Here is a 55,953-nt window from a genome sequence, read left to right on the forward strand (position 1 = left end):
GCGGGGGCCAGCGACGTCACTGCGTGCGCGAGTTGTCGATTGAATGAATCCTTGCGGAGACTGCCAACCACAACTGCGATCTTGTAGGCCATTTCGGTTTCCTCGGAGGTGCGCGCGATGCGCATCGAAAAGAAACATCATCATAGACGCGCGCGCATTCCGCCGACGCCCACGCGCGCGGGCCTGGCCAGTAACCGCGCGCCGTTGTGGATAACCGGGGGTAACGCGAATTTATCCACAGTTTTTGGGCATAAGTTTGTGGACAACTTGCGTGGAGAGCCGATGGATACGGGCCTCGCGTGGGATTCGTCTGCAGGTTAGCAAATATGCAATTTCCACGCGTGCATGGCGTTGATTGCGTCTTGTCCATGCACGCGGGCGCTCGCGATTCGCTCGCTTTTAGCGCGTGAGCAACCCAGCGATTTCAACCGAGTAGTGCCGCGACGTTTTCGGTTGGGCGGCCGATCACGGCGCGGCCGTCGCGTACGACGATGGGTCGCTGCAACAGAATCGGATGCCGCACGATTGCTTCGTATAACTGATCATCTGTCACACCAAGTGCATCAAGACCGAGCTCCGTGTACTCGGTTTCACCGGTGCGGATCATGTCGAGCAGCGGGCCGCCTAGCATCGCGTGCAGCGCCTGTAGTTGGTCGACGGTGAGCGGCTCCTTTAGGTATTCGATTACTTCGACTGGTTCGTTCGCCGTCGAGGCGGACACCAGTTCGCAAGCCGCGCGGGACTTGGAGCAGCGGGGGTTATGGTAGATCGTGATCATGACGCCTGACGTACGAGAGGGGAGTGGTGGGCGAGCCTCGGTGAGGCCGGGGAATCATCGTGATTTTACCGGGGGTGGGCTGATAGGCGTTTGAAGTCTCGGTCGAGAAAGGCCTGACTCCTTTACCAGGTTTGCTGCCATGTGGCCGCGCAAGGGATTCGCGGTGAGGTCTCTCGGTCACGCGCTTGTGAGAGGTGGAAAGGCGACGGGCGTGGGGCTGACTTTATGCGCATAAAGAGCAGTGACGCACGCGCGGTTATCTTTCGGTGCGCGTGCTATTCATCGATGTGCGCCACGCATCGGAGGCGTCGTCGAGGGGACGCCACAACCGCACGCGACCGCTTCACAGCATCTCCATACCTTCGCGCCAGCTTTATGCGCATAAACCTAGTCCGAATGGCTAATTCGGCTGCGAATTCCGCCAAAAATCATTGAACTGAAAAACATTCCAGGTAAAATCCCAAGCTAATAGCAAAAAGGAGAATACCAATTGGCAGCAGAGATAATCGCAGTCACGCAACAAAAGGGCGGGGTCGGTAAGAGCACGATCGCGATGCATCTCGGCGCGGCCTTCCACGAAAAGGGGAAGCGGGTGCTCGTCGTGGATGCGGACGGCCAAAACACGCTGATCCATTGGGCCAGCGCGTCAGCCGATGGTGACAGCGGCATCCCGTTCCCGGTGGTCAATCTCTCCGAGGCCGGTGGCCAGATCCACCGGGAGATCAAGAAGTTCATCAACGACTACGACGTGATCGTGGTGGACTGCCCGCCGTCGATCACCGAGAAGGTCTCCGGCGTGGTGCTGTTGGCCGCGACCGTCGCCGTCATTCCGACTTCGTCCTCTCCGGCCGATTACTGGTCGAGTGTTGGTCTCGTGAAACTCATCCAGCAAGCCCAGGTCATGAACGAAGATCTGCGCGCCGTATTCCTGCTGAACAAGACCGAAGAGAAGCGCATGCTCACACGCGAGCTGAAGCGCGCCCTTGAAGAACTCGGTTTCCCACTGCTCAGAACGCAGATTCCCACACGTGAGGCGTACAAGCAGGCGATGGCATTGGGCCAGACGGTTCTGCAAATGAACGACCGTGGCGCTCGCCTTGCCGCAGTGGAAGTGCGCGCATGCGCCGACGAAATCGCGGCGATGCTCCCCTGACTTTATGCGCATAAAGGACCCTGAATGAAACCCTCCCAATTCGCCAAAGGCTTTCAGGCTCGGCCTGATACGACGAGCAGCGAAAAGCGCACGGCACTCGACCGCCTCAACGCCATCGACGGGCTCGTCGAGGACAAGCCAAAAACGCGAGAAGTTGCTGGGCGCTCGAGTCAGCCTGCCCTTGTGACTGGCTTCGAATCTGCGGCCGAGACCGTTCTCGACGACGCGCCCGGCCTCGAGAACGAGTCGGCCGAATACCACGCCTGGCGAGTCGCACACGGCTACCGTCCGGGGCAAATCATCGAGTTGCCGCTCAAGGACATCAAGCCAAGCCCCTTCAATCCGCGTCACTTTTATCTGAAGGCCTCAATCGCAGAACTGGCTGTCAATCTCGCGAAGCAAGGGCAGCAGCAGGCAATCCATGTGATTCCCGACTACGCGGCGCCGGGCAGCTACTACGTGAGCGATGGCGGCCGTCGCGTGCGGGCACTGAAAGAGGCGAACAAGGAAGTCGTCAAGGCGATCGTCGTCGATCTGCCGATCGGCATTCAGAGCTACAAGCTCGGTTACGACCTGAACGTTCAGCGCGATTCGCAAACCGTGTTCGATAACGCGGTAGTGTGGAAGCGATTCATCGACGAAAAGCATTTTCAGAGTCAGCGTGAGCTTGCCGATCACCTCGGCCTCGACGAATCGACGGTTGCGGTTGCGCTGTCGATCGGCAAGTTGCCGGAATTGGTCATGCAGGAAATGGTGGCGCGCCCGGACCGGTTTGGCTCGAACATGGCCTATCAGGTCGGGCGTTATCACGGCGCGCGCGGGACCGACGCCACACTGCGTCTCATCAACCGCATCGTTGCCGACGACCTCAGCACGCGTCAGGTAGCGGATATCGTGAAAGGCCGCGCGAGCGCGCAGGAAAGCCCGAAGCCGGCTGGGCGGCAACGCTACGCGCAACGGCTGGAGATCAAACTGGATGGTGTGGCCGTCGGTGACCTGAAGTCGTACGGGGACGATCGGCTCGAGTTGCGCCTGAAGGGACTCGCGAAAGATCGACGCGACGCGATCCTTCAGCAGATCGAGCAGATTTTAAAGACGAAATAAGTTTGGAAAATTTGTCGACGGCTGCCATATATCAGGCAGGCCGTCGATGATGGGACCGGATCGTTCGCCTCGCAAATCGGCCAAACGGCCTCACCACCACCGCCGCATTGCGCGGGCCGGCCCGCACATGACGGTCAGGCCGCGCGAGTCTGGCCCAGCGTGAACGCGAGCAAATCGCCGTCGGTTGGTTCGCCCCAGGTCTTGCGCGCAAGCCAGTCAAAAAACGCCGTATCGGCCAGCTTCGATTCCAGCCCGCGACGACGCCAGTCATCGCGCAAATGCGACCCCAGCCCCGGCAGTTCATCCGTCTCGAACGACTGACGCGCAAGCTCGCGCTCCATGTCGCCCTGCTCCTCGTAGAGCGAGCGTGCTTCCTTGCGCCGATAGGCCGCGTATTCATCGAGCAGCCGCGCCTTCCGGTCGTCGGCTGCTACCGCTGCCGCCGCCCCGCGGCCAACGGCCGGTGCGGCGTCCGCCGCAGTCTCGACCGGCGGCGCATAGCCCTTCTTCAGCGCGTCCTTGAACAGCGCCGCAGCGCTGCGCACCGGCGGCAAGCTCGTGCTGCGCATACGCTGCTCGGTCAATTGCAACGCGGCGCGAATGCGGTTTTCTTCGCTGTCGGCGTAAAGGGACTGCGCCTCCTTGAGCGGAATACCGATCTTCACCATGCGGTCGACGAGCGTGCTGTCGAACACATTCGGATGCTCGTCGAGCGCAAGCATCGGCTGCTTGCGCTCGGTCACGCGAAACTGGATTTCGGCGACACGGCGGCCCTCGCGATGCTCGATCAACTCGACGAAGATGTTCGTCACCGCGTTGACTTCGGCAATCGCGGGCCGCAAGTAATCGCGCTTGAAATATTTGTATTCGCGTTTGGCTTCGTCGCCGGCTTCGGTGTCCGGAGTACCGGAAAGGATCGGGCGCCACCACTCCCACGTCTCGCGCATCGTCAGATGGCTGGGGTTGGTCAGATAGCGCACGCAGATCTCGTAGAGCGCAAGCCCGGCACTGCTGCGCAACTGGCTCTGGAACTGCAGGCTCAGACGGGCGTACTGGACCGGATCCAGCAGCTTCTTCTTGATCTTCGGCGCGAACGAGAACTCCACCCAGACGCGGCGGGTTTGCGGATCCTCAAGAATTTCCGCGTCCGCAATCAGCGTGGAAATACCCCACTTGCGGCCGGGCTTCTGGCTCGACGTGCCCTGGCTCCACTCGACCTGCACCGACACCATACGTCGCAGGTGCTCTTTCACGAGCGCCGTATCGTTCGAATCGAACGCCGAGTTGGCTACGATGTCGGAAAGCAGCGCACGGTAGGTATCGCCAGACTCGTCGGCCTGCTGGGCGACGGCCAGCAGGACGTTGAACAGCTTGCGGGTCAGCAGGGTGATCTTGCCGCTCTTCGGCTGGATCGCGATCGCCTCGACGGCCTTGCGCAATTCCGCCGAGCTGGGGCTTACCACATCGGTCTTTTTCACGCGCTTCGTGGCCATGCGTCGGGTCGAGGAGAGAATTTCGCGAAAGGATACCGTCTGTGGTGATAGGCGTCTATAGGGCCTCTCTCACCATTGCCGGTGATGCGCACATCGCGCGCACCGCTCACCGCGACACCTTCCCGTATTGCCTCACCTTTGACCAGACGCCCATCCAGCGGGGCGCTTTGCGTCATGCACGGTCCGGCCCGATCCCACATTTCCGCCGGTGTGCCAAGGGTCGCCAACTATTCCCGTATCGGCTCACCTTAAAATATTTTCGTGCGGCCGGTGAGAAAAGTCCGTCGTTGGCAGCCAAATTCCAGACTCTCGACCGGTCTCTGGCTAAACGATCCCCTGCGATGCTATCGCGCTGCAGCAAAACACGGCGCGGCACTCGTGTAAGACCGGCATAAAGTCCAAATTGTGTGGGCAAAGGCTGGCTGATACGGCGATCGAAGGTCCAAATTGTCGAGGGTTCGCCAATGCGCGCCCCGACGTATCCCGAAAAATCTCACCTGTTGCCGCGGCGGCTAGACACATCGATCCGCTCCGAAAGGCCGTCGCTGCGGCGGCCAGACGACAGCAACTCCCGAAAATTCTCACCTTTTGCGTCCAGGTGCGGTTGCGCTGCACCGTCGCGGCGCCTCCCGTAAACTCTCACCACTCATGGCATTGGAAAGAAAAAACCAATGGATTCCGTGACTTATCCACACGCGTGGCAGGTCTGAGAATGTACTGTCGACTCCCGAATTACCTCACCTCACGCGAAGACAGAACACGCGGACAAATGCGCGCTTGCCGAAAGAGCGCTCCTGAATAATCTCACCCAAGCAGGATTTCAACCGAGAGAAACACCATCCGTACCCGCGTAATCTCGGCGTCTGCGGCGCAGTGAACGCCAACTTTCTCCCGAATTTTCTCACCTTGGGTATGAAATCTGCAGAAAATGGCCCCCGAAAAGCCTCACCTTATCCATCCGGGACCGGGCGGACGCCGCTGGTTTCGCGGCACTGCGGAAATCTCCCGAAAATCCTCACCTTGCGCCGCGGAAAGTCCCCGGGAACCAGCTGTAAGCAGCGGGGAGATCCACCCGGATCGCATGCATGCCCCCGAAAAAGCTCACCTTTGGACCCTCAAGGTCCCCATTTCGCCCGATTTCGGGCTTTGGCTCCCGAAAAACTTCACCTTCGATCTGCATTTTTTCCCGATACCTCTCACCCCAAGCACTTTAGCCCCTCGATTTAGCCGAAAAATGGCGCGAATCGCCGCTCCCGAACCCGCTCACCGTTGCATTTTCCGTAACACCGCAGCCGAGCCCCGCTACGCGTGACCTGCCCGTCCGCGGCCTCCCGCATTGCCTCACCCTTGCCGGGAAGTCAAGAATCGCCCCGCTCCTGAACCCGCTCACGTCCTTTCCTGCAGTGGCTCACCGGCGTTCCCGAAGCCCGTCACCCAACTTTCCCGCAGGCACTCACCCAGGGTCCCGTAAAGCTTCACCTGAACGGCCGGAAAGCCCCACCAGGTAAGGATTTGCCGTGGCGTTAACGTTTTTAACCGGTATCAAGGGTGTTTACTTTTATATCTCTCAAGCAAGAATTCCCCTGCGAGCTACCCGAGATATCCACATTCCAATCCAACCGCCCGAGGAAGTTCTCGGGCCCGCTCGCGTGAAACAACGGATAGCCGTAAAATCAAGCCAAAAACTCGCGCGTTTACAAGGGCTTATGAAACAAACTTCGATTTGTTTCACGGAAAGACCCAGCAACGCTCACCTGGCACCGACAGAAAACCGTTGCGGAACGCGATTTGGCCACCTCCGGCAATCTCGACGCTCAAAACGTAGCAAATAGAACGTAATTTGTTATTATCCGTCCACTCCCCTGCCGAGAAGACGAATATGCGAGACCAGGACCGCCAGGCAATCCGCGAAGAAATTGAAAATTTGCGCAACAACGGAGCACGCAGGCAGGAGCTTTCCTTACATGCCTGCAAACGCTTGTTCTTCGATTTCGAAATCAAGCCTTCGATGGCGGCTGTCCGTGAGTTGACCCAGACGGGCAGTGCGAGCGATATCCCGAAAGACATCGAGCTGTTTTGGCAGCGCATTCGCGCGACGTCAAAAGTGCGTGTGGGGGCTGGGGCAATTCCGCCCGCACTGGAAGAACGCGCCGGCGAACTGCTTGGCGCGCTTTTCGAGGAAGCGCTGGCGCTCGCAGGCGATGCCCTGCAGGCCGAACGCACGGAATTCGAAGCCGGTCGGCTCAATGCCGAACAGGCGACCCGGGAGGCCGAAGCTCGCCGCTCGGCCGCCGATGAAATGCTGCAACGCAGCGAAGCACGCGTGGAAGCGGCCTATGAGCGGGTGCGCGAACTCGAAAGCCAGCTTGCCGCGGCGTCCGCGCAGGGCGCCGCAGCGTATGGCACCCGCGACGTGCTGGTACAACGTCTGGAAACGGAAAACGACGCTCTGCGCAAACGGGTCGAGGCGGAACAGACGACCAACGCCGGTTTGCGCGATCGCATCGACGCCTTGCACGAAGACATGCGCAAGAGCACCGAGCACTATGCGCAACAGATCAAGGATGCGCTCGCCGAGGCCGAACGGCGCGTCAAGCCCATGCTGGTCGAACTGGACTCCTTGCGCTCGATGTCGTCGACGTGGCAGGCGGCGCAGCGCGATGCCAGCAAGAAGGAATTCGATTTCATCCAGCAATTGGCGACGGCAAAGGGCCGCGCCGACCGGCTCGACGCCGTGCTGCGCGAGCGATCCGACGAAGTGGACGCGCTCACCCGGCAGGTCACGGCGTTGCGTGGGCAGCAAGGCCTCGACGCGTCGGTCGCGGCGTTGCTCTGTTCACTCGCCGGGGCGGGCCGGCTAGGCGAAACCGAGCTGGCGAGCCTTGGCACTTCGGTCGATGGACACGTTGCGTTGCCTGCGCGTTGTCCTAACTGTCACGAAGGGGAACCGGAGTTGTCCAAAGTGGACGATGGTTTCGAATTCACTTGCCCAGAGTGCGAGCACACCTCGGGGACGGGGGTGTCGAAGTTTGCGGCGTACGCGCGCTTCATGGCAGGCAAGCATTCGCACGAACAGGCTTCGTGAGCGCTGACTGGACCAGGCGTGAAGTCAGCCTGGCCTGGATACGTGAGCTTTTACGGGAGCCGCGCCCGCGTCCGGCGAGAGCCCGATCGCCCGCCAACGCGGCGTTTCACGCCTCGTCGCTTTCCGCTGAAGCGTGTTGCGTCGCCTCGCGTTCCGCCCACGTTTTCCATGCGCGATGCAACCGCCCCGCGGAGATCGGCTGCAGGAAGCCGAGCCACTGCCCTACCTGATCGGTATCCACGCCGCGCTCGAACAGGTCCGCTGCGAAAGTGTTGCGCAAGGTCTGCGGACTCGCGCGCTCGGCGCGGGTTTCGGCCACGCGCGCTGCTTCCATCAATGCGTCGATGGCGCGCAACACGGTGGCCTTGTGCATGGGGCGCCCCGAAGGCGAGCCCGGAAACACCAGCTGTCCAGGCAATCCGGCGAGCCGGCGCGCTTCGAGCCAGGCGCCAAGTACATCGACGGCAAATGGCGTCAGTCGCGTGACGCGCGTAAACACCGGGTTGGCGGCTTCGATCGTGACCGATTCCGAGCCGATCGCCACGCAGTCGAGCGTGAGCGCGATGGCGTCACCCGTTTTCAATCCGCCTCCCAGAAAGATGGCGACGAGCGCACGGTCTCGGCGTTCACGCCATCGTTTCGCGGCAGAGGGCTCGACGAGCGGCGAAAACAACTGACCGATGATCGCGGCGCGTTCATTGGGCGTAAGGAAGCCAGTCGGCTCGTTCTCGCGCGCGTTGCGCCACGCGGCTTCGCCGTCCTGGGCGATGAAGCGCGCTGGGTTCGTGGAGGCAAGTTCGATTTCGCGCACGTGATCGAGCACTCGCTCGATGAGTCGCAGATAACGCAGCCGCTGCGGCTTCTTCACGTCGAGGCTAGCGACGAATTCGGCGATCGTGCCGGTATCCACGGTCATGATCGTCTTGCGTTTGAGCGCGAGCCATTCGAGAAAGCGTCCCCATTGCACGCGATAGACCTCGGCGGAGGAACGGCGCAAATCCTGCGAGGCGAGCCAGGCGTCGAACGCGGCGGCGGGGTCACGCTGCCAGTCTTGGCGTTGCTGGTCGAAGAGGTCGCGTGAGGAAGTGGAGGACGCCATCTCTATCATTCCGTTAGTTGCGTTACGAGGTCATTATAGCGATAGCAGGATCATCGCGCTGCAATCGTTCCGTGCAACGCGTCCCCTGCATGCGATCAACCACCCCAGCCCCTGGCACGCCGCATAGCGTCGTTGCGTCTTGCCTGTTGGCGCGATGCTTCCGCGCATTGCGCGGCACGTTCATAGGCCGAGACCGCGAACGCGAATACAGCTGGCAGCGCGTTGGATTGCCCGAAGTCGACTGTTTCGTCGGTTTCCGGCCAGGCAAGGTCGCCTGGCCGTTGAAAGAGGCCAAGCATCAGGGCGTCGTGGCGGCTGGCGAAGCCGAGATCAGCAAGCGCTTCTGCCTCGATGGCATGCAGCAGTCGCCAGGTGAGCGGCACCAGCCGTGCGATATAGCGCTGCGCGATGTTGCGCACGATGAGTTCGAGGTCGCGTGCGGCAGCCTGAAAGCGCAAAGCCGCCAGATCGTGCTCGCGCCGCAGTTCGGTTGGGAGGGACATTGACGTCTCCAGTCGGACTTTCACTGTATAAATATACAGTAGTCGGACCGATCGCGCAGCATCGTCCATTCGGCCAGCGCTAGCGGTGAGGCGGGCTGTCAGCCGTGAATCACCACCAGCAGTGCGCGCGCCTCGCCCTTGCCTGCGTTGCGGATCGCATGCGGCTGGTCGGCGATATAGCGCGCCGTGTCTGCGGCCTTCAGGCGCTGCGTGGCGCCAGCCGCTTCGACCTCGATGCTCCCCTGCAACACCGTCAGATGCTCGCGCGTGCCCGGTTCGTGCGCGGCCGAAACCAGCGCCCCGCCGGGCTTCAGCGTCAGCTCGTACCACTCGAAGTTGCCGGCTAGCTCGATCGGCCCCCATACGCGTAACTGGTAACCGGCGTCGTGACCGTGCAGCGTCGGGATGTCGTGCGGCCCGGCGACCGCGATCGCCTCGGGCGCCTTCGGGGCCGCAAACAGCGAATCGAGCTTGACGCCCAACGCATTCGTGAGCCGCCAGGCGACGGCAATGGTCGGGTTCGCCTTGTCGCGCTCGATTTCCGATAGCATGGATTTTGAGACGCCCGCGGCGCGCGAGAGGTCGTCGAGCGTCATCTTGCGCTCGGAGCGCAGCCGCTGGATCTGCTCGCCCACGCGCGGCGGCGTGGTGGCTGGTACGGCCGATGCAGGCAGTGCGCCAGTTGCGGCCGACGCGGGCGCGTCAGAAACGACGTTCGCCGGTGCGGCGCGCGGTTTGCGGGTGCTTGCCATTCACGGCCTCATCGATTAGAGTGCGTTCGACATATCGAACTTGGGTTCGAAATAACGGAAATTTTCGCCAACAGCTGACGGCGACTATAGCAAACTGCGGCAAGCCGCAGCTATGTGAGGAGCACGATTCATGCGTACCCCGTATCTCGACCACTTGCGCGCGACGCTCGACCAGATCCGCGCAGATGGCTTCTACAAGAACGAGCGCGTGATCGCCACGCCGCAGTCGGCCGATATCCGGCTAGCGGACGGCAGCGACGTGCTCAACTTTTGCGCGAACAACTACCTCGGCCTCGCCAATGATGCGCGTCTCATCGCCGCCGCCAAAGACGGCCTCGAGCGCGACGGTTTCGGCATGGCGTCGGTGCGTTTCATCTGCGGCACGCAAACCGTGCACAAGCAGCTCGAAAGCGCGCTCGCCACGTTCCTGCGAAGCGAAGACTGCATTCTCTATTCCAGCTGTTTCGACGCGAACGGCGGCCTCTTCGAAACGCTGCTCGGTGAAGACGACGCCATCATCAGCGACGAACTCAACCACGCGAGCATCATCGACGGCGTACGCCTTTCGAAAGCGCGCCGATATCGCTACAAGAACAACGATCTTTCGGATCTCGAAGCAAAGCTGAAAGAAGCCGATGAAGCCGGCGCACGCTACAAGCTTATCGCCACCGACGGCGTGTTCTCGATGGACGGCATCATTGCCGATCTCAAGGGCATCTGCGATCTCGCGGACCGCTACGACGCACTCGTGATGGTCGACGACTCCCACGCGGTGGGCTTCATCGGCGAACATGGGCGCGGAACGCCCGAACACTGCGGCGTTCTCCAGCGCGTGGACATCATCACCGGGACGCTTGGTAAAGCGCTGGGCGGCGCTTCGGGCGGCTATATCGCGGCGAAGCAGGAGGTGATCGACCTGTTGCGCCAGCGCTCGCGTCCCTATCTTTTCTCGAACACGCTTACGCCGAGCATTGCCGCCGCTTCGCTTGCCGTGCTCGAACTGATTGCTAGCGACGAAGGCGCGCAACTGCGCCGCCGCGTGCGCGAGAATGGCGCGCAGTTTCGCCGCGAAATGAGCGCGCTCGGCTTCACGCTCGTGCCCGGCGAGCACCCGATCATTCCCGTGATGCTCGGCGACGCACAGGTCGCCACGAAAATGGCCGACGCGCTCCTGCACGAGGGCGTCTACGTAATCGGCTTTTCGTATCCCGTCGTGCCGAAGGGCCGCGCGCGCATTCGCACGCAGATGAGCGCCGCGCACACGCCCGAGCAGATCGGGCGGGCCGTAGAGGCGTTTGCGCGCGTAGGCAAGCAGCTCGGCGTGATTTAACAAGGATTGCGAATCAAATGAAAGCACTTGCCAAACTCGAACGCGCGCCCGGCCTCACGCTCACGCGCGTGAAGAAGCCCGAAGTCGGCCATAACGACGTGATGATCAAGATCCGCAAGACGGCGATTTGCGGCACGGACATCCACATCTGGAAATGGGACGACTGGGCACAGAAAACCATTCCGGTGCCGATGCACGTGGGCCACGAATATGTGGGTGAAATCGTCGAGATGGGCCAGGAGGTGCGCGGTTTCCAGATTGGCGACCGCGTGTCCGGCGAAGGGCATATCACCTGCGGCTTTTGCCGCAACTGCCGCGCGGGGCGGCGCCACCTGTGCCGCAACACCACGGGCGTCGGCGTGAACCGCGAAGGCGCGTTCGCCGAGTATCTCGTGATTCCGGCCTTCAACGCGTTCAAGATTCCGCCCGAGATCTCCGACGATCTCGCGGCGATCTTCGATCCGTTCGGCAATGCCACGCACACAGCGCTGTCGTTCAACCTCGTGGGCGAGGACGTGCTGATTACGGGCGCGGGGCCGATCGGCATCATGGCCGTCGCGATCGCGAAGCACGTGGGTGCGCGCAATGTCGTCATCACGGATGTCAACGACTACCGGCTCGAACTCGCACGCAAGATGGGCGCGACGCGCGCCGTGAACGTTTCGCGCGAGTCGCTGCGCGATGTGATGAACGAACTGCACATGACCGAAGGCTTCGACGTGGGCCTCGAAATGTCGGGTGTGCCGAGCGCGTTCACGGCGCTGCTCGAGTCGATGAACCACGGCGGCAAGGTCGCGCTGCTCGGCATTCCGCCCGCGCAAACCGCCATCGACTGGAACCAGGTGATCTTCAAGGGGCTGGAAATCAAGGGCATTTACGGCCGCGAGATGTTCGAGACCTGGTACAAGATGGTCGCGATGCTGCAGAGCGGGCTCGATCTTTCGCCCCTCATTACGCACCGCTTCAACGTGGACGACTACGAGAAGGGTTTCGCGGCCATGCTCTCGGGCGAGAGTGGCAAGGTGATTCTCGACTGGACCGCGGCCTGAACGCGCGGCGGTTTTAGCGCGGTTGTTCCAGCACCGGCTGCTCGAATTCGGCTTCGATGCGCACGTCGATCTCGTCGCCCACGGCGGGATACCAGCTCGTCAACCCGAACGCCGAGCGGTTGAAGTGGCCCGTAGCGGCGAAGCCTAGCGTGGGCTGCTTCGTGAGCGGATTCGGCGCATAGCCGTTCAAGGTGACGTCGAGCGTGACCGGCTGGGTCGCGCCGCGTATCGTGAGATTGCCCGTGAGCGTGCCGCGCCCCTCGCCCGTGCGCGTAAAGTGCGTGCTCGTGAAATGGATCTCCGGATAACGTTGCACGTCGAGCATCTGCGGGCCTTTCACCATGGCGTCGAGCGCGCTCACGTTGGTGTCGAGGCTCGTGGCGTCGATCACCGCGTCGAGCGTGGCCGTTTCGAGGCCGCCCGCCGTCCAGTCGAGCGTTGCCTGCGCGCGGTCGAAGCGCATGACGAAGCGCGAGTAGTGGAAGTGATCGACGTCGAATATGACGCTCCAGTGATGCGCGTCCATCGCGTAGCGACCCGCTGGTACGTCGGCTTCCGTGCGGCTTACGCTGTGCGTGACCACGCGCAGCGGCGTGCACGCGGCGAGGCTCGCTGCACACAGCGCCATGCAGAAGGCACGGCGCGAGCCGCGAACGAGGCGCGCAAGCGACACAGACGGCTGGTCTTTCATTTCTGCTCCCTGAACTCGTCGACACTGATATGTGTACGTTTGACGGCGTGCGTTTCTTCCATCCGGTTCGCGAAGCATATCGCGACGGGGACGGATCGCAATTGTCCATTCAGGACTGCCCGTCCGGGTCACGCGCACATTGCGCGCCGCGCGAAACTCGGGTTTCATACGCCCATTGGAGCCCGAAGCGCGGAGAGCCGATCCATGCCAGCCACGAACCACGCCGTGCGTTTTCACGCCACGCTCGTGAGCGACGTCGACGCGATGACGGCCGCGACCGTGCGCTCGTTCGGGCGTCACACGCACGACCAGTACGGCATTGGCGTAATCGATCGAGGTGGCCATGTCTCGCTGAGCGACGCGGGTCAGGTCGAGGCCGTGCCGGGCGACCTCATCCTCGTCAATCCGGGCGAGGTGCACGATGGCCGCCCGCTCGACGCCGCGGGGCGCACGTGGCGCATGCTGTATTTCGAGCCGCGCTGGATCGACGCGCTGCAAGCCGACATCACACAGGGCGGCGACGCTGCTTTCGCACTTCACGCGCCGGTGATCAGCGAGCCGCGTTTGCGCGCGCTGTTCGATGCGGCCTTCGCCCATGTCACTGACGAAAACGGTGACCTCTCCCACATGGCGTTCGACGCCGCCGCGCTCGAAGTCATGACGCGGCTCGTCAAGGCGCTCGGCCACCGGCGCGCGCTCGCGCGGTGCTCGCCGGCGTCGCTTGCGCGCGTGCGCGACATGATCGACACCGATCCGGCCCAGCCGTTCTCGCTCGCGGAACTCGCGCAGGCGGCGGGGCTGAGCCGTTTCCAACTCCATCGCGGCTTCCTGCGTGCGTTCGGCGTCGCGCCGCACGGCTACATCCTGCATCGCCGCGTGGCGCTCGCGCGGCGTCTGCTCAAGGCGGGCACTGCCCCGGCGCAGACCGCGCTGGCCGCCGGTTTCTGCGACCAGAGCCACCTGAATCGCGCTTTCGCGCGCCAGTTCGGTGTTTCGCCGGGGCGCTACCGGCTCGCGCGCGCAGCATGAGTCGCATGCGCCTGCCGCGCTGACGCACAACGATCCAAGACGACGCGCCGTGGTAGGCATATACAGGCGTATCACCACGAGGAGCGCTCCATGTCGATACGATTGCCGTCGCGCGAAAGCGCGCGGCGCTTAACCCTCTCGCCCCGATCCGTAGCCCATTGGCAATTGACAGCGGCCATGCTTACCGTGGGCAGCACGGTCATTGCTAGCAAGGCCATCGGCGCCGGGCTCGATCCCCTGACCGGCACCGCGCTGCGCTTCGCCTTTGCTTTGCCGGTCTTTCTGCTGCTCATGCGTCTCACGGGCACCAGGTTTCCGCGTCCTGGCCTGCGCGACGCGCTGTTGCTCGTCGCGCAGGCCGCCATAGGCAGCGTCGGTTATACGGTCTTGCTGATCGCGGGCACGCAGCGGACCTCCGCGAGCGACGCCGGCATCATCCTCGGCACGCTTCCCGCCGTCTGCGCGTTGACGGCGGCGCTGGTGCTGGGCGAGCGGCTGCGCGCGAGTACCCTCGTTTCGGTGACGATCGCGAGCCTCGGCGTGGCGATGGTCACGCTCGCGCCCGGAGAGCACCGCGAAGGCGCGCGCTCGCTCACGGGCGACGCAATGATACTCGGCGCAGTCGTGTGCGAAAGCCTGTTCGTCCTGCTAAACAAACGGCTTTCGCGGCCGTGGCCGCCGCTCGCGCAGGCTAGCGCGATGACAGGAATCGGCTTCGTCGTATCGGGCGTGTGCGCGCTACCCGGCTGGCTTGGCGCGACCCACAGCGTGCCGTTGCATGCCGTGCTCGGCGTGGCTTATTACGCGCTCGTGCCGACAGTCGGCGGATTCTGGCTCTGGTACGCGGGTGCGGCGCGTGTGCCAGGCGGCGAGGCCGCGGTCTTTACGGCCGTGGCGCCGGTGTCGAGCGTGGCGCTTGCCACGGTGCTGCTCGGCGAGCCGCTGACTCCCACGCGCGTACTGGGCCTCACGCTGGTCGTGGCCGCCGTGTTCGCGGTTTCGGGGCGTGCGCTTTGGGATCGCATAAGCGCGCTGCGCAGCACGCGCAACAGCAAGGTATCTTGACTTGGGAGAATGATCGTTCTACATTGCGAGCTTGGAGAACGTTCATTCTCCCGCCGACTATCGTGATCCCGCCGCAATCGCGCTGAAAGAGACCAGCCATGAGCCCGCCCGCTGTAACCACCCACGAAGCGAACACAGAAGCGCCGCAGGCCGACGCGCGCGCGCGCCTGCTGGACGCCGCCGAGGCGCTCATCTACGCGGGTGGCATTCACGCAACGGGCGTCGATGCGATCGTTCGCGCGGCGGGTGCGGCGCGCAAGAGCTTCTACACGTATTTCGAATCGAAGGACGCGCTGGTCGCGGCTGCGCTCTCACGGCGCGACGAGCGCTGGATGCGGTGGTTCATCGCCGGCACACTCGCGCGCGGACGCACGCCGCAGGCACGCCTCATCGGCATGTTCGACGTATTGCGCGAGTGGTTCACGTCCGAAGGTTTTCACGGTTGCGCGTTTCTCAACGCGGCTGGCGAAATCGCGTCGCGTGACGACCCCGTGCGCGTGGTCGCGCGCGAACACAAGGAGCGCCTGCTCGCCTTCGTGCGCGATCAAAGCGATGCGTGGGCCGCGAGCGCCGGTGTAGATCGCCGTGTCGCAGCACGGCTCGCGCGCCAATGGCTGATCCTGATCGACGGCGCGATCGGCGTGGCGCTGGTGAGCGGCGACGCCGATGCGGCGCTCGACGCGCGCGCGGCAGGCCGATCGTTGCTCGAAGTACTCGCGCCAAAAGGCGCTTCCGATTCCCGAAGTCATTCCCGAAGCCGGACCCCATTACGCGCACCGTCCCGGCGCGCTGCCCAACGCAAGGAGCAAGACCATGAGTGATTCGCCCGAAGTGCGTCCGCCGCTGCCGCCGTTCACGCGCGAGAGCGCCATGCAGAAAGTGCGTGCCGCAGAAGACGGCTGGAACACGCGCGACCCGCAACGCGTTTCGCTTGCGTACACGCCGCAAAGCGTGTGGCGCAATCGCGCCGAGTTCGTGACGGGCCGCGCGGCGATCGTCGAATTTCTCGCGCGCAAGTGGGCGCGCGAACTCGACTATCGCCTGATCAAGGAACTGTGGGCATATACGGACAATCGCATCGCGGTACGTTTCGCCTATGAGTGGCACGACGATTCGGGCAGCTGGTTCCGCTCGTACGGCAACGAGAACTGGGAATTCGACGCGAACGGTCTGATGGCGCACCGTCACGCATCGATCAACGACCTGCCGATCCGCGAGGCGGATCGTCTCTACCACTGGCCGCTCGGGCGCCGTCCCGATGACCATCCGGGCCTCTCGGACCTCGGCCTCTGACGCTTTGCTTTCATCGGGACGACTCGCGCCGCTGGCACCATGCAAGCGGCGAGCGAGTCGCCCGATCCGAGCCTGGACTCCATTGCGCGCGTATCGGGTTGCGGTACAGTTCGTCATTCACCGCGAACCAGCAATCAGAAAACAGACGACCGCCCTCGCGGATCGGCGCAATAAAGGACGGAGAGCCCATGCGGTTTTGGCAGAAGCAAGGTGGCGCAGCAACGATAACGACAACGAACGCGACAACGAACGCGAAGAAAACGAAAGGCGGCGCGGCGGTTGCCCTGCTGCTCTTGCCGTTGCTGCAGTTCGGCACGGCGCAGTCGGCGCACGCGGCAAACTGGTGTAGTTCGGGCCTCTGGGTAGACGCGATGGTAGGCTCGTACCACATCCATCCCGACAAGGACTTCGAACAGTTCAACCCGGGCCTCGGCATTGAATGCTGGCCAGGCGACACGTGGGCGCTCACGGCAGGCGGCTTTCGCAATTCGCTGCGGCGGCCCTCGTATTATGGCGGCGCGGTGTGGGCGCCCGAGTTCCTCCATTGGGGCTTCGTGCGGCTCGCGGCGATGGGCGGCATCATCTCCGGCTACAACTATGGCAACTGGGGCCTCGGCCACGACCATACGATCGGGCCCGTGGTCGCGCCGATCGTGATGGTCGCGTACAAGCGCGTGGGCGTGAACTTCATCGTCATTCCGCCGATACCTTCTGACGATCTTCCATTTACCATCGGGTTTCAGTTGCGCTTCAAGTTCTAGGGCTCGACGGCCTCCCGCAAACTCTCACCTTTGCTGATAACCTGACGCCTTTGCCATATTGGCGTCAGGCGTGCGCCACGGCCCGACCCTAAGATACGAGCCTTCGCTTTACAGGGCGCGAGACGTGACGCGCTATCCAGGACAAAGGAACAGAATGAAGAAGTTCACACGCATGCTGATCGCCGCGGGCGCACTGGCCCTGAGCGCTGGCGCCATGGCGGCCGACGCACCTGAACCCACCTGGTTGCCCGCAACGGCCGCCGCGAGTTTGCAGCATGCAAGTGCGATCGTCGAAGGTGCGAATGGGTCAAACGCCAAATCGACGCTTTATGTCTTCATGGACCCAAACTGTATTTACTGTCACCTGGTGTGGAAAGCGCTGCAACCGTATGAAGCGGTGGGCCTGCAAGTGCATTGGATTCCTATGGGCTTTCTGAAGCCCGATTCGGCGGGCAAGGCGGCCGCGCTGCTGGAGGCGAAAGACGGCGCTGCGCTGCTCAAGGAGCTGGAAACGCACTACTCGGAGAAGGACGAATCGGGCGGTATCGCACCGCTCGCGCACATTTCCGCCGCCGACAAGAACAAGCTCGACGACAACATCAAGCTCTTTCAGGACCTCGGTTTCGACGGTACGCCTACGCTTATTTATCAAGGTTCGGGCGGTCGCTGGGCCAACGTCAGTGGCTTGCCGAAGCTGGGCGACTTGCCGGGCATGCTGAATCTGCCGGCACAACCGATCACCGATGCCGAGCTGCAGAAGTATCGTTGAGCGCGTGCGGCGGTGAGCCATTCACTGCATCGTGAGTTCACCGATACAACGATAGGTGAGGAGTTCCAGGAGTCGAACTTGATGCGCTCCTCCCGAAAAGCCTCACCTTTGCTCTCTCGGACCAGGTTTTTGAACTTGTAGCCGGGACTCTTCGCATCGAATGCCTCGTCGTCGAAAGACTTCGGCGCGATACTGTCGATCACGATTTTCTCGAACATCTGGCCGTCGTCCCCGCAGGCTTCGACAGTGCGGAAATGCCGATCCCGCAGGTCGAGGCCGAGCGTCTGCTTCTTCGCGGAGAACTGCGGCCTGCCGCTCGGCGAAACGTAGGTGAGCGCGACCACGCGCGTGCCGTCTATCGTTTCACCTCGACTTGCGGCATGGTTGACGCCCCCACTTCCACGTACTTCTTCGCGTCGGTCATGAACTGGCCCACGATGAACTCGGTGCCGAGATCCGTGATCTTGTGATTCGACTGCGAGCGCGCGAGCGTTCCGTTGAGCGCGGTCCACGTAGGTATTGTTCCGAGCAGAGCGCGCAGGTGGCCGTACATTTCGTCGCTGAACCTAGTGCAGTGAGCAGCGGTGTGCGGAAACCGGGCGGCACGGCCTCGGGCGCGAACACATGCTTGAGGACGGCTGAACGTCTGCGCGCGAATGTTCACCGATGCGTGCGGCCCGCTCGTTGACATGTCATCGCGTTTCATCGCATGCGCGACGTTTTGCTGAAAAACAGAGGAAAGCCGGTGATGAGATCGAGGGAGTCGGTGAATTAATTCGGATTGGAAATTAATATACAGGCGCTGTTTGACGGTGAGAGTATTCGGGAGCAGGCTTGCGCGGCAACGCTGAACGGCGAGTGCCTATGGGAACGGTGGCGCCGAAGCACTGCACAAACATGCGTTGCAAGGTGAGCACCGTAAAGAAAACCAAAGGTGAGAATGTGCGGGAGAGCGGGCTCACTGCGGTGTGCGGCGCGTGGTTTTTCGTCGCACCGTTTGACACTTCGGCGGCCAGGTTCTGTCCCATGTGGCGCGCGTTAAGTAACGCAAAGGTGAGTGTTTCCGGGAACAGGAACGTAACGCGAGCCGTTGCTGCGCTGCGGCAGCGTCGCCGCGAGCGGGTTGTAATTCGCGGTATAGTCAACCGCCACAAGAGGTTTCGTTGTGCGCCTACGTTTCACCGCCGCCGCGCGCAAGCGGTCTGCAACGGAGTTTTCCATGGGTATCCTGGACTGGCTTTGGCCGCGCGCCCGCGCGAAGCAGGCGCCGGAATCGCCACAAATCCAGACGCTGATCGAGCGTCTGCTCGTGCTCAGCCCCGTGCTCAAGCTCGTGCCCGAGTGGCGCGAACGGCTTGTGCCCGCGCTCGCGCAGTCAGTCGCGTATGTGCGCGACGTGGTGGACTGCATGCCGCCCGCGCGCGAAGCGAGCGCCGCGACCTGGTCGAGCGATCCCTATATCCACGCGTTTTTCGCCGCGCCCGACGAGGTCGGCCATGTGCTAAGCCGCTCGCCCGAACTGCATGCATGGTTCGAGAGTCATCCGCTTGCGCGCGAGACTTACGCGGTGCTCGGCATGGCTCTGAACGAGCGTCGTGCCTTCGGTGTCGAGCAGTATGGCGACGAGGTGCACACCGATGTCATGCAGACTACGCTGAGCTTCGACGACCATCAGGTGCGCGTGTGCGGCGAAACTGAAAGCGAACTTCGCGAGCAGATCGTGGAGCGCGTTGTCGAGCAGATCGCACTCGAAGGCCTCGAGCAGATCGGCGCCGACGAGTCGCGCCGCGATGTGCTGGAACAGGAGCGCGCGCTCCTCAGAACGCGCCTGCAACTGCTCACGCGTCAGGGTGCGGGCACGCAGCGCATGTTGGGTGAGCTTGCCGCGCAAAACGTCGCCGAAGTGGCGAAGGTCGAAGCGCAGATTGCGCAGAACGAGAGCGAGATCGCCGCGCTCGGCCTCAAGAGCGAAGCGCTCGAACATCAGCTCACGGTAATCTGCAGGGTGCTCGCGAATCCCGCGCAATACACGAACGTTGAAATGCGCGAGATCTGCCTGAGTCCCATGAATGTCCTGCTTTCGAACGGCGGCCCCGACAACAGCGCCTCGATCGTGTTTCCACTCGCGCGCCTGCCGGCGAGCCCGCAGGGTTTGCGCGCCTTCTCGCTGGTGCGCTTCGCGCGCGCTGACCTTCAACCTTTGCCGCGCGTGCTCGTCGAAGACAGCCGCTTCATGATCTGAGCGCGGCGGCGCGTTCATAGGTGAGAAGATTCGGGAGCGGCGTGCGTGGTATCGCAACGGTTCATTGACAACGTATGCCGCAATCACCGTCACCGCTTGTCTACCGCGGAAGTTTCGGGCTCCCGATGGACAGGAGAGCCTGGTTCCAGCGCGCAAGATTTTCCTGGTAGTCCCAGGTTAAAGGATGCGAATATTGCCGAGTACCAGGTGTTAGCAATCGAAACCTTGCGCGAGCGAGCGCGAGTTGCCGGAAGGTGAGCGTTTTCGGGAACCGTGAACAACGGTGCGAAATTGCCCTTCGAATCGCTAACCGGTTATGCAAAAAGCCCCTTGAAAAGGGGCTTTTTTGTCATCGGGGGCGACGTCAGGGCTCGTACTTCAGCGCGAAAGGTGAGCGTTTTCAGGAGTCGTAGGTCAGGCGCCGTGCGCCGGCCAGGCGAGTACGCCGTTCGCGTCGATTGTGAAGCGCAGGTCGCCGGATTGCGATGCCGGAGCGTCTTCGGCGGCGATATCGAAGGTAACGCCCGCGATCTCGACTGCAACGTAGCGGTCGCCGTGACGCAGCGACGTGCCCGCAATGCGCCCTTGCCACGCGCCCTCTTGCGTCGCGACGAGCGCGCGCGGTGAGACCCGCCACATCACGCGCGAGCCCACCGCAAGCGATGTATCGGCGCACGGCAGGCGCAGTCCCGTCGACGTTTCGATCATGCCGCCCGCTCGCACGATCCCCTCGCCGACGTTGTGCAGGCCGAGCAATTCGGCCACGCGCAGCGTGGCGGGCTGCTGGAACACGTCGGCCACGGCGCCCGCCTGCAGCGCGCGCCCCTGTTCGATCACGAGCACTTCGTCGGCGAGCAGGGCGGCTTCGTCGGGGTCGTGCGTGACGATCACCGTTACCGCGCCCACTTCGCGTTGCAGCGCCCGCAACGATTGCTGCAGACGGCGCCGGCGCGGTGTGTCGAGCGCGGCGAACGGCTCGTCGAACAGCAGCAGTTGCGTGTGCCGCGTGAGCGCACGCGCCAGCGCCACACGCTGGCGCTGGCCGAACGAGAGCTCGCGCGGCAGGCGCTGCGTGAGCGCGTCGAGGCCGAGGTGCGCGAGCCAGTAACGTGCGCTGGCGGTGTCCGCATCGACGGGAAACGCGAGCTGCTGCGCCACCGTCATGTGCGGAAAGAGCCCGTAGTCCTGCGGCATGTAGCCGATCTGGCGGCGCTCGGGCGGCAGCGTGCCGAGGTGGGTCGCGCCGAGCGTGACGAAGCCCGCGTCGTTGCGTTCGAGCCCGGCGATGATGCGCAGCGCGAGCGACTTGCCCGAGCCCGAAGGGCCGATGATCGCGAGCCGGCGCGTTTGCGGCTGCCACGAAACATCGAGCGTGAACGCGCCGAGACACCGGCGCGCCGCGAAGGCGAGACGCAGCTCGGCGTTATCCGACACGGTGGCAGCTGGCGTGATACTAGTGAGTTCGTCGCCGTTGTCGAGGTTCACCGTCAGCGTCGAGCGCGCGCCTCGGCTATAGACGGAGAGCACCGCGCAGATGATCGCAATGCCGAGCGTGGGCAGCAGGAGCGGCATCATCGCTGGCAGGCCCTGACCGCCGAACACGACGTAGGTATAAACAGGCAGCGAATACGGGTGATACGCGACCATCACGGTCGCGCCGAACTCGCCGAACGCGCGCAGCCAGGCGAGCGCGAGCCCCGCGCGGATGGCGGGCCACGCAATGGGCAGCGTGACGCGAAAGAAGCGGCTGGCGGCATGATGGCCGAGCGTGGCGGCGACGTCGTCGTACACGGGATCGACGGCGGTGAACGCCGAGCGCGCCGCGACGATCAGGAAGGGCGCGGCAACGAAGGTCTCGGCGAGCACGATGCCTGTGAAGGAGTCGGTGAGCGAGCCGCCGAAGAGCTGGCCGATACCGCTATATGGGCCGATGAGAAACAGCAGCAGCACGCCGCTCGTGAGCGGCGGCAGCGCGAGCGGCAACTGCACGACGAAGCCGACCAGCGCGATGCCGCGCGCGCGCGAACGCGCGAGCCAGTAGCCGAGCGGCACGCCGCCCAGCAGGATCACGAACGTGGCCACGCTCGCGCTCGCCACCGAAACGCCGACCGCCGACCAGGTGGCGTGCCAGTCGACGCCGGCCCAGTCCGCCTGGCCGATCTGCGGAATGCTCGCGACGAACGGCGCGCACAGGTAGACCGCGAGCAGCGCGCCGAGCCACCAGAGCGGCTGCGAGCGCTTCACTGCAACCTGCGCGGTAACCTGCGCGGCTTGTGTCATTGCTGTGCGGCGTCGATCACGGCCTGGACCGACGGCGGGATCGCCTGGGTCTGACCGTTGACGGCGGGCTTCGTGACGTCAACGCCGTGCTCGGCGAGCAACTTGCGACCTTCGGCCGAAAGCAGGAAGTTGACGAAGCGCGCAGCGCCGGCGCTGTTGGGTGCGTCGTTCAGGATCGTGAGCGTGTAGTTCGCCTTGATGTTCAGTTCGGGCGCGGGGTGGATCGACGGAATCTTCAGGTCGGAGGTTTCGGTCGAGTAGAAGAAGCCCGCGTCTAGCTGACCTGACTGCAGACGGCCAACGAGCGTTTCTTCCGGCAGCACCTGCTCGGGATTTTCCGGCGCGCCGAGCGTCTTCTCGACGAGATCAGGCTGGTTGTACGCCTGCGCGGCCTTCGTCATGAGTTCGACGGTGAAGGCACCCTTCGGGTCGAGCTTCGGGTCGGTGCGGCCAAGGCGGATGCCCGGATCCTGCAGCACCTGATCCCACTTCTTCGTCTTGAAGTCGTTGGCGAAACGGCTCTTCGGGTTGTAGCCGATCAAGAGCGGCGATTCGGCGAAATTCACGTACCACGTAACGTGATCGCCGTTGGCCTCGCCCATGAGGCTCGCGTTGACCTTCGGGCTTGCGCTGATGAACACATCGCCGCGGCGCAGCTTGCCCTTTATTTCATTGGCGATCTTGTTCGAGCCGGCCGCGTACCCCTTGAAACGCAGGCCCGTTTCCTTTTCGAACGCGGGGCCCACGCTCTTTTCCATGAGGTTCACGAGCGAGCCTGCATAGAGCACGTTGACATCGGATTCGTCGGCGAATGCGTTGGCGCTTGCGCCCATCACACCGCTCATCACGACGACTGAGGCCAGCAGCTTGCGGATAAACATGTTCGACACCCCGTTCGTTATAAAGGCCAATATATTACGATGGACTGCTGTATTCATGTGCTTATCCAAATGGCTATTTCGGCGATCAATGCCTGTGCGCGTCACACTGACACGGCTACACTGAGGGTCCAGCTCTTTCCCCCCTCATTGTCCTGTTCAATTGTGGAGACACTCATGCGTACCAGCGCCCGTAACCATTTCTCCGGCCAGATTAGCGCGGTCAAGGCCGGCGCCGTCAACGACGAAGTCACGTTGCGCGCCGACGGCGGGCTCGAGATCGTCGCGATCATCACGCATGGCAGCGCCGCCTCGCTGGGTCTTGCTGCTGGCAAGCCGGCCTTCGCGCTCGTGAAGGCATCGTCGGTGATCCTGATGGTCGACGGCGACGCGAGCAAGGTGTCCACGCGCAATGTCGTGGCCGGCACGGTTTCGTCGGTCACGAAGGGCGCGGTGAATGCGGAAGTCGTGCTCGCGGCGCCGGGCGGCGCGCAAATCGCGGCCATTGTGACGAACGACAGCGTCGATCGTCTCGGCCTCGCGGCGGGCAAGCAGGCTGTGGCGCTCTTCAAGGCATCGAGCGTGATCGTCGGCGTAGACGGTTGATGCGCGGCTGCGATCGCACGTGAGCGCCATGACTGACGAATCCGCTGCGCAGCCGCCGTTGCGCGATTTCGACGCACTGGCCGCCGCGCGCTGCGACGCCCTGACGGGTGCGCCAGCGGCGCCTCGCACGCCGGATGCCTGGCTCTTCGCGCGTCTCGTCGCTGCGCGCGAGGTGCGCGGCGAATTGCCATTGCTTGGGCTATCCGGTGCGCAGTTCGAGGCGCTCGGTGCACGGCACTTCGTGTGTGCGGTGACGAATGTAGCGCTGCACGCGCACGTGATGACGGATGCCTCGCATGCTGCATTTGCCACGGCAATGCATGACCTTCTCGTTGCGCTTGCGGCGCCGCAAGCCAACTCCGACGACGTGCGCTGCCTCGCCGCAATCATTGCCCACGCGTGTCTGCGACCCGATCATCTATGGCGCGATCTCGGCCTGCGTGGCCGCGATGACGTCACGTGCATGCTGGAGCGTTTTTTCCCCCAGGTCGTGGCGCGCAACGTGGAAGGCTTGCGCTGGAAGAAACTGCTGGCGCGCGAACTCGCGCTGGCATCGGGCGCCACGCCAGGCCCTGCTCCCGGCTGCCCCGGCTGCGAAGATTTCAGCTTTTGCTTTCCCGCCGGGCGTTAGCCGTCCAGGGGGCAAGGCGCGCGGCACGCATCGTGTATGCTTGCGCGCATGACCAAGTCCCCCAACGATCAACCGCGCACAGACGCCCCCGCGCCCGCACAGGCGCAGAAACCGGCTCAACCCGAGGTGCGTTTTCGCATGCGCATCATGCAGGGCGACACGATCGCACTCGGGCCAGGCAAGGTGTCGCTGCTCGAAGCCGTTCGCGAACATGGCTCGATCTCGGCTGCGGCGCGCAGCATGAACATGTCGTACCGGCGCGCGTGGCTGTTGATGGACGAACTCAACCGCGCGCTGGAGTCGCCCGCCACGGTTTCGGAGCATGGCGGGCAGAGCGGCGGCGGCAGCATGCTCACGCCGGTGGGCGAAGAGATCGTTCGCCTGTATCGCAGCATCGAGGCGCGCGCCGCAGCGGTCTGCGAGTCCGAGATCGAAGCGCTCATCAAACTCGTGAAAACCTGACGTGATGTGACGCGGCGGCAGCACTGCTGCCAACGTCAGGCGCTTAGCCGTGGCGCAAGCAGAAACGCGAGACGGGCACCGCGGCGAGCGTGGGCGTTGCGTTCGCATTCAGCCGCACCATCAACTCGACGAAGCTGGCAAGGCTCGCCGTGCGCAGCGGGTGCCATGCCACCTGATGCCGTTCGCACACGCGCTTGAGCGTGCTCATTGAATCGTGGTCGATGCAGTCCACGGGAAACACCGCTAGATCCGCGTTCGCGAGCGCCGCAGCAAGCAGGCCCTTGCGATCCTCCACGCCACCGTCGTGCACGGTCAGCTCGCCTCCCGCCGACTCCACCCAGCGCCTGAGCGCCTGATTCGAACCCGGCCTGCCACCCACGTAGACGATGCGGCGGCCCTTGAGCGCATTCTCAGGAAGCGCGCTATGGGCCTGTGGGTCTTCGTGCGCTTGCGTTGTCTGCTCCATGGCGTGGACTTCGGCGCGCAAGGCGTCGATCAGCACATGGGCTTCGTCGAGTTGCGCGCGCAGCGTGTGCAGTGTGGCGGCGTCGGCATTCGCGCGCTGCTCGGCGATCTCGCGGCGGCTCGTATGCAGCGCGACCCGCGCGTCGCGTGCCGCGAGCGCTTCCTGCAGCGCTTCGAGCTGCGCCTGCTGCGGCGCTGTTTCGCGCTGCGCCGCCAGCTGCGCGGTTTGCGCATCGAGGGCATTGCGCGCCGCGTCGCGTTCACGGCTCATCTCGTGCAGACGCGCCTGCTGGCGCTCGATCCTGGCCTGTAGTTCGGCGTTCTCTGCTTCCAGCGCCACGAGGCGGCGCAAGTCGGCGCGATTGGCGGCGCCAACCAGGTGCGAGAGCATGTGTAACTCGCCGAACGCGGCCTGGCGCACTTCCATCGTCGTGGCCGGATGCGTCATCAGCGCCCAGTACGCAGGTGGGATGTCGCCGTTCGCGAGCGATTCATTCCAGAGCGCGATCACGGCTTGCGAGTCGCGCGCACTGGCGAAACGGCGCACCGCGCCTGCATAGCGCGTGTCGAGGGCCTTTTGCAGTGCCTTGCCGCCCGCGCCGCCTTCTATCGCCAGCTCGACCGCGGCATGGTGGATCTCGAGATCGCTCGCGCGCTGGGCGTCGAGCCTCGCGAATTTCGGGACGAGCTTGCGCAGCTCGTGCGTGCTCAGGCAGGTGCCGATGATGGAGCAGTGCAGATGGGCGTCGAGTTCGGCGAGACGCGTGCGCTGCCGCGCGCGGGCGAGTTCGGCTTGCGAAGGGCCGCAGCAGTCTGCGCTCGCCAGGACGCGCAGCGTGGTGTCTTCGGCAGATGTGCCGCCCGGCGTGCGGGCGAGGCGGAACGGCGGTGCGTGCATGGTGACCTCTGATCCGGTGCGCAATGCGGGGCGGTGCATGGGCGCGTGCGGCGAGCGTGCCTCGACACGGCGGGTCGCCCACGGCTGGCCGCGCATCGACAGCGCAATATACCATGGAATATAACGATGATCGGCTGGCAGCCAGGAGCGCGCTTCAGGCGGCGGGTTCGCGCACCAGCGTCGTTGCGACGGCGGCGACAGCGGTGACGGCGATGGCGTTGGCCTTGGCTTTGGCGGCAGAGCGGTCTGCGGGCACCTCGCACGAATGCGCTGCGGAGCGCGCTTCGGCCGCGTTCGCGTGCTGCGCGAGCACATGTTCGACGCCCAGCCCGACGAAAGCCGCATCGAGCCGCTCCAGTTCGGCCGCGGTGCGGCGCAGCGCTTCGGTATCGAGACAGAATGCGTCGCTGAAAAGCGCATCGCGCGTCTTGTCGAGGCGCCGCGCGTCGCGAATTGCGCGCTTGAGCTCGCGCTGGCGGGCGAAGCGGGCAAGATCGACCCGCCGCGAGAGCGCGACGAGGAGCGGCTGCAGCGATGCGCCGACTTGCGCCGCGTGCGTCCCGCCAACGCCACTGCCGCCAGCACCGCCGTCGCCGCGCGCAAGCATGCGGTCGAAGCGCTCGATGCTGTTGCGTAGCCGCCGGAACGCGTCGATCACGTCGCGGATCAATTCCGCGCGCTCGTGCCCCGACGCGGGGCGCAGCGTGGTGATCGTGGCCGCGAAGCCGTCCGCGCCGGCTGGCGCGGGTGCGCCACTCGCCTGCGATATCGATGTTGCGCTTACGAGGCGCCGACTACTCGCCACTTGCTGCCTCCGTCTGCTGGATGTTCGTTCGATGTATTCTATAGGATATAGCGATTCAGAGACGGCGTGCATGAATCACGCGGCGTCATGTTCCTGTGGCGCCACGTCACATGAACTAAAATCGCCGCTTTGCACCTGGTTGCGCACGCACCCGACTTTTCGCTTTTTCCTGCTGTTCAATGACCACACCCTCTCCGGAGGCGGCGTCCGACGACCCGCCCAGGCTTTCGCGTAATCGCGGTTTCCAGCGCTTCTATGGCACGCGCGTGCTGTCGTCGCTCGCGTTCCAGATGCTCGCCGTCGCCATGGGCTGGCACATCTACGCGCTCACGCATAGTGCGTTCGCGCTCGGTCTCGTCGGCCTGGCGCAGTTCCTGCCGATGTTCTGCCTCACGCTCGTCGTCGGCCACGTGGCGGACCGGTACGACCGCAGACGCATCGCATCCGTTTGCCAGCTCATCGAATGCGCCGCCGCGCTGACCTTCGCAGCCGGCACGGTCGGCGGCTGGCTGAGCGCGCCGCTCATTTACGTGCTCGCGGCGTGCGTGGGCGCGGCGCGCGCGTTCGAGTCGCCCGCCATTTCGTCCTTGCTCCCTGGCGTCGTACCGCGCGCACAACTCCCTAATGCGACCGCCTGGTCGACCTCGGCGAACCAGACCGCGAACATCGTCGGCCCGGCGCTGGGCGGCCTGCTGTACGGCATTGGCGCGACACCGGCCTACGCGGCCTGCGCGCTCGCGTTCGCGGCGGCCGCCACGCTCTCAGGCACGATTCCGATGCGCGCGAAACCGCCGGCGCGCACGCCTGTCACGCTCGAATCGGTGTTCTCGGGCATCGCGTTCATCCGTTCGCAGCCCGTCATTCTCGGCGCGTTGTCGCTCGATCTGTTCGCAGTGCTGTTCGGCGGCGCGACGGCACTGTTGCCTGTGTTTGCCCGCGACATCCTGCACGCCGGGCCCATCGCGCTCGGGCTCTTGCGCTCGGCAACGGCCGCGGGCGCGCTGGCGGGCTCGATCTGGCTCGCGCACTTTCCGCTGCGGCGCCGGCCAGGTCTCGCGATGTTCGGCGGCGTGATCGTATTCGGCTGCGCAACGATCGCTTTCGGGCTCTCACACAACATCGTCGTATCGCTCATGGCGCTGGCGGTGCTGGGTGCCTCGGACGTGGTGAGCGTGGTCGTACGTACGTCGCTCGTGCAGTTGCGCACGCCCGATGAAACACTCGGCCGCGTGAGCGCGGTCAATTCGCTTTTCATTGGCACATCGAACCAGCTTGGCGAGTTCGAATCGGGGCTCACGGCTGGCTGGTGGGGGGCGCAGCGCGCCGTTCTCGTGGGCGGCGCGGCGACGATCTGCGTCGCGCTGCTGTGGATGCGGCTCTTTCCGGCCCTGCGCGACACGCGCTCGCTCGAACGCGAAGAGACGCGCGCCACCGCGAGCGCGAATTAGTCACACGCGCGCCGCGGCCTGCGGCGCTCCGTCCCGCCGATGCCGTGCGCCGGGGTTTGCCGTTATCCTAGCTCCCGGGCCCGCTCGCAGCGAGCCACCCCTCATCCACCCGTCAAGTCATGCATTCATTGCATTCATCGATCATCGCCCCGTGGAGCGCCGCATGCGCGTAGGCCGTCCCGTCAAGGCGCTGCCGCAGCCCCTGTGCGATTACTGCGGCGCGAAAGCGGTACTCGCGCGCTTTGCCGACGAGGCCTACCCGTACCGCGACGATCACGGCCCGCTCTGGGTCTGTACGCCCTGTGAGGCGTGGATCGGCGTGCCCGCGCGCAGCACGCGCAACGTACCGCTCGGCCGGCTTGCCAACGCCGCTCTACGCGACGCCAAGAGCCGCCTGCACGACGCGCTCGAACCGCTAGTGGCCGCGAAAATGCGGCGCGACAAGGTCAACGCCTTCGAAGCGCGCGGCAAGGCCATCCGCTGGTTGGGGGAGGAACTGGGCTTCGACCTGCCCAATCCGTCGATTCATCTCCTGACGCTCGAGCAGTGTGAGCAGGCCATCGCCCACATCGAGGCGTTCATGGCCGCGCGGCGTGGGCAGGCGAGCGGCGAAGTCGAAGGCGAGGGCGGCCCACGCTGAGGCCGCCTCCGCCCGGCCACGGTCAACTGGCCGACCTTTCGCCAGACGATGCGCGGCGCATGTCTGTCACTGATCGTTACATTCGATTTGCGGGTCGACGCTTAACCTTCGGCGCGGCGTGCCGTTATTGCACGGAACAGACTCTTACGTGCCCTTCCATGGCCAGGACCATCCCTTTTCCGCAGCGCGCGCAAGCCGGCCGCCCCCGCCGCAGCAAGTCGATGCTGCTGCCGATCCCGCACGCGGTCGCCAACGAGCTCGCGCTGCAAGTGCATCTAGCGCTCGCCGCGCTCCGCGGAGGCGGCACGGGCGACGACGCACGCGCCTTGCTCCATGCACACGTGCTCGCGCAATCGATTGCGGAGGCCGGATACGGCGTTCTTGAACCGGAAACGGTGCGGGCGGCCGATGCCGCGTTGATCGCCTGCTTCGAGTGCGGCAATACGGGCGGCGGCTGGCAGCTGGACGAAGCGGCTTTTGAGGCGGTTGCACAGCTCGTGACGGTGTACGACCGACAGTTGCAAAGCGCGCCGCTGTGGGCGCTGACCGAAGCAAGCGAGCGGCTCGAGCGCGTGGGCGCCGGCGAAACCAGCCAGCAGGCATTGCGCAAGAGCGCGTGACGTGGGTGCGCCGGGTATGCGCATTGCGCCCGAGTTGAGACCGTGGCTAAGATGGGTAACGGGCAGCAAGCGGCAGCAAGCAGTATGGTGAAGTGAACGATCCCTGGTTAAGAGGCGAGCGGATCGATGCGATTGACGCAAGGCTGCTGACGATGCATCCCCAATAATGCATGCTGCGCCCGCAAGCGATTCCCGGCGCTGCCGGTCGAGCGCGGATCGAACTCAATTCGGGCCACCAGCCGGCGCTGTGGCGACATTGGCACGAGATTTGACGCCGGACGCGAATCGTGTTGACTTCGGACAGGTGGCGCGCCTAAAATTCGCCCGTCTTAACAAAAGGGGCTGACGCCTTGGACAGTAGCAGTTGTCGATCTTCGAACAGTTTCGCTGCCTGACCGGCAGGACGTCCGCGCTCCCTTTCTTTCAGCCGCCGTCTTGCCAGCCAGGCAGATGGTGCGCGTCTAGCAACAAATCTTCGTGCACTCTTGAATAGCGTCGACCGACGCCGCAGCGACTTGATCGTATCGAGCGCCGCGGATGGCCGACATCGCGCCGTAAGCCCGCCCTGATCGATGCGCGCTTGCGGCACGGTTCGTTCGTTGCGCCCTGAGCGCGACGCGCGGATCGACACATGCGCGCTTCGAGGCGCTTCGCGTTCGAGCTACCGGCTCGATGGAAGCTTCCGGGGTCAGCCGCCGTGACGATAAGGAGTTCCGATGTCTGACAGTGACAGTTATCCGTTATGCCGCTTCCTTTTGAATTGCACTGAGGAAAGCGGGCAGACGCGAGCCGCCGCGCGCTGAAAGATTGCGCTCTGCCGGGTCTGCTGGCTTTCCTCCTCAATGCGTCTCCCGTGACGCCAGGAGAACCAGTATGAACTTCGGCCTTCTTTTGCCGCATCTGTCGCAACTGCAGCAAACGCAGCACACCCTCCATCCCGATGTACTCGGCGCGCGTGAGCGCGCGAGCGTCCCGCCGCCCTGCCGGGAATCGCGACTCGCCGCGCGCTGGCGAGACCTGCGAGCGCGAGTATTTCGGGTCTGAATCAGACGAGATGTAACGGATCTCCCGCGCGTATGCCCAGCCGGCCCGGCCGGCCAAATGCGCCGCGCGAGAGATTCGCGCAATAAACCCAACGCCGGTGCTTCGACATGAACCAGTTCAACCACACATTGCGAACGACCCGCCGCGCAGCGCGCGCCTGCGCCACGCCTGTACTCGCTAACGGAGGCCGCTAATGGAGTTCAGCTTCAACCTGAACCGCACGGCCAACGCTTCGGCGTGGCGCGTGCTGCCGAACCGCTGGGACTTCGTGGCGTTCCCGCTGATGATCGGCCTGATCGCGATGGCGGCCGTGGGCTTTCACGAGACCATGGCGCCCATTGCCACGCTCAAGACCCAGGTCATCTCGCTCGACCCGGCCAATTTGCCCGAGTACGCGATGCGCACCACGCTGCGCATGCTGGCGGCGATGGTCGCCTCGCTGCTCTTCACACTCGTGTACGGCACGCTCGCGGCGAAGAGCCGCCGCGCGGGCGTGGTGCTCGTGCCGATTCTCGACATCCTGCAGTCCGTGCCGGTGCTCGGCTACATCTCGTTTACGGTCACGTTCTTTCTCGCGCTCTTTCCCTCGCGCGTGCTGGGCGCCGAACTCGCGGCGATCTTCGCGATCTTCACGAGCCAGGCGTGGAACATGACGTTCAGCTTCTACCAGTCGCTGCGCACCGTGCCGCGCGATCTGGACGAGGTCTCGCGGGGCTTCCACCTCACGGGCTGGCAGCGCTTCTGGAAGCTCGAAGTGCCGTTCTCGATGCCGGGCCTCATCTGGAACATGATGATGTCGATGTCGGGCGGCTGGTTCTTCGTGGTCGCCTCCGAAGCGATCACGGTGGGCAATAACACGATCACGCTGCCGGGTGTCGGCGCGTATCTGGCCCAGGCGATCGCGGAAAAGAATCTGCACGCGGTGGGCTGGGTGATCCTCGCGATGATCGTGGTGATTCTCGCCTACGACCAGTTCCTGTTCCGCCCGCTCGTGGCGTGGGCGGACAAGTTCCGCATGGAGAACACGAGCTCGGGCGACGCGCCGGAGTCGTGGCTGCTCGACCTGATTCGCCGCACGCGCCTCATTCACCGTCTGCTCGTGCCGATGGGCTTCATGCTCGCCACGCTCGCGCGCATTCCGTTGCGCGTGCGACTGCCGAAGGCGCTGCCCGTCGTCACCACCATGAGCAAGCGCTCGCGCCTGGGCGACATCGTGTGGGCCGTGTTCGTGATCGCGCTGACCGTGTTCGTGGTGTGGCGCGTCGTGGCCTATGTGCGCACGGGCGTGACGCTCGATGAAGTCTGGCACGTGTTCGTACTCGGCCTCATCACGCTCTTTCGCGTGTTGCTGCTGATCGTCATCGCTTCGGTGATCTGGGTGCCGCTCGGTGTGCTGATCGGCCTGCGCCCGGCGCTCGCCGAAAAGGTTCAGCCGCTCGCGCAGTTTCTCGCCGCGTTCCCGGCGAATCTGCTGTTCCCGGTGTTCGTGATCGTGATCGTGCGCTTTCACCTGAACCCGGACATCTGGCTCTCGCCGCTCATCGTGCTCGGCACGCAGTGGTACATCCTCTTCAACGTAATCGCGGGCGCAAGCGCCTATCCGAACGATTACAAGGAAGCGGCCACGAACTTCCGCATTCGCGGCTGGCAATGGTGGAAAAAAGTCATGCTGCCGGGCATTTTCCCGTACTACATCACGGGCGCGATCACGGCTTCCGGCGGTGCATGGAATGCGAGCATCGTCTCCGAGTTCGTGCAGTGGGGCGACACGAAAGTCGTTGCGCATGGCCTCGGCGCGTATATCGCAGAAACGACCGCCGCTGGCGACTTCCCGAAGATCATTCTGGGCATCGCGATGATGTCCCTGTTCGTTACGCTGTTCAACCGCGTGCTCTGGCGTCCGCTGTACACGTATGCCGAGTCCCGGCTGCGCCTCGATTGAGATGGAGTGACATCATGCTGAATCCGAAAATCGTCTCATCCGACCTGCTGCCGATGCGGCCCGCTCCCGGCGAGGAAGTGCTCGCAGTCAAGCATGTTTCGCGCGGCTTCGCGAAGAAAGAGGACGAGCGCCTCGTGCTCGACGACGTAAACCTCTCGCTGCGCGAGGGCGAGATCGTCGGCTTGCTGGGCCGTTCGGGCTCCGGCAAGTCCACGCTGCTGCGCATCATCTCCGGGCTCATCGAGCCGACCGAAGGCGAGGTGAACTGGCTCGGCAAGCCATTGAGCGGTCCGGCCGAAGGCGTGTCGATGGTGTTCCAGACCTTCGCGCTGTTCCCGTGGCTCACCGTGCTGCAGAACGTGGAAGCGGGGCTCGAAGCGCAAGGCGTCGGCGCGCGCGCGCGTCGCGAGCGCGCGCTTGCGGCGATCGACCTGATCGGTCTGGACGGCTTCGAAAACGCCTACCCGCGTGAGCTTTCCGGCGGCATGCGTCAGCGCGTGGGTTTCGCGCGCGCGCTCGTGGTCGACCCGACGCTGCTGCTCATGGACGAGCCGTTCTCCGCGCTCGACGTGCTGACCGCCGAAACGCTGCGTACCGATCTGCTCGACCTGTGGACGCAAGGGCGTCTGCCGATCAAGTCGGTGCTGATCGTCACGCACAACATCGAGGAAGCGGTGTTCATGTGCGACCGCATTCTCGTGCTCTCGTCGAACCCCGGGCGCGTGTCGGCGGAAATCAAGGTGCCGTTCAAGCATCCGCGCAACCGGCTCGACCCTGCATTCCGCAAACTCGTTGACGACATCTACGCGAAGATGACCGCGCGCGAAGCCGCCGAGGCCACGCATCGCCGTCTAGAAGTGGGCAGCCGCTTGCCGGACGTGTCGACGAACATCATGGCGGGTCTGATCGAGACGCTGGCGGCGGCGCCCTATCACGGCCGCGCCGACATGCCGGAAATTGCGCGCTCCTTGCATCTGGAAGTGGACGACCTGTTCCCGATCGTGGAAATGCTGCAGCAGCTCGGCTTTGCCGACGTGCGCGAAGGCGATGTGCTGCTCACGCCGCCCGCGCGCGTGTTCGCGGAGATGGGCACGCAGGCGCGCAAGCTCATGTTCGCCGACCACCTGCTGCGCAACGTGCCGCTCGCGGCGCGGATCAAGAAGGTGCTCGACGAGCGGCCTGGTCATCGCGCGCCGCGCGTGCGCTTCGAGCAGGAGCTGGAGGACGTGCTTTCCGATGTCGCCGCGGAAGAAACGCTCGATACCGTGGTCGAATGGGCCCGTTATGGCGAGGTGTTTTCGTATAACGACCAGACTGAGATCTTCAGTCTCGAGGACGTCGAGGCGTAAGGCCTGGGTCCACTTAAAAAGAAAAACGGGCGGTTTAACCGCCCGTTTTTTTTGCCGGCAGAATCTGCTGGCCTTACTGTCCGATGCCGATCAGTTCGATTTCGAACGTGAGGTCGCTGTTCGGCGGGATCGGGCCGACCGCGCGATCGCCATAAGCGGTCGCCGCCGGGCAGGTCAGCTTCGCCTTGCCGCCGACCTTCATCTTCTGCACGCCCTGCGTCCAGCAGGGAATCACGCGATTGAGCGGGAAGGTCGCGGGGCCGCCATGCTTGTCGGAGCTGTCGAATTCGGTGCCGTTCGCGAGCGTGCCGCGATAGTTCACGCGCACGACGTCGGTGGCGGCGGGTTGCGGACCGGTGCCTTGCTTGATGTGTTCGACGACGACGCCCGACGGCAACTTTTCGATGGTGTTGGCGGCGAACGCGGTCGTTGCAACAGTGGCAGCGGCGACCAGGGCAATCAGTGATTTCATGAGAGGTCCTTGTTGAATGGCAAATCGATTATATCGGGAGCGCCGCGCGGGTCCCGGTTCGTGGCCGGTATGACGTTTCAGGCGCTGGCGTTCTCGGTCTTCGGCATAGGCGACTCCACGAAGGTGAGCTTCTTCGGGACTCACCGCGCCGCGCGTGCGGCGCACGATGCCACCGCGCGCAGACCCTTGATTAGACGGAGAACTTTACTCCGTCAGTGTTGCCTTGTGGCGCGGCTTGCGTCGTATTGGTGAGCTTTTTCGGGAGCTAAGCGGTGCGAAACGAAGGGTGAGGCCGGCGCGCTTGAGCCGCGCACCGGCTGCGATGTCAGCGCATCAATTCGGCTTTCCGCTCGGCGACCCGTTACCGTCGCCCGACGCACCGGCGCGGCCATTGCGCGGCTTGCTCCCTTGCGAAGCAGCTTTCGACGCGCCGCGCGATTGCGCCCGCGAGCGATCGTCGTCGTTGGCATCAGCGCTGGCATCGCCGTCGTGATCGTCGCCGTACGTACGCCCTTCGACATCGTCACCGCGCGCCATGCCCACGAGGAAGTTGCGCTGAGGATTCGCCAGCTCGATGCCGCGCTCCGTGAAGCGCAGCAACACGCGCTTGTTGAATTCGCGCTGCACACCCCAGCGCGCCGAGTCCTTGCACTGAATCTGCCCGACGAGCGTCACGGTCGCACCATCCACCTGATCGACGCCCCAATACGCGAAGTCGCTGAGAATGCCGTTCTTGAACGCGTCTTCCTTGCGGATCTCGGCGCCGATATCCTTCAGCGTGTCGATGGCGCGTTGCAGATCCGCGCCATGCGCGATCTGCACCTTCACCGCCGCGTTGCCGATGCCGCGATTCGTGTTGTTCACGGTCGTGACCGAACTGAACGGCACGGTGTAGAGCGAGCCGTCGCCGCCGCGCAGGCGCACGGTGCGGATCGAGAGAAACTCGACGGTGCCCGAAACGCCCGCCACGGTCACCCAATCGCCGACCTGCAAGGCGTTTTCCGTCAACAGGAAGATGCCGGTGATGAAGTCCTGCACGAGCTTTTGCGAGCCAAAGCCGAGCGCCACGCCGAAAATACTTGCGCCCGCAATGAGCGGCGCGGTGTTCACGCCAAGCTGCGAGAGCGCGGTAAGCCCGACCACAACGAGGATCGAAACGAGCAGCGTGGTGCGGAACATCGGCAAGAGCGTGCGCAGGCGCGCAGCGCGCACGAAGTCGCCGGAATCGGTCCAGGCGTTCAGGCGCCGCTCGGCCGCGCCGTTCGCGAACTCCCAGATCGCGACCGCGACGACGATGGCGACCACGATAGTCAGGAGTGCAGATCCCAGCAGATGTCCGATAGGCGCGAGCGCGAGAATGCGTGCGGGACGCAGGCCCCAGACGTGCAGCAGCAGGTCGAGCGTCACGATCCAGATCGCCACGACAACGATGCGCCGCAGCGCGGGGTAGTAACGATACGCGCGGCGCTGGCCGAAACTCATCTTCTCCTGATCGTCGCGCAAGCCGAACACGCGGCTCAACGCGCCGAGCAGCACGATGGCGCTCACGCGCGCGGCGAGCAGGACGACGAGCGAGAGTCCGCCCGCGCGCAGCAGGGCTGCGTAGCCACCACGCAGATCGAGCGCCCAGACGAACCACAGCGCGATGACGACGAAGAGCGCCACGCCAACCCAGATGTCGGCGAACCACTGCATGAACCAGGCGTACGAGCCGTGGCGCGCGGCGGCAGCGCGCATGGCGTCGGCCACGGGGCGGCGCAGTTGCAGGATCATCACGCCGAGCGCGAGGTGGCCGACGAGCGTGACGACCTTCACGAGCGCGAGATGCGCGTCCTCGGCCATGCCGAGCGGCACCGCGCCGCCAATCGCCCCGCCCACGCCGCCGATCACGACGATGCACACGAGCCAGCGCTGCGCGTAAGCGGCCCATTCGTCGGGGAGCGGCACGAGGCGCAGTGCGGCCGCGTCGGGCGCGAACAGCAGTTTGCCGAATATCGCGATCACGCGGCAGATCACATAGGTATCGACGATATGGCCTACGGCTTCGGCGGGTGCCGCGTCTTCGGGGCCGAGGAGCGAGAGCACGCCAGCGGCGCACAGGCCGAAGGCGATCACCGGCACGACTTCGAGCAGCATCACGAGCAACGCGCCCGGCAGACGCTGCAAAAGGCGCCAGTGATGCGCGCCACGCAGCGCGTGGTACGCCTCTTTCGCGCGGTCGGCGGCGGTTTTCGGCGAGGCGTCGGCGTTGTCCTCGGCCTGCGCTGCGACCACCGTAGCGCGCGCTGCCGCGTTGGCGCTCGCGTTCGCGTTGGGGCCGGCGTTCGGGTCGCTGTCCCTATTGTCCTTGCCGTCGGCCGGTTCCATGCCGGCGGCTTCGCGCAGCGCGGCGTCCTGGGCCTCGGCCTTCGCATCGGCGGCTTTCGCCTGCGCGGCGAGCGCGACGCTCGTGCCCGTCGCTTCGGGCGTTTGCGGCTGAGGCGTGGGTGCGCCGCCTTGCGGGACTTCGGCGCCCTCGCGTTGTTTCGCTGCCTGATGCGCGGCAATGGCGCGCTCCGGCGTGGCGACGACGCGGCGCAGCACCGTGGCGAGCGCGAGCGCGGGCACGAGCGTGAGCAGCAGTACGCGCAGCAGGGCGAGCAGCAGCGCGTGGCCTTGCGGCGTGTTCAGATGGTCCTGCCACCAGTTGCGCGTGGACCAGAGGCCGAGCAGCGTCGCGAACGTTTGGTTCAGACGCTGGCCGACCATGCGCGCGCCGTGCGCGGCGTGATCGGCGATCTGCACGACGAGACCGTTGGAGCGCAGCGCGCCTGCGAGCGGCGCGGAAGCGGGCGTGGCCGCCGACGCGCCAGAGGCCGCGGCGGGCGCACTGGCTGGCGCGCTCGCCGAGGCGGGCGCGGCCAGCGCACCGGCGGCGGCGATGGCGCGCAGCGTGTCTTCCATGTGGCCGCGCTGCACGGGATCGTCGAGGACCTTGAGGGCGGCTTGCGCCTGGGTAGGCGTGAGCGCCACGGGCGCGGCGGGGTTGCTTGCGTTGGCGTCGGGCCCGCTCGCGGCAGGCTGGGCCGGATGCGCTGGGCTCGTGCCGGGCTTGAGCGCTTCGGCAAGGGTGGCTGGCGTGGCTGCCGTTGCGCTGGACGCGCCGGGCGCGAGCATCAGACCGGATAAAACGGCGAGTACGGCGAGTACGGAGAAGCGGGCACGCGGGCGCGGCGCGCGCGCGGACCGAAAGGCAGAAGAAAGGGACATCCTTGTCATTGGCATACGGATCGCGACTGCGGCGACCCATCAGTGGCGGCGGATTGAAAAGACAGCGGGGCGAAACGCGCGGCAGGAAGCGCGTTGGCGCGGCGTACAGCCCGCCGTCGCCCGATTCGTCGGAACGTTCGACGCGCTGCCGCAATTTTGGTGCCCACTTGATGCGCGGGTGGGCCACATGGCGTTTGCGGAACCGCAAAAAACGGCGCGGCGCGCGAAACGTGAGTGCTCACTATCCCGGCAGTATGCCTCTTTTGCCTTACGAACGCGGATGAGGCGCGCACGCCGGGGCCCGGTAAAAGGGACGCTTCATCGGCTGATGGATTCCACCGCCTCCGCGGGTTTTGATCAGTGGCGCGTGCGCCGGGGCGAATGCTACCGTTGCACGGTCCACTATCCAGGCCCGCCAGAGGCCGACGAGGAGAGCCATGAACAGCGTCAGCATGACCGGAGTGCGCAAGGGCAAACTGAGCCGCACGCAGTTGATCGTCGCCGCGACAATCGGCAATGCGCTCGAATTCTTCGATTTCACCGTCTACAGCTTCTTCGCGCTGACCATCGGCAAGCTGTTCTTTCCCACCATGTCGAGCTACGGGCAGTTGCTGGCCTCGGTGGCGACATTCGGCGTGGGCTTCGTCATGCGGCCGCTGGGCGGCATCGTGATCGGCGCCTATGCCGACCGCGCCGGCCGCAAGCCTGCCATGACGCTCACGATCTTCATGATGGCGCTGGGCTGCATGCTGATCGGCCTCGCGCCCACCTACGCGCAGATCGGCGTGGCCGCGCCGGTCTTGATCGTGTTCGCGCGTTTGCTGCAGGGCTTTTCCGCGGGCGGTGAAGTGGGCGCTTCCACTACGCTGCTGATCGAGGCGGGCACGCCCGCCAATCGCGGCCTGCTCGGCAGTTTCCAGTTTGCGAGCCAGGGCATCGGCGTTTCGCTCGGCGCACTGATGGCAGGACTCCTGACGACGTTCGTCGCGCCCGACGCGCTGCTCGCCTGGGGCTGGCGCGTGCCCTTCCTCATGGGTGTAGCGATTGCCCCGATCGGCATGTGGATTCGCCGGCGTCTGGACGAACAGTTGCCGCAGCAGGCGAGCGTGGTGCGCATGCCGGTGCTCGCCGTGCTGCGCGACCACGGGCGGCGCGCGGCGCTTGGCATCCTGCTGACGATCGGCTCCACGGTCACGGCCTATGTCGTCACGTTCTATATGCCGACCTATGCGATCCACGAACTGAAGGTGCCCGCGCCCACGGCCTTGCTGGCGGGGCTGGTTTCGGGCGTCGTGACCTTCGTGGTCGGCCCGCTTTCGGGGTTGCTCTGCGATCGCTTCAGCCGCCGCACGCTGATCTTCTGGCCGCGCGTGGGCGTCTTGCTGCTGATCTATCCGGCGTTTCTCTGGCTGACGAGCGGGCCGGACGCCGCGCGTCTCCTGATCACCGTGGGCGGCCTGAGCGTGCTGCTCGCGCTGCAGGCCGCGCCCTCCATCACGATGCTGCCTGAGATGTTCCCCCGCGCCGTGCGAGCGACGGGCATGGCGATCGTCTACGGTATCGGCGTGGCGATTTTCGGCGGCTTCGCGCAGACGGTTGCCACCTGGCTCGTGAAGAGCACGGGCAATCTGCTCGCGCCCGCGTGGTACGTGATGGCGTGCGTGACGATTTCCTGCCTTGCGCTGCCGTTCATTCGCGACCTCACGGGCAAGCCGCTCGAGGATTGACTGCTAGCGTGCCTCGCGCGCCGCTTCGAGATTCGAGTCGAGCTGGCGCGCCAGGCCGTAAAGCATGCCGAGCGACGGCGCCGCGATGCCCACACGCTGTGCCAGTTCATACGGCGCGCCGACAAGCGCCTCGACCTCGAGCGAGCGGCCCGCCTCCACGTCTTGCAGCATCGAGGTCTTGAAGGCGCCTAGCTTGCGCGTGATCGCGTTGCGCTCCTCAATGGTCATCGCGAGGCGAATGCCGAGCGCTTCGCCAATCGCGCGTGCTTCTGCCATCACCGCGCTCACGAGTTGCGCGGTGAGCGGGTCGTCGAGAATCACGTCGGCGCTCGAACGCGTCAGCGCGCTGATGGGGTTCATCGTCATGTTGCCCCAGAGCTTCGCCCAGATATCCGACTGAATGGGCTCGGCTTTCGTGACCTCGAAGCCAGCCTTCGCAAGCAGATCGCGCGCCTCCTGCGCGCGCGCGGCCATGTGCGCTGAGCCTTCGCCGACGATCAGATGATTGCCGCCGCCCTTGCGGATCACGCCCGGCCCCGCAATCGACGACGACAGATGCACGACACATCCCGAAGCCTGCGCGGGCGGCAACGCCGCTGAGATGACGCCACCGGGATCGACCGCTTCGAGCCGGCCGTTCGCGTGTGTGCCGCCGAACTCGTGGAGGAACCACCAGGGCACGCCGTTCATCGCCGAGACGATATGCGTATGCGGACCCACGAGCGGCGCGAGCGAAGCCGCCGACTGCGCGAGCGCCTGGCCCTTCAGGCAAATGAAAATGAGGTCTTGCGCGCCGAGCGAGGCGGCGTCGCTGGTGGCGTTCAGGGCTTGCGTGTAGCGCGTGTCGCCTTCAACGATCGTGAGACCGTCGCGGCGAATCGCTTCGAGATGCGCGCCGCGCGCGAGCAGATTCACGGCGATGCCCGCGCGCGCAAGACGCGCCGCAATCAGGCCGCCGATCGCACCGCCGCCGACGACGGTGATCTTTTGATTCGGGGTGTTCAAACCTTCACTCCTGATATGAGGGGTCGATGCGCGTGACACGACGGACCAGCGCGTCGAGCACGTTCTGGCCCGCGCCATGTGCGGGCGAGAACTGCAACGCGTCGCGCGTCGAGCGTTCGGTAATGGCGGGCGCGATCGGCAGCGTCTGACCGCGCATCGAATCGGTCACGACCTGCACTTCGCACGCGCGATTGAGCGTCCAAAGCAGCGCAAATGCGTGCGCGAGGGTCACACCATGCGAGAGCAGCCCGTGATTGCGCAGGATCAGCAGCCGCTTGTCGCCCATCGACTTCAGAATGCGCGATTTTTCTTCGGCGTGCACAGTAATGCCTTCGAAGTCGTGATACGCGACCATGTCGTGCAACTGCGCCGAATAGAAGTTCGTATACGCAAGGCCGCCTTCCATGCACGCCACCGCGAGCCCTGCCGTGGTGTGCGTGTGCATGACGCAATGCGCGTTCTCCACGTTTGCATGAATCGCACTGTGGATCACGAAGCCGGCCGGGTTGATCGGATACTCGCTCGGGCTCAGGATATTGCCGTGGAGATCGATCTTGACGAGATTCGAGGCCTTGATTTCGTCATACGTGAGCCCGAACGGGTTGATGAGGAAATGCTTGTGCGGCCCCGGCACGCGCAGCGTAATGTGATTGAAGATCAGCTCGGTCCAGCCCATGAGATGAAACACGCGATACACGGCGGCTAGCTGCACGCGCGCTTCCCATTCCGTGGGGTCGCACCATTCGGGGCGTGTGCGCTGGATGTTTTCATTCATGAATGTCTCCTCGTGGCAGGCTCTGATCACGCCGATCCTACGCGCAAATAAATGCGTGTGCAAGCATCAAATTTTCCATGAAATGCCTGCAGAAAAGGGCTTTCATCGATGCTATTCTGATGGCGTGGCCGTATTTCGCGGCCGGGGAAAACCAGCCGGGAAGACGAATGACGGGGAAGTTCAACATCGCGGAGCTGTTCACCTACCGGCTCCATGTGCTGAAGAAGCAGACCGACCGGACGATGAGCGACGCGTTCGAGGCAGCGCTTTCGCTGTCACTCACGGAGGCGCGGCTGCTGCTCAGCGTGGGGGCGTTCGGCTCGTTGTCGGTGTCGGATCTCGGGCGCGTGTCGAATCTCGACCGCAGTCAGGCGAGCCGCGCCACCGACGTGCTCGAACGCAAGGGCCTGCTCGTCAAGACCTCGAACGAGGCGGACGCACGCGGCGTGCTCGTGGCGCTCACCGCACAGGGGCGCAGCACTTACCGGCGCGCCGCGACGATCTCGAAGGCGACGAACGATGCGATTCTCGCCACGCTGAGCGAGCACGAGCGCGAAGTGCTGGCCGCCGTGTTAGCCAGGCTCGTGGCGAGCGGAGAAGAAGGCGAATGAAGCGGGGCGAATGAGGCGAGCTAGCCGCGCGCCGCAGGCTGGCGGAATTTCGCAGCCAGTTCGCTTGCGCTACGCGCGAGCAACGACACGTCGCTGCCCACGGCCACGAAAGTCGCGCCCGCTTCGAGATATTCGTTCGCAATGACCGGATCGGCCGCGAGCACGCCCGCGCCCTTGCCTTGCGCGCGTACGGCGCGGATACCCTTGCAGATCACCTCGCGCACCCGTGGCGAACCCGGCTGGCCGAGCAGACCCATCGAAGCGCTCAAGTCTGCGGGGCCGAAGAACACGCCGTCCACGCCTTCCACGTGCGCGATTGCCTCGAGCTGCGCGAGCGCGCTCGCCGTTTCCACCTGGACCAGCACGCACAGTTCTTCTGCGGCGTGGTGCAGATAATCGGCGGAACCGTTCCAGCGTGAGGCGCGCGCGAGCGCGCTGCCCACGCCGCGTACGCCATGCGGTGGATAGCGCGTCGCGGCAACGGCGGCGCGTGCCTCGTCGGCGTTCTCGACCATCGGCACGAGCAGCGTTTGCGTGCCGATGTCGAGCAATTGCTTGATGATGGCGGCGTCGTTGCGCACGGGCCGCACGATCGGATGCGCGGGGTAGGGGGCGACAGCCTGAAGCTGCGCGAGCGTGCTGCGCAGATCGTTGGGCGCATGCTCGCCGTCGATCAGCAGCCAGTCGAAGCCCGTGTTCGCAAGCAGTTCGCTCACGTACGAGTCGGCCAGCGCGGCCCACAGGCCGATTTGCGGGCGCCCTTGCGCGAGCGCGCGCTTGAACGGGTTGGCGGGTGCGGACATTATTATGGAATCCTGATCAGACAAAATTGAAGCCGATCCCACCAAGCGGGCCGTAGTCGGCATGAAACGTATCGCCCGCGCGAGCTGGAATCGGGGCCGTGAACGAGCCGCTCAGAATCACGTCGCCGGCTTCGAGGCGTTCGTCGTGGCGCGCGATCTTGTTGGCGAGCCAGGCGACTCCCGTGGCCGGATGGTTGAGCACCGCTGCCGCGAGACCGCTTTCCTCCACGGCGCCGTTCTTGTAGAGCAGTGCGCCGACCCAGCGCAGGTCCACGTCGAGCGGCCTGACCGGGCGGCCGCCCAGCACGACACCCGCGTTGGCTGCGAAGTCGGAAATCGTGTCGAACACTTTGCGCGGCGCCTTGGTTTCGTGGTCGAACTGCTCGATACGCGCGTCGATGATCTCGATGGCCGGTGTGACGTAAGCCGTCGCGTCGAGCACGTCGAAGAGTGTGACGTTGGGCCCTTGCAGCGGCCGGTTCAGCACGAACGCCAGCTCCACTTCCACACGCGGCGCGATGAAACGGTCCGCGCGGATATCGCTGCCCGCGGGGATGAACATGCTGTCGAGCAGTGGCGCGTAGTCGGGCTCGTCGATCTGCGACGCGCGCTGCATGGCGCGCGACGTGAGGCCGATCTTGCGGCCCTTGATCGTGTGGCCCGCCGCGAGTTTGAGTTTGACCCATTCGCGCTGGATCGCGTAGCCGTCGTCGATCGTCATGTCCGGATGCGACCGCGAAAAATGCCGCAGCTGCGTGCGCGTGCGTTCCGCTGCGTCGAGCTGCGCGGCCAGCTCGCAGATGGTTTGCTGATCTAGCATGGTGAATTCCAGTGCGCCTGCGCTCAGGTTTTGAGCCGGGCGTGCAGGTTGTTGTGTTTCCACGTGCCTTCCTCGCTGAACTCGACGATTTCAAGCGAAAGCGCGAGGCCGTGTGAAGCGAAGGCGTGTGCGAAGTGCTGCTTGATCGCTTCGAAGAGCGCCTCGCCGGTTGCCCGGCGCACGGCCTGTGAGCGGCCCGCGCCAATCTTCAGGCAGCCGTGCAGAAAGGCGTTCCCGGGATTGCCATCGGCGACGAAGTACTGCTCGCAGCGCAGCGCGCGCGTGCGAATACCGCCTCGCGGGTAGACGCGTGCGCCGCTTTCATCGCGCTGTGCGTCGAGCACGTGGGCAAGCGTTTCGCAGAGCTGACCGATGTTGCTCGCATCCGCGAGATTTGCGCTGTATTCGAGGGTGAGATGGGGCATCGCTTGCTCCGTTGTTCAAGCCGGCAACGGCGTCACGGGCAGGATCGCGTTGATCTGCCCGGTGCCAGAGCTGCCGAAATACGGCGTGACGACTTCCGCGCGGCCTTCGTAGCGGTCCCAGCCAAGCGCGCCGAGCAGCATGGCCGTGTCGTGCATGCCGCCTTCGCCCCAACACTTTTCGTTGTACATCGGCAGCATGTCGCAGAAGGTTTTCCAGTCGCCGCGCTCCCACATCGCCACGACGTTTCGATCGGTCGCTTCGAGGAACGGGTCCCAGACCTTGTGCATGAATGCCTCGGCCGTACCGTTGTTGGCGAAGTGGTGACTCAGCGATCCGCTCGCGAGGATCGCCACCGTGCCGTCGTAGCGCGCTTCGATCGCGCGGCGCACGGCGAGGCCGAAGCGCGCGCTCGTGGCGAGGTCATGCCACATGCACCAGCCCGCCACTGATACGGTGCGGAAATGCTCGTCGCCGTTCATGTAGCGCATGGGTACGAGCGTGCCGTATTCGAGGTCGAGCGTCGTTTCGCTATGCGCGCGCGTCTTCACGCCCATTTCGTTCGCGACATCGGCGATCAGATGGCCAAGCTGCGGATTGCCGGGATACGCATACGGCATGTTTCTGATGAAATGCGGCAGCTCGTTGCTCGTGTAGACGCCTTCGAAGCGCGGCGCACAGTTGATGTGATACTCGCTGTTCACCAGCCAGTGCACATCGAACACGACGATCGTGTCCACGCCCAGCTCGCGGCAGCGCCGGCCGATCTCGTGGTGACCATCGATGGCGGCCTGGCGACAACCCTTGTGCGGGCCGTCCAGTTCGGAGAGGTACAGCGAAGGCACGTGCGTGACCTTGGCGGCGAGCGCGAGTTTGCCCATTACACGCCCCAGTGCGGAATGTGATGCGAGCCGAGCGAAACACACACGTTCTTCGGCTCGAGGAACACTTCATAGCTCCACGTGCCGCCTTCGCGGCCCACGCCTGAAGCCTTCGTGCCGCCGAACGGCTGGCGCAGGTCGCGCACGTTCTGGCTGTTCACGAAGCACATGCCCGCTTCGACGGCGGCCGCCACACGCAATGCGCGACCCGTGTTTTCGGTCCACACGTAGCTGGAGAGGCCGTAGGCGATCTCGTTGGAAAGACGGATCGCGTCCGCTTCGTCGTCGAAGGGAATCAGGCACGCAACCGGCCCGAAGATTTCCTCCTGCGCGATGCGCATGCGATTATCGACATCGACGAACACAGTCGGCTGAACGAAGTTTCCGTTCTTGAACGCATCGGGCAACGCGGGTGCGTCGAGGCCGCCGCACGCGAGCGTTGCGCCTTCCTTCGGTCCGAGTTCGATATAGCTGCGCACCTTCGCGAGATGGCCCTGGCTGATCATCGGGCCGACGATGGTTTTCTCGTCGAGCGGATCGCCCACGGTGATGCGTTTCGCGCGCTCGATGAAGCGCTGTGCGAACTTCGCATAGATCGAGCGCTGCACGAGGATGCGCGAGCCGGCCGTGCAGCGCTCGCCGTTGTTCGAGAAGATCATGAACACGGCGGCGTCGAGCGCGCGTTCGAAATCGGCGTCGTCGAAGATCACGAACGGCGACTTGCCGCCCAGCTCCATCGAAAACTTCTTGAGGCCCGCAGCCTGCACGATGCGGTTTCCCGTAGCCGTCGAGCCCGTGAACGAGACCGCGCGCACGTCAGGATGCGCGACGAGCGGCTCGCCCGCTTCCTTGCCAATGCCGTGCACGATATTGAGCACGCCGGCCGGAATGCCCGCGTCGAGCGCGAGCTGGCCGAGCAGCGAGGCCGTGAGCGGCGATAGCTCGCTCATCTTCAGCACGGCGGTGTTGCCGAACGCGAGGCAGGGCGCGACCTTCCACGTGGCGGTCATGAACGGCACGTTCCAGGGCGAGATGAGCGCGCACACGCCCACGGGATGAAACAGCGTGTAGTTCAAGTGCGTAGACGTGGGGTACGTGTGGCCATCCACGGCGGTACAGACTTCGGCGAAGTAGCTGAAGTTGTCGGCTGCGCGCGGGACCAGCTGCTTGCCCGTTTGCGATATGGTCTGGCCCGTGTCATTCGTTTCTGTCTGCGCGATCTCCGGCACGTTCTTCGCGATCAGCTCGCCGAGCTTGCGAATGGCCTTCGCACGCTCAGCGGCGGGCTTCGCGGCCCACGCGGGAAATGCGTCTTTTGCGGCGCGCACCGCGAGGTCGACTTCCTCTGCGCCGCCGCGCGCGACTTCCGCGAGCACGGCCTGGTTCGCCGGATTCACGGTTTCGAAATAGTCGCGCCCCGTATGCGCGCGGCCGTTGATGAGATGTTCGATTCGCATGTCTAACTTATCCTGAGTTCGATTCGTGGCCGGTTTCAGCGCCCGTAGTCGGCATCGCTCGCGATGGTATTGACCAGACGGCCCAGGCCGTCGATCTCGCACACCACTTCGTCGCCCGCATTCACGTTGACGACGCCTTCGGGCGTGCCGGTCAAAATGACGTCGCCGGGGGCGAGCGTCATGAAACCGCTCAAATACTCGATGAGTTCCGCGATGCCGGTGACGAAATCGCGCGTGTTGCCGTTCTGCTTGAGTTCGCCGTTCACGTAAGTGCGCAGACCGAGCGCGTTGACGTCGGCGACGTCGGCCGCATCGACGAACCAGGGCCCAAGCACGGTGCCGCCGTCGCGGTTCTTCACGCGCAGGTTCGGGCGGTAGTAATTCTCAAGATAGTCGCGGATCGCGTAGTCGTTCGCGATCGTGTAGCCGGCCACGTACTGCATGGCGTCCTCGCGTTTCACGTTCTGCGCGGTGCGGCCGATCACGACGGCAAGCTCGCACTCGTAGTGCATGAACGTGACATCGGCGGGGCGGCGCGTGGTGCCGCGATGGCCGATCACGCTGCCCGGCCCCTTGAGGAACACGAGTGGTTCCTCCTGCTTCGAGAACTGCAGTTCTTTGGCGTGCTCGGCGTAATTGAGTCCGAGTGCGAAGATCGTGCCGGTCTCGAACGGCGCGAGCCACACGAGTTCATGCTCCTCGCACACGCGGCCGTCGGCGAGCCGCACGCGGCTGCCTTCGGGCGTGGCTTGGTGTATCGCGCCTGCATAGGCAACGCGTGCGCGCATCATGCTTGTTCTCCCTGCGCCACGGCTGCCGCGACGAATTCGATTTCGAGCGGTGCCCAGTCTCCAATGGCGATGGTTGCGCGCGCACCGGCTTGAACCACGGGTGCGCCATGTGGCACGCCGAGCGTGACAACGTCGCCGGGGGCGAGCGTCATGAAGTCGGTGACATCGGCGAGTAATCGGGCGACGCCGCGAACGTTCGTGGCCGTTGTCGCATTGAAGGCCTCACCGCCTTCTACGTTCACGGCGATCGCAAGCTGATCGGGATCGGTCACATGTCGGCGCGCGACCACAGCGGGGCCGATCACGCAGAAGTTGTCGCGCGCGCGAAACCGCACCGAGGGACGATAGACGCTCGCGTGCGGCACGCTCAGATCGGCCACGAGCGTATAGCCCGCGATGTAATCGAACGCTTCATGCACGGCGACGCGTGTGGCGGCGCGTCCAATCACGATGCCGAGCGACGCACCCACTTGCACGCCGTCGCTCCCGGGGACGACCACGCGCGCGCGATGCCCGGCGTGCGTATTGCGGGGCTTCAGATACAGGATGGGCGCGCGGGGCGGCGCCTTATAAGGGGGCGCGTTCACGGCGTCGCCCAGCGCTTCGAGCGCGTGGCGGTCGTTGAGCAGCGTGCCGTAGACCGCGCCGCTCACGGGCGCCCGGCAGCGCGCGCCCGCGGCGAGCAGCGAGCGCACGGCAGCGGCGCTTACGTCGCGCGGCAACGCCTCGCCCTCGACGTGCAGCAGATGATCGGCAACAGAAAACATGGCTTGGATTGGCTTCACGGAAACACTAATATGTGAGTGATAGTGCGCTTGCTATCATCCGTCGTCAATCGTCGATGAGAATTTTTCGGGTTTCCCCTGGGACACTCAGTTCCCTTGGTGCGCCCCGTTCCTCGTTTAGCTGAAACCGCCATGTCCGATACTTCACGTCCGACCACTCGCGTTGCGCACCGCAACCTGCCCATGCTGCTGCTGCGCGCGCGCGAAAAGATGATGGAGCGCTTTCGCCCGCTCATCACGTCGCACGGCCTCACCGAGCAGCAGTGGCGCGTGATACGCGCGCTCAACGAAAGCGGGCCGCTCGAACCGCGGCAGATTTCCGACCTGTGCACGATATCCAGCCCGAGCATGGCGGGCGTGCTCGCGCGCATGGAGGCGCTCGGCCTCGTGACGAAGGAGCGTTTCGCCGACGACCAGCGGCGCGTGCTCGTCTCGCTCACGAAGAAAAGCCATCAGCTCGTGAAAGCGATTTCGAAGGAACTGGAGGCGCGCTACAAGGCGCTTGAAGCGGAGGTAGGACCGGAGGTGGTCGAGCGCGTGTATCGCGCGATCGACGATCTGCTCGCCGGGCTCGAGGAGTGAGCGCGGCGAGGGCAATCAGGCGGGTTGGCGAGGAAAGGTGAGGTTTTTCGGGAGCGGTCCGCGCGGATAGTTCGGACCGCGTATGAGGGCCCGGCGAGACTATGCGAGCGAAGCGAACGCCTCGTCGAGTTCGGTGGCGTTTTGCGGACGCACCACGCGCGCGACCTCCACGCCGTCGCGCAGGAAGATGAGCGTTGGCCAGAGCTTCACGCGAAACGAGCGGCCTAGCGCGCGGCCCGGCCCATCTTCCACTTTCAGGCGGCGCACCTGCGGATTGCGCTCGAACGCTGCGCCAATCAGGGGTTGCGCGCCCTGGCAATAGCCGCACCAGTCGGTGCCGAATTCGACGACGGCGGCCCCGTTGAGCGAGTCGATTTCCTTGCGGGCGGGCGCGTTCGTTGCGTAGCTCATCGTGTGATTCCTCGCATTGGCATCTGCAGACATCCACATACGATACCGCATCGCGCGGCATCGTTCAGGCTTCGCTTCGGCGCCCACATGGCTGTTCACGCGATAGGTGAGGCTTTTCGGGAGTGAGCAGGTTTGCGCTTGTTCACGCACCTCACACGAAATTGCGTGAGCACATGGGTTGAGCAGCCGCGTGAAAAAATGCCTTGAAAACAAGGGCGAAATGCATCGCTAGCCTGTGATGCGGTGAGCGAGAACCGGCCGGCAGCCGCACTCGAAGCCGCGTGAACCCACGCTTCGACGCACAAAGGTGAGTGTTTTCAGGAGGGGCGGGTGCGCGCCATCAGCGATCATGTGAAGCGAGGCGGGGCACCCGCCAATCCATCGTGCAAAAACCACATTAGCCCTGATTTCAAGGCATTTTCTTGCCGCCACACGCGACACGGCGACAAGCCGTCGCGCCCGAGGACTCGGCGCGCGGGCGGCAAAGGTGAGAAGATTCGGGAGCGCGCTTTGCGTTGACCCTTGCGCTGCCGGGCCTCGAATAGACGCCCGCACCCGATGGGTATATAACATTAAAAAGTGCGGGATTCTTTTGACTACGGCTCACCAAGGGAGATCGATTTCATCATGACGAGCGACGACACGCAAAAGCAGGACGCTCAAAAGCCTGGCGCCGGTTCATCGCAACCGGATCTGGAGAGTCTGAACGCCGCCTTCAGTCACGTTGACGAAGGCGTGAAATCCGGCAAGATCGCGGCGGGCGCGGCCAAGGGCCTCGTCTTCAGTCTCGTTGAAACGCTGGGCGCGCTGGTGGGCGACCCCGACCTGCCACAGCACGCGCGTTCGGGCTACGAAGGATTGCTCGAGGCCGCGCGCGAGCTGCGCGCCAAGCTGGAGCACTAATCATTCTCAACGTGTGCGGCTGCGCGTTTGCCAACCCGCTTTTGCCAACCCGGTAGCCGCACGCTCACTCAGCCAGCAGGGCGGCCGCAAGGCCGTCCGGCGCGGCGCCGATGCGTAGTTCCGGCGTGCCGTGCCAGTCCGCGCAACGCTGCAGCGCCCGGCGCAAGTCGGCCACCAGACGGCCACTCGTGCGCACGCCGGGCTCCAGATGCAGCGACTTCACCTCGAACACCTGTTGCGCCCGATGCGCCTTGGCGTCGATACGCCCGATGAGCCGCCCGCGATTCAAGATCGGCAGTACGAAGTAACCGTACTTGCGCTTCGCAGCCGGCACATAGCATTCCATGGCGTAGTCGAAATCGAATAGCGCCAGTGCGCGCTTGCGGTCCCACACCACCGGGTCGAAGGGCGAGAGCAGGGTCGTGACCGTGGAGGCGAGCTTACCGCTCGCCGCATCGTCGATGAGCGGCGCGTGCTCGCGATGCACGAACGCGTCGTGTTTCCAGCCTTCCACGCGCACCGGCAGCAACTCGCCCGCGTCGGCGAGCGCATGCAGGGCATCGGCATACGGGCGACGCGGCAGGCGGAAGTAGTCGGCGGCCCAGTCCGCACGGATCACGCCGAGCGCGCGGCAGGACCGCAAGACCAGCTCGCGTTCCGCGTCGGCCCGCGGCGGCAGATCGCGCGCGTCGTTCCAGTGCGGCAACACGCGCTCGGCCACGTCGTACACACGCTGGAAGTTGTGCCGCTGGGCCACCATCAGCGCGCCGGTTGCGAACAGCACTTCCAGATGCCGCTTTTCCGGCTTCCAGTCCCACCATCCGCTGCCCTTGTCGCCCTCGGCGCGCGCGAAGTCGGCGGAACGCACGGCGCCCTCGGTACGAATGCGCTCGAGCAGCGCATCAATTTCGTCGCGGTATTGGTCGTGCCACTCGGCCGCGTATTTCCAGCCCATGCCTGAAGGATCGAGCATGCGGTGGCGCAGCAGCCCATAGTCCTCGATCGGCAGGAAGCACGCCTCGTGCGCCCAGTACTCGAACAGGCGCCCTTGTGCGAGATGCGCGTCGAGCCAGGCCGGCTCGAACGCGCCAATACGGCTGAACAGCACGAAATAAGGACTGCGCGCGACCACATGGATCGTGTCGATCTGCAACTGCGCCATGCGGCGGATGGCGTCGAGCACGTCGTCCTGTGTGGCCTTGCGGCGTGGCGGCGCGAGCAGCCCTTGCGCCGCGAGGTGCAGCGTGCGGGCCGCCGCGAGCGGCAGAATTAGCGAGGAACTGGCTTCGGCAACCGTGGGCGCATCGGCCGCGTCCGCACCGCGCTCACGCATGGACGCCCGCAACCACCATCACCGGCCGCAGCGCGGCGAGCCGTTGATGGATCTGCGCGACCACGGCCGCGCCTTCGCCCACCGCCGCGGCCACGCGCTTGGTCGAGCCCGCGCGCGCGTCGCCGATCGCGTAGACGCCTTCCACCGAAGTCGCAAGGCTGCACGACTCGTTGTCGCCGGTCAGCACGAAGCCGTGCGGGTCGAGCTTCACGCCGCACGCGCGCAGCCAGCCCGTATTCGGGTCGGCGCCCGTGAACAGGAACAGGTGGCGCGAATCGAAATGGTCGATGCCTTCCGGGCACGGCGTCTTCAGACGCACCGACGCGAGACCGGAACCGTCTTCGCCCAGGCCACCGATCTCGCTGCGCCCGTGCACCCGCACGTTCGCGAGCGAGGCAATCCGGTCGATCAGATAGCGCGACATCGTCGATTCGAATCCGGTCTTGCGGATCAGCACGTCGATCTGGCGCGCGTGCGTGGAGAGGTAGACGATCGCCTGGCCCGCCGAATTGCCGCCGCCCACGAGCACGACGTTCTCGTGCTTGCAGAGCTTGGCCTCGACCGGCGAGGCCCAGTAATAGATCCCGCGCCCCGTATAGCGATCGATGCCGTCGATCGCGGGCTTGCGGTACACCGCGCCGCTCGCGATCACCACGGTATGCGCGCGCACATCGCCGCTGCAGGTTTCGAGCCGGCGCGGTTCTTCATCGCAGAACAGCTTGCGCACCGTGACCGGAATGGCCACGTGCGCGCCGAACTTCTGCGCCTGCACGAACGCGCGGCCCGCGAGCGCCTGGCCCGAGATGCCGGTGGGAAAGCCGAGGTAGTTTTCGATGCGCGAGCTTGCGCCCGCCTGGCCGCCCGGCGCGCGCGAATCGAGCACGATCACCGAAAGGCCCTCGGAGGCGGCGTACACAGCGGTGGCGAGACCGGCCGGGCCCGCGCCCACCACGCAGACGTCGTAGACGCGCTTGCCATCGAGCTCGGGCAGGATGCCGAGACACGTGGCCAGTTCGGGCGCGCTGGGATGGCGCAGCACCGTGCCATCGGGGCAGATGACGAGCGGCAGGTCCTCGCAGCGCGCGGCGAAACGCTCGACTACGCAGAGCATGCTTTCATCGCGCTCGTCGAGCACCGAATACGGATGGCCGTTGCGCGAGAGGAAGCCCTGCAGCGAAACGAGTGCGGGATCGTTGTGCTTGCCCACGAGAATCGGGCCACCCGCGCCCTTTTCGATGAGCGAGACGCGGCGCAGGATCAGCGCGCGCACGATGCGCTCGCCGAGTTCGGCTTCGGCGACGATGGCCGCGCGCAGTTGCTCGGGCGGAATCAGGATCGCATCGACGGGTTCGAGCGCCAGCCCGTCCACGAGCGCCGGGCCGCCCGAAAGCTGGCCCACTTCGGCGAGGAAATGCCCGCGCCCATGCTCGACGATGAGCCGCTCGCGGCCCAGCCCGTCGCGCTGGAACACTTTGACCGAACCGGAGAGCAGCACGAACATGCCGGGACCGGTTTCGCCCGTGCGAAAGAGCAGTTCGCCCGCCGCCCAGTGCTGCTGCTCGCCGAAGCGCGCAAGGCGCGCGATTTCGTCGTCGGAGAGTTCGGGGAACATCTGGTGGCGCCGCGTGGAGAGCGTCGAGAACGGCGCTTCGGCGGGTTGCGGCTGCGTGTCGGAGTGGCGGCTCGCGGAAGGAAGGTCCGCGGATTCCGGAACCTCGGCTTCGGTGATCGTGCCCATCTGGCGGTTCTCCTCGTGCGGGCGGCTCGGGAGCGGGCCGCCCGGATCAGACAGCTTTAGGCGTGATGTTGACCGGGACTTCGGCGTGGGCCATCAGCTGGAGCGACTCGAGCGCGCGGCCGGCGTCGCGCCACGCATCGAGGCCGCCGAGGAGCGGCACCACATCGGTAAAGCCAGCCTCGACGAGCTTCTTCGCCATCCAGGCCGCGGAAATTTCATTGGGGCACGAGCAATAGATCACGAGCTTCTGGTCGTTCGGATATTTGCCGACGATCTCTTCGAGCTTGCGCTCGTCGGCGAATAACGCGCCCGGAATGATGTACGGATCGAGCTTGCGCTTTTCTTCTGAACGAATGTCGAACACCACCGGCGGCGGCTTGGCGCCCATCGCGCGGTAGAGGTCCTCCACCGTGATGCGTGCGCTCGCGAGCTTTTTGATGAGCTGGCGACGGCGCTGCCAGCGGTAGGTCGCGTAGAGCATCAGCAGCACGACCACCACGACGGCGGCAAAGCGCCCAAGGCGGCTTGCGCCGGCGAGCATCATGTCGATCTGAGGTGCGAACATCACGCCGATGAGCAGGCCGGTGCCGGACCACAAGGCCGCGCCGATGCCGTCGAAGCCGACGAACTGGCGGTAGGGCACGCCCATCGCGCCCGCCAACGGCACGGAAACGAGCGATAACCCTGGCACGAACTTGGCGATGGCGAGCACGCGCACGCCCCAACGGCCGAAAAAGCGCTCGGTTTTTTTCACGCAGGTGTCGCGCGAGAGCGAGAGCTTGCAGAGCGTCTTGAGCGTGTTGCCGCCGTAGAGGCGCCCGGCCATGAACCACACGCTGTCGCCGATCAGCATGGCGAAGATGGAGAGCCCGAGCACCGGCGCGACCTGCTGGCCGATCGATCCGGGATGCATGGCCGCCATCGCGCCGAACAACACGAGCGCGGGCATCGCGGGCACGGGCAGCCCTAGCGATCCGGCGAGCACATTAATGAACACCAGCGCAGGCCCGTATTGCGCGATGAGGTCATGTAGCATCGGCTTACTTCCGTTGCGCGATTAAGCGAGGAACGGGAAAGATAGGAGGGTAACGTAAAGATTATGGACGCATTTCGTAGGCGTGCAAGCGACCCCCCTGCACGCACGTGAGAATGCCTGCCGAGTGCGGCAGGCATGTGAAAAAAGCGCCGGATTGAAAAGCGGTAGACGCGATGAACGCGAGATGAGCGCAAAGCGACAGAACGCGGCACACGAGACTTTGCGTGCCGCGTTCGTGACGCCTCTTTCCGTGCGCTTAGCGCGTGTGTGATTCCCCGGGCAACTCGGCGCCTTGCGCGCGAATTGCCGCGATTAGCTCGGCCGGCGTGATTTCGTAACGCACTTCGCGATGGATGCCCGGCTTGCGCTCGTCGACTTCGACCAGCAAGAGGCTTTTGCCGTCGGCCGCCGATTCGAGGCGCAGTGAACGCAGTTCGCGTCCGGTCGCGTCGTCATGCTCGGTGAGCAGGGTCATGTTTCCGGAAGACCCGGTCGTGCGCATTGATGTTGTCCTCGTGCGTTGGGTGGTCGAGCCATTGTACGGGGTCGGCTGCACGGCGTGTTTATGCAAGTGAGCGCCGACACACACAGCGAGATCGCTGTGCCGCGACCCTGGCCAGCCAGTTTAACGCGACTCGCCGCGACGCCGCCCGTTTTTGCGCGCCCTGCAACGGGCTATGCGAAATGCGTTGCGCGTTGCGCCGCTGTCATGGTTGCGAAGCAAAGCGATGCCAGGCGAGAGGCGTATGCAGCAGAAAAAACGGCTCATCCGGGCAGGCCGGGTGAGCCGTTGAAACGCCGTTGTTACTCGGATCAGCAAACCGTGGTACGGCCTGCTGACGGTTTGCATGGTGCAGCCCGGGCTCCGCACTGTCGAGATGGGACTAACGCCGATCTCTCAGACCAATAAGGCGAAGTGGATCGGGTGCGCTTGCGGCGCAGCGTGCGCGCCGGCCGTCATGCCGCGATGTCCTCGACCGCTTCGGCAATATTGACGCTCTCGCGGCGCGCCGGGGGGCGAGCGGGCTTCGAGCGCTTTGACGCCTCAGCGCCCGCCACGGTGAACAGGCGCACGGCTTCGTCGAGCACGTCGGCCTGTTCGGCGAGCCGCTGCGCCGTGGCGGCGGCCTGCTCGACGAGCGCGGCGTTCTGCTGTGTGGCGCTGTCCAGGTGCGCCACCGCCTGATTGACCTGCCGGATGCCCTCGGCCTGCTCGCCGCTCGCGTTCGCGACCTCGGTGATGATCGACGAGACGCGGCTCACGGCTTCGTCGATCGAGCGCATCTGCGCAGTCGTGTTGCCGACGAGTCGCGTGCCCTCGGCGATCTCGTTCACGCTGGCGTCCACGACCTGCTTGATCTCTCTCGCCGACGCCGCGCAGCGCTGCGCGAGCATGCGCACCTCGCCCGCCACCACGGCGAACGAACGGCCCGCCTCGCCCGCGCGCGCGGCTTCGACGGCGGCGTTGAGCGCGAGGATATTGGTCTGGAAAGCGATGCCGTCGATCACGCCAGTGATGTCGCTGATGCGGCGCGACGCGTCGGTGATACCCGTCATCGTGCGTTCCATCTGCGCCGCGATCGAGCCGCCCTCGGCGGCGGCGGACTGCGCGTCGCGCGCAAGATCGAGTGCGCGGGCGCTCGCTTCGGCGTTGGCCTGCACGGTGGTCGTGAGTTGATCCATCGTAGCCGCGGTTTCTTCGAGGGAGGCGGCCTGCATTTCAGTGCGGCGCGAGAGATCGAGATTGCCGCTTGAGATCTCGTGCGCGGCGTCGAGCATGCCGTCGATCTGCGAGCGCACGTCGAACACGATCGCGGTGAGATTGGCCTGCAACTGGTTGAGCGCCTGGAGCACGTCGCCGAGATCGTCGTTCGTGGCGACCGCGAG

53 protein-coding genes and 1 pseudogene (2 of these 54 running past the window's edge) are annotated in these 55,953 nt (G+C 64.8%); 24 read left to right on the forward strand and 30 right to left on the reverse strand.

All coding sequences use genetic code 11. The annotated features are described in order from the left end of the window. Together JMY28_RS29930 and arsC are read right to left on the reverse strand one after the other, a co-directional pair. On the reverse strand, positions 1–92 hold the start of the coding sequence (locus tag JMY28_RS29930) for an NADPH-dependent FMN reductase (protein ID WP_201699529.1). It extends 463 nt beyond the left edge of the window; the window shows 92 of its 555 coding nt (coding positions 1–92); the start codon lies at positions 90–92; its stop codon lies off the left edge, out of view. A gap of 332 nt (positions 93–424) precedes the next feature. Further along, positions 425–778, reverse strand: a complete 354-nt coding sequence (gene arsC, locus JMY28_RS29935; protein WP_201699530.1) for an arsenate reductase (glutaredoxin) — start codon at positions 776–778, stop codon at positions 425–427. Between the two features lie 490 nt (positions 779–1,268). Between arsC and parA the strand changes: the two genes are divergently transcribed. Then, a complete protein-coding gene (gene parA / locus JMY28_RS29940; RefSeq protein WP_201699531.1) occupies positions 1,269–1,931 on the forward strand; it encodes a ParA family partition ATPase in 663 nt (220 codons plus the stop codon). Positions 1,932–1,955: 24 nt separating this feature from the next. Beyond that, on the forward strand, positions 1,956–3,035 hold the full coding sequence (locus JMY28_RS29945) for a ParB/RepB/Spo0J family partition protein (RefSeq protein WP_201699532.1): 1,080 nt from the start codon (positions 1,956–1,958) through the stop codon (positions 3,033–3,035). Positions 3,036–3,169: 134 nt separating this feature from the next. Here the strand turns inward: JMY28_RS29945 and JMY28_RS29950 are convergent, their stop codons facing one another. Beyond that, entirely contained in the window at positions 3,170–4,528 is a 1,359-nt protein-coding gene (locus tag JMY28_RS29950) for a replication initiation protein (RefSeq protein WP_201699533.1), read from the reverse strand. Between the two features lie 1,879 nt (positions 4,529–6,407). Between JMY28_RS29950 and JMY28_RS29955 the strand changes: the two genes are divergently transcribed. Beyond that, entirely contained in the window at positions 6,408–7,613 is a 1,206-nt protein-coding gene (locus tag JMY28_RS29955) for a DNA-binding protein (protein WP_201699534.1), read from the forward strand. 106 nt (positions 7,614–7,719) lie between these two features. Here JMY28_RS29955 and JMY28_RS29960 read toward each other — a convergent pair whose 3' ends face one another. The 3 genes from JMY28_RS29960 to JMY28_RS29970 all read right to left on the reverse strand — a co-directional run bounded on the left by JMY28_RS29960 (position 7,720) and on the right by JMY28_RS29970 (position 9,967). Then, positions 7,720–8,712: a tyrosine-type recombinase/integrase gene (locus JMY28_RS29960; protein WP_236597108.1), complete on the reverse strand. Its 993-nt coding sequence runs from the start codon at positions 8,710–8,712 to the stop codon at positions 7,720–7,722. A gap of 95 nt (positions 8,713–8,807) precedes the next feature. After that, positions 8,808–9,215, reverse strand: a complete 408-nt coding sequence (locus tag JMY28_RS29965; protein ID WP_201699536.1) for a DUF2471 family protein — start codon at positions 9,213–9,215, stop codon at positions 8,808–8,810. A 98-nt stretch (positions 9,216–9,313) separates the two neighbouring features. Continuing rightward, positions 9,314–9,967 (reverse strand): helix-turn-helix domain-containing protein, encoded by a 654-nt coding sequence (locus JMY28_RS29970; protein WP_201699537.1) that lies wholly within the window; start codon positions 9,965–9,967, stop codon positions 9,314–9,316. Between the two features lie 130 nt (positions 9,968–10,097). Between JMY28_RS29970 and JMY28_RS29975 the strand changes: the two genes are divergently transcribed. Both JMY28_RS29975 and tdh read left to right on the forward strand, forming a co-directional pair. Continuing rightward, positions 10,098–11,297 carry a glycine C-acetyltransferase gene (locus JMY28_RS29975; protein ID WP_201699538.1) on the forward strand — a complete coding sequence of 400 codons (1,200 nt, stop codon included), beginning with the start codon at positions 10,098–10,100 and terminating at the stop codon, positions 11,295–11,297. A 17-nt stretch (positions 11,298–11,314) separates the two neighbouring features. Beyond that, on the forward strand, positions 11,315–12,346 hold the full coding sequence (gene tdh / locus JMY28_RS29980) for an L-threonine 3-dehydrogenase (RefSeq protein ID WP_201699539.1): 1,032 nt from the start codon (positions 11,315–11,317) through the stop codon (positions 12,344–12,346). Positions 12,347–12,359: 13 nt separating this feature from the next. Here tdh and JMY28_RS29985 read toward each other — a convergent pair whose 3' ends face one another. Continuing rightward, on the reverse strand, positions 12,360–12,974 hold the full coding sequence (locus JMY28_RS29985; protein WP_236597116.1) for a YceI family protein: 615 nt from the start codon (positions 12,972–12,974) through the stop codon (positions 12,360–12,362). 267 nt (positions 12,975–13,241) lie between these two features. Between JMY28_RS29985 and JMY28_RS29990 the strand changes: the two genes are divergently transcribed. The 6 genes from JMY28_RS29990 to JMY28_RS30015 all read left to right on the forward strand — a co-directional run bounded on the left by JMY28_RS29990 (position 13,242) and on the right by JMY28_RS30015 (position 17,954). Continuing rightward, entirely contained in the window at positions 13,242–14,066 is an 825-nt protein-coding gene (locus tag JMY28_RS29990) for an AraC family transcriptional regulator (RefSeq protein WP_201699541.1), read from the forward strand. A 177-nt stretch (positions 14,067–14,243) separates the two neighbouring features. After that, positions 14,244–15,131 carry a DMT family transporter gene (locus JMY28_RS29995; RefSeq protein WP_236597109.1) on the forward strand — a complete coding sequence of 296 codons (888 nt, stop codon included), beginning with the start codon at positions 14,244–14,246 and terminating at the stop codon, positions 15,129–15,131. Positions 15,132–15,229: 98 nt separating this feature from the next. Continuing rightward, the gene (locus JMY28_RS30000; RefSeq protein ID WP_201699543.1) at positions 15,230–15,952 is read left to right on the forward strand and encodes a TetR/AcrR family transcriptional regulator; all 723 of its coding nucleotides are present in this window, start codon (positions 15,230–15,232) and stop codon (positions 15,950–15,952) included. Continuing rightward, positions 15,945–16,424, forward strand: coding sequence for a nuclear transport factor 2 family protein (locus JMY28_RS30005; protein WP_201699544.1), 480 nt, complete (start codon positions 15,945–15,947; stop codon positions 16,422–16,424). The genes JMY28_RS30000 and JMY28_RS30005 overlap by 8 nt, the downstream gene beginning before the upstream one ends. Before the next feature lie 188 nt (positions 16,425–16,612). Next, positions 16,613–17,185 (forward strand): hypothetical protein, encoded by a 573-nt coding sequence (locus tag JMY28_RS30010; RefSeq protein ID WP_236597110.1) that lies wholly within the window; start codon positions 16,613–16,615, stop codon positions 17,183–17,185. A gap of 154 nt (positions 17,186–17,339) precedes the next feature. Next, positions 17,340–17,954, forward strand: coding sequence for a thioredoxin fold domain-containing protein (locus JMY28_RS30015; RefSeq protein ID WP_201699545.1), 615 nt, complete (start codon positions 17,340–17,342; stop codon positions 17,952–17,954). 191 nt (positions 17,955–18,145) lie between these two features. Here JMY28_RS30015 and JMY28_RS39115 read toward each other — a convergent pair. Next, a pseudogene (locus JMY28_RS39115) lies at positions 18,146–18,660 on the reverse strand (DUF1571 domain-containing protein); the annotation flags it as partial. An 82-nt stretch (positions 18,661–18,742) separates the two neighbouring features. Next, positions 18,743–18,982 carry a hypothetical protein gene (locus tag JMY28_RS30025; protein WP_201699546.1) on the reverse strand — a complete coding sequence of 80 codons (240 nt, stop codon included), beginning with the start codon at positions 18,980–18,982 and terminating at the stop codon, positions 18,743–18,745. A 191-nt stretch (positions 18,983–19,173) separates the two neighbouring features. Here JMY28_RS30025 and JMY28_RS30030 point away from each other — a divergent pair, with 191 nt between their 5' ends. Next, positions 19,174–20,196: a hypothetical protein gene (locus tag JMY28_RS30030; protein WP_201699547.1), complete on the forward strand. Its 1,023-nt coding sequence runs from the start codon at positions 19,174–19,176 to the stop codon at positions 20,194–20,196. 414 nt (positions 20,197–20,610) lie between these two features. Here JMY28_RS30030 and JMY28_RS30035 read toward each other — a convergent pair whose 3' ends face one another. Further along, positions 20,611–22,476 carry an ABC transporter ATP-binding protein/permease gene (locus tag JMY28_RS30035; protein ID WP_201699548.1) on the reverse strand — a complete coding sequence of 622 codons (1,866 nt, stop codon included), beginning with the start codon at positions 22,474–22,476 and terminating at the stop codon, positions 20,611–20,613. Next, on the reverse strand, positions 22,473–23,357 hold the full coding sequence (locus JMY28_RS30040) for an extracellular solute-binding protein (RefSeq protein WP_201699549.1): 885 nt from the start codon (positions 23,355–23,357) through the stop codon (positions 22,473–22,475). The genes JMY28_RS30035 and JMY28_RS30040 overlap by 4 nt, the downstream gene beginning before the upstream one ends. Before the next feature lie 174 nt (positions 23,358–23,531). Between JMY28_RS30040 and JMY28_RS30045 the strand changes: the two genes are divergently transcribed. The 3 genes from JMY28_RS30045 to JMY28_RS30055 are packed head-to-tail and all read left to right on the forward strand — an operon-like array spanning position 23,532 to position 25,053. After that, entirely contained in the window at positions 23,532–23,960 is a 429-nt protein-coding gene (locus JMY28_RS30045) for a TOBE domain-containing protein (protein WP_201699550.1), read from the forward strand. A gap of 28 nt (positions 23,961–23,988) precedes the next feature. Then, complete coding sequence (locus JMY28_RS30050; protein ID WP_201699551.1) at positions 23,989–24,591, forward strand: nitrogen fixation protein NifQ; 603 nt, start codon at positions 23,989–23,991, stop codon at positions 24,589–24,591. A gap of 48 nt (positions 24,592–24,639) precedes the next feature. Further along, positions 24,640–25,053, forward strand: a complete 414-nt coding sequence (locus tag JMY28_RS30055; protein WP_407945555.1) for a winged helix-turn-helix domain-containing protein — start codon at positions 24,640–24,642, stop codon at positions 25,051–25,053. Between the two features lie 43 nt (positions 25,054–25,096). On the opposite strand, the gene JMY28_RS30060 is transcribed toward JMY28_RS30055, so the two are convergent. Further along, the gene (locus JMY28_RS30060; RefSeq protein WP_201699552.1) at positions 25,097–26,416 is read right to left on the reverse strand and encodes a DUF2325 domain-containing protein; all 1,320 of its coding nucleotides are present in this window, start codon (positions 26,414–26,416) and stop codon (positions 25,097–25,099) included. Positions 26,417–26,570: 154 nt separating this feature from the next. Then, entirely contained in the window at positions 26,571–27,221 is a 651-nt protein-coding gene (locus JMY28_RS30065; protein WP_201699553.1) for a hypothetical protein, read from the reverse strand. 179 nt (positions 27,222–27,400) lie between these two features. On the opposite strand from JMY28_RS30065, the gene JMY28_RS30070 reads away from it, so the two are divergent. The 5 genes from JMY28_RS30070 to JMY28_RS30090 all read left to right on the forward strand — a co-directional run bounded on the left by JMY28_RS30070 (position 27,401) and on the right by JMY28_RS30090 (position 34,264). Beyond that, entirely contained in the window at positions 27,401–28,669 is a 1,269-nt protein-coding gene (locus JMY28_RS30070) for an MFS transporter (RefSeq protein WP_201699554.1), read from the forward strand. A 163-nt stretch (positions 28,670–28,832) separates the two neighbouring features. Continuing rightward, the gene (locus JMY28_RS30075; protein WP_201699555.1) at positions 28,833–29,309 is read left to right on the forward strand and encodes a zinc-finger-containing protein; all 477 of its coding nucleotides are present in this window, start codon (positions 28,833–28,835) and stop codon (positions 29,307–29,309) included. A 158-nt stretch (positions 29,310–29,467) separates the two neighbouring features. Further along, positions 29,468–29,929, forward strand: coding sequence for a hypothetical protein (locus JMY28_RS30080; RefSeq protein ID WP_201699556.1), 462 nt, complete (start codon positions 29,468–29,470; stop codon positions 29,927–29,929). 1,237 nt (positions 29,930–31,166) lie between these two features. Further along, on the forward strand, positions 31,167–32,915 hold the full coding sequence (locus tag JMY28_RS30085; protein ID WP_201699557.1) for an ABC transporter permease: 1,749 nt from the start codon (positions 31,167–31,169) through the stop codon (positions 32,913–32,915). Positions 32,916–32,929: 14 nt separating this feature from the next. Then, positions 32,930–34,264 (forward strand): ABC transporter ATP-binding protein, encoded by a 1,335-nt coding sequence (locus tag JMY28_RS30090; protein WP_201699558.1) that lies wholly within the window; start codon positions 32,930–32,932, stop codon positions 34,262–34,264. Between the two features lie 73 nt (positions 34,265–34,337). Here JMY28_RS30090 and JMY28_RS30095 read toward each other — a convergent pair whose 3' ends face one another. Both JMY28_RS30095 and JMY28_RS30100 read right to left on the reverse strand, forming a co-directional pair. After that, positions 34,338–34,736: an FKBP-type peptidyl-prolyl cis-trans isomerase gene (locus tag JMY28_RS30095; protein ID WP_201699559.1), complete on the reverse strand. Its 399-nt coding sequence runs from the start codon at positions 34,734–34,736 to the stop codon at positions 34,338–34,340. Positions 34,737–35,069: 333 nt separating this feature from the next. Beyond that, the gene (locus JMY28_RS30100) at positions 35,070–37,985 is read right to left on the reverse strand and encodes a mechanosensitive ion channel family protein (RefSeq protein ID WP_201699560.1); all 2,916 of its coding nucleotides are present in this window, start codon (positions 37,983–37,985) and stop codon (positions 35,070–35,072) included. Positions 37,986–38,422: 437 nt separating this feature from the next. On the opposite strand from JMY28_RS30100, the gene JMY28_RS30105 reads away from it, so the two are divergent. Next, positions 38,423–39,712, forward strand: coding sequence for an MFS transporter (locus tag JMY28_RS30105; RefSeq protein WP_201699561.1), 1,290 nt, complete (start codon positions 38,423–38,425; stop codon positions 39,710–39,712). A 3-nt stretch (positions 39,713–39,715) separates the two neighbouring features. Here JMY28_RS30105 and JMY28_RS30110 read toward each other — a convergent pair whose 3' ends face one another. Next, positions 39,716–40,717, reverse strand: a complete 1,002-nt coding sequence (locus tag JMY28_RS30110) for a 2-dehydropantoate 2-reductase (protein WP_236597111.1) — start codon at positions 40,715–40,717, stop codon at positions 39,716–39,718. Between the two features lie 4 nt (positions 40,718–40,721). Continuing rightward, entirely contained in the window at positions 40,722–41,492 is a 771-nt protein-coding gene (locus JMY28_RS30115; RefSeq protein ID WP_201699563.1) for a class II aldolase/adducin family protein, read from the reverse strand. 167 nt (positions 41,493–41,659) lie between these two features. On the opposite strand from JMY28_RS30115, the gene JMY28_RS30120 reads away from it, so the two are divergent. Beyond that, on the forward strand, positions 41,660–42,103 hold the full coding sequence (locus JMY28_RS30120) for a MarR family winged helix-turn-helix transcriptional regulator (protein ID WP_201699564.1): 444 nt from the start codon (positions 41,660–41,662) through the stop codon (positions 42,101–42,103). Between the two features lie 20 nt (positions 42,104–42,123). On the opposite strand, the gene hpaI is transcribed toward JMY28_RS30120, so the two are convergent. Genes hpaI through JMY28_RS30155 form a run of 7 tightly spaced genes read right to left on the reverse strand, consistent with a single transcriptional unit; the run spans position 42,124 to position 48,045 of the window. Next, entirely contained in the window at positions 42,124–42,906 is a 783-nt protein-coding gene (hpaI, locus tag JMY28_RS30125) for a 4-hydroxy-2-oxoheptanedioate aldolase (protein WP_201699565.1), read from the reverse strand. Positions 42,907–42,922: 16 nt separating this feature from the next. After that, entirely contained in the window at positions 42,923–43,726 is an 804-nt protein-coding gene (hpaH, locus tag JMY28_RS30130; RefSeq protein WP_201699566.1) for a 2-oxo-hept-4-ene-1,7-dioate hydratase, read from the reverse strand. A gap of 23 nt (positions 43,727–43,749) precedes the next feature. After that, entirely contained in the window at positions 43,750–44,151 is a 402-nt protein-coding gene (locus tag JMY28_RS30135) for a 5-carboxymethyl-2-hydroxymuconate Delta-isomerase (RefSeq protein ID WP_201699567.1), read from the reverse strand. 15 nt (positions 44,152–44,166) lie between these two features. Continuing rightward, a complete protein-coding gene (gene hpaD / locus JMY28_RS30140) occupies positions 44,167–45,030 on the reverse strand; it encodes a 3,4-dihydroxyphenylacetate 2,3-dioxygenase (RefSeq protein WP_201699568.1) in 864 nt (287 codons plus the stop codon). Beyond that, a complete protein-coding gene (gene hpaE / locus JMY28_RS30145; protein WP_201699569.1) occupies positions 45,030–46,487 on the reverse strand; it encodes a 5-carboxymethyl-2-hydroxymuconate semialdehyde dehydrogenase in 1,458 nt (485 codons plus the stop codon). The genes hpaD and hpaE overlap by 1 nt, the downstream gene beginning before the upstream one ends. A gap of 35 nt (positions 46,488–46,522) precedes the next feature. Further along, positions 46,523–47,278 (reverse strand): fumarylacetoacetate hydrolase family protein, encoded by a 756-nt coding sequence (locus tag JMY28_RS30150; protein ID WP_201699570.1) that lies wholly within the window; start codon positions 47,276–47,278, stop codon positions 46,523–46,525. Next, a complete protein-coding gene (locus JMY28_RS30155; RefSeq protein WP_201699571.1) occupies positions 47,275–48,045 on the reverse strand; it encodes a fumarylacetoacetate hydrolase family protein in 771 nt (256 codons plus the stop codon). Before JMY28_RS30155 ends, JMY28_RS30150 begins: the two co-directional genes overlap by 4 nt. Positions 48,046–48,246: 201 nt before the next feature. On the opposite strand from JMY28_RS30155, the gene hpaR reads away from it, so the two are divergent. After that, a complete protein-coding gene (gene hpaR, locus JMY28_RS30160; RefSeq protein ID WP_133183917.1) occupies positions 48,247–48,645 on the forward strand; it encodes a homoprotocatechuate degradation operon regulator HpaR in 399 nt (132 codons plus the stop codon). A gap of 99 nt (positions 48,646–48,744) precedes the next feature. Here hpaR and JMY28_RS30165 read toward each other — a convergent pair whose 3' ends face one another. Beyond that, positions 48,745–49,056, reverse strand: coding sequence for a thioredoxin family protein (locus JMY28_RS30165; protein WP_201699572.1), 312 nt, complete (start codon positions 49,054–49,056; stop codon positions 48,745–48,747). Positions 49,057–49,683: 627 nt separating this feature from the next. Here JMY28_RS30165 and JMY28_RS30170 point away from each other — a divergent pair. Then, entirely contained in the window at positions 49,684–49,959 is a 276-nt protein-coding gene (locus JMY28_RS30170; protein ID WP_201699573.1) for a hypothetical protein, read from the forward strand. A gap of 64 nt (positions 49,960–50,023) precedes the next feature. Here JMY28_RS30170 and JMY28_RS30175 read toward each other — a convergent pair whose 3' ends face one another. The 5 genes from JMY28_RS30175 to JMY28_RS30195 all read right to left on the reverse strand — a co-directional run. Next, positions 50,024–51,292: a winged helix-turn-helix domain-containing protein gene (locus JMY28_RS30175; protein ID WP_201699574.1), complete on the reverse strand. Its 1,269-nt coding sequence runs from the start codon at positions 51,290–51,292 to the stop codon at positions 50,024–50,026. Further along, positions 51,285–53,030: an FAD-dependent oxidoreductase gene (locus JMY28_RS30180; protein ID WP_201699575.1), complete on the reverse strand. Its 1,746-nt coding sequence runs from the start codon at positions 53,028–53,030 to the stop codon at positions 51,285–51,287. The genes JMY28_RS30175 and JMY28_RS30180 overlap by 8 nt, the downstream gene beginning before the upstream one ends. Before the next feature lie 46 nt (positions 53,031–53,076). Next, entirely contained in the window at positions 53,077–54,066 is a 990-nt protein-coding gene (locus tag JMY28_RS30185) for a DedA family protein/thiosulfate sulfurtransferase GlpE (protein WP_201699576.1), read from the reverse strand. Positions 54,067–54,322: 256 nt separating this feature from the next. Continuing rightward, positions 54,323–54,568 carry a hypothetical protein gene (locus tag JMY28_RS30190; RefSeq protein ID WP_028207914.1) on the reverse strand — a complete coding sequence of 82 codons (246 nt, stop codon included), beginning with the start codon at positions 54,566–54,568 and terminating at the stop codon, positions 54,323–54,325. A 455-nt stretch (positions 54,569–55,023) separates the two neighbouring features. Next, positions 55,024–55,953, reverse strand: the 3' portion of a protein-coding gene (locus JMY28_RS30195) for a methyl-accepting chemotaxis protein (protein WP_201699577.1). 720 nt of this gene lie beyond the right edge of the window; only the last 930 of its 1,650 coding nucleotides appear in the window; its start codon lies off the right edge, out of view; the stop codon is at positions 55,024–55,026.

It is taken from the genome of Paraburkholderia hiiakae, assembly GCF_904848665.1.
Lineage (GTDB): Bacteria > Pseudomonadota > Gammaproteobacteria > Burkholderiales > Burkholderiaceae > Paraburkholderia > Paraburkholderia hiiakae.

Coding starts and splice junctions, on each gene's coding strand:
- arsC (WP_201699530.1), bottom strand. CDS start 778: ATGATCACGATCTACCATAACCCCCGCTGCTCCAAGTCCCGCGCGGCT.
- JMY28_RS29945 (WP_201699532.1), top strand. CDS start 1,956: ATGAAACCCTCCCAATTCGCCAAAGGCTTTCAGGCTCGGCCTGATACG.
- JMY28_RS29950 (WP_201699533.1), bottom strand. CDS start 4,528: ATGGCCACGAAGCGCGTGAAAAAGACCGATGTGGTAAGCCCCAGCTCG.
- JMY28_RS29955 (WP_201699534.1), top strand. CDS start 6,408: ATGCGAGACCAGGACCGCCAGGCAATCCGCGAAGAAATTGAAAATTTG.
- JMY28_RS29960 (WP_236597108.1), bottom strand. CDS start 8,712: ATGGCGTCCTCCACTTCCTCACGCGACCTCTTCGACCAGCAACGCCAA.
- JMY28_RS29965 (WP_201699536.1), bottom strand. CDS start 9,215: ATGTCCCTCCCAACCGAACTGCGGCGCGAGCACGATCTGGCGGCTTTG.
- JMY28_RS29970 (WP_201699537.1), bottom strand. CDS start 9,967: ATGGCAAGCACCCGCAAACCGCGCGCCGCACCGGCGAACGTCGTTTCT.
- JMY28_RS29975 (WP_201699538.1), top strand. CDS start 10,098: ATGCGTACCCCGTATCTCGACCACTTGCGCGCGACGCTCGACCAGATC.
- tdh (WP_201699539.1), top strand. CDS start 11,315: ATGAAAGCACTTGCCAAACTCGAACGCGCGCCCGGCCTCACGCTCACG.
- JMY28_RS29985 (WP_236597116.1), bottom strand. CDS start 12,974: ATGGCGCTGTGTGCAGCGAGCCTCGCCGCGTGCACGCCGCTGCGCGTG.
- JMY28_RS29990 (WP_201699541.1), top strand. CDS start 13,242: ATGCCAGCCACGAACCACGCCGTGCGTTTTCACGCCACGCTCGTGAGC.
- JMY28_RS29995 (WP_236597109.1), top strand. CDS start 14,244: ATGCTTACCGTGGGCAGCACGGTCATTGCTAGCAAGGCCATCGGCGCC.
- JMY28_RS30000 (WP_201699543.1), top strand. CDS start 15,230: ATGAGCCCGCCCGCTGTAACCACCCACGAAGCGAACACAGAAGCGCCG.
- JMY28_RS30005 (WP_201699544.1), top strand. CDS start 15,945: ATGAGTGATTCGCCCGAAGTGCGTCCGCCGCTGCCGCCGTTCACGCGC.
- JMY28_RS30010 (WP_236597110.1), top strand. CDS start 16,613: ATGCGGTTTTGGCAGAAGCAAGGTGGCGCAGCAACGATAACGACAACG.
- JMY28_RS30015 (WP_201699545.1), top strand. CDS start 17,340: ATGAAGAAGTTCACACGCATGCTGATCGCCGCGGGCGCACTGGCCCTG.
- JMY28_RS30025 (WP_201699546.1), bottom strand. CDS start 18,982: ATGGGACAGAACCTGGCCGCCGAAGTGTCAAACGGTGCGACGAAAAAC.
- JMY28_RS30030 (WP_201699547.1), top strand. CDS start 19,174: ATGGGTATCCTGGACTGGCTTTGGCCGCGCGCCCGCGCGAAGCAGGCG.
- JMY28_RS30035 (WP_201699548.1), bottom strand. CDS start 22,476: ATGACACAAGCCGCGCAGGTTACCGCGCAGGTTGCAGTGAAGCGCTCG.
- JMY28_RS30040 (WP_201699549.1), bottom strand. CDS start 23,357: ATGTTTATCCGCAAGCTGCTGGCCTCAGTCGTCGTGATGAGCGGTGTG.
- JMY28_RS30045 (WP_201699550.1), top strand. CDS start 23,532: ATGCGTACCAGCGCCCGTAACCATTTCTCCGGCCAGATTAGCGCGGTC.
- JMY28_RS30050 (WP_201699551.1), top strand. CDS start 23,989: ATGACTGACGAATCCGCTGCGCAGCCGCCGTTGCGCGATTTCGACGCA.
- JMY28_RS30055 (WP_407945555.1), top strand. CDS start 24,640: ATGACCAAGTCCCCCAACGATCAACCGCGCACAGACGCCCCCGCGCCC.
- JMY28_RS30060 (WP_201699552.1), bottom strand. CDS start 26,416: ATGCACGCACCGCCGTTCCGCCTCGCCCGCACGCCGGGCGGCACATCT.
- JMY28_RS30070 (WP_201699554.1), top strand. CDS start 27,401: ATGACCACACCCTCTCCGGAGGCGGCGTCCGACGACCCGCCCAGGCTT.
- JMY28_RS30075 (WP_201699555.1), top strand. CDS start 28,833: ATGCGCGTAGGCCGTCCCGTCAAGGCGCTGCCGCAGCCCCTGTGCGAT.
- JMY28_RS30080 (WP_201699556.1), top strand. CDS start 29,468: ATGGCCAGGACCATCCCTTTTCCGCAGCGCGCGCAAGCCGGCCGCCCC.
- JMY28_RS30085 (WP_201699557.1), top strand. CDS start 31,167: ATGGAGTTCAGCTTCAACCTGAACCGCACGGCCAACGCTTCGGCGTGG.
- JMY28_RS30090 (WP_201699558.1), top strand. CDS start 32,930: ATGCTGAATCCGAAAATCGTCTCATCCGACCTGCTGCCGATGCGGCCC.
- JMY28_RS30095 (WP_201699559.1), bottom strand. CDS start 34,736: ATGAAATCACTGATTGCCCTGGTCGCCGCTGCCACTGTTGCAACGACC.
- JMY28_RS30100 (WP_201699560.1), bottom strand. CDS start 37,985: ATGTCCCTTTCTTCTGCCTTTCGGTCCGCGCGCGCGCCGCGCCCGCGT.
- JMY28_RS30105 (WP_201699561.1), top strand. CDS start 38,423: ATGAACAGCGTCAGCATGACCGGAGTGCGCAAGGGCAAACTGAGCCGC.
- JMY28_RS30115 (WP_201699563.1), bottom strand. CDS start 41,492: ATGAATGAAAACATCCAGCGCACACGCCCCGAATGGTGCGACCCCACG.
- JMY28_RS30120 (WP_201699564.1), top strand. CDS start 41,660: ATGACGGGGAAGTTCAACATCGCGGAGCTGTTCACCTACCGGCTCCAT.
- hpaI (WP_201699565.1), bottom strand. CDS start 42,906: ATGTCCGCACCCGCCAACCCGTTCAAGCGCGCGCTCGCGCAAGGGCGC.
- hpaH (WP_201699566.1), bottom strand. CDS start 43,726: ATGCTAGATCAGCAAACCATCTGCGAGCTGGCCGCGCAGCTCGACGCA.
- JMY28_RS30135 (WP_201699567.1), bottom strand. CDS start 44,151: ATGCCCCATCTCACCCTCGAATACAGCGCAAATCTCGCGGATGCGAGC.
- hpaD (WP_201699568.1), bottom strand. CDS start 45,030: ATGGGCAAACTCGCGCTCGCCGCCAAGGTCACGCACGTGCCTTCGCTG.
- hpaE (WP_201699569.1), bottom strand. CDS start 46,487: ATGCGAATCGAACATCTCATCAACGGCCGCGCGCATACGGGGCGCGAC.
- JMY28_RS30150 (WP_201699570.1), bottom strand. CDS start 47,278: ATGATGCGCGCACGCGTTGCCTATGCAGGCGCGATACACCAAGCCACG.
- JMY28_RS30155 (WP_201699571.1), bottom strand. CDS start 48,045: ATGTTTTCTGTTGCCGATCATCTGCTGCACGTCGAGGGCGAGGCGTTG.
- hpaR (WP_133183917.1), top strand. CDS start 48,247: ATGCTGCTGCTGCGCGCGCGCGAAAAGATGATGGAGCGCTTTCGCCCG.
- JMY28_RS30165 (WP_201699572.1), bottom strand. CDS start 49,056: ATGAGCTACGCAACGAACGCGCCCGCCCGCAAGGAAATCGACTCGCTC.
- JMY28_RS30170 (WP_201699573.1), top strand. CDS start 49,684: ATGACGAGCGACGACACGCAAAAGCAGGACGCTCAAAAGCCTGGCGCC.
- JMY28_RS30175 (WP_201699574.1), bottom strand. CDS start 51,292: ATGCGTGAGCGCGGTGCGGACGCGGCCGATGCGCCCACGGTTGCCGAA.
- JMY28_RS30180 (WP_201699575.1), bottom strand. CDS start 53,030: ATGGGCACGATCACCGAAGCCGAGGTTCCGGAATCCGCGGACCTTCCT.
- JMY28_RS30185 (WP_201699576.1), bottom strand. CDS start 54,066: ATGCTACATGACCTCATCGCGCAATACGGGCCTGCGCTGGTGTTCATT.
- JMY28_RS30190 (WP_028207914.1), bottom strand. CDS start 54,568: ATGCGCACGACCGGGTCTTCCGGAAACATGACCCTGCTCACCGAGCAT.